Below are 55714 nucleotides of genomic sequence, written 5' to 3' on the forward strand. Positions count from 1 at the left end.
TTGCACCCCGAAGCCGAAGTAGCTGAGGCTGGTCTCTGCGAGTACGGCCGCACCGACCTGGATGGTGCCGTCGATGATCAGGAACGACGCCACGTTCGGCAGGATGTGCCGCACGATGATCCGGAACGGCCCGATGCCCATGTAGCGGGCGGCGCGGACGAACTCGCGCTCCTTGACCGACAGCGTCATCGAGCGGACGACGCGGGCGGTGACCATCCAGCCGAACGCCGCGATGAGCACCACCAGGACGATCCAGCCCGAGTCCTGGATGCGCGGGCTGATGATCGCGATGATCAGGAACGACGGCAGCACGAGCAGCATGTCGACGAAGAACATCACGATCCGGTCGACCCAGCCGCCGAAGTAGCCGGCAGCGGCGCCGGTCAGGGCGGCGAGGGCGGTGGAGAACAGGGCGACGAGCAGTCCGATGAGCAGGCTCTTCTGCATGGCGCGCGCCGTCTGGGCGAAGACGTCCTGACCGATGCCGTTCGTGCCGAACCAGTGCGAGCCGCTCGGCGGCTGCGAGAACGCGGTGTAGTCGATCTGCGAGTAGCCGTACGGGCTGACGAACGGGCCGATGAAGGCGAAGGCGAAGAGCAGCACGATCACCACGAGGCCGATCCCGGCCCCCCGGTTCATGAACACGCGGACGACGGTCTGCACGAAGCGGTTGCGCTGCTTGCCGCCGGGCTTCGGGCTGCCGGGCAGCGGCGCGTCCGACCGGCCGACGGTCGTCCCGTCGACGGGCTCGATGCGGGTGTCGGTCATCTCAGCTCCTCCGCACGCGGGGGTCGAGGGCGGCGGTGAGGACGTCGGCGAGGAACCCGGCGATGAGCACCACGACCGAGGCGAAGAGCGTGTACGCGGTCACGGCGTTCACGTCGTTGTTCTGCACGGAGTCGATGAACCATGCGCCGAGGCCGTTCCACCCGAAGATCTTCTCGGTGAAGGTGGCGCCGGTGAGGATGCCGAGGAACCCGTAGGCGAAGAGCGTCGTCATCGGGATGAGCGCGGTCCGGAGTCCGTGCTTGAAGGTCGCCTGTCGCTTCGTCAGGCCCTTCGCCCGGGCGGTCCGCAGGAAGTCCGAGCCGAGCACGTCGAGCATCGTCGCGCGCTGGTACCGGCTGTAGATCGCGATGAGTCCGAGCGCGATCGAGATCGTCGGCAGCAGCAGGTGGACCCCGCGGTCGACGAACAGGTCCCACCAGCTGCCGGTCAACCCCGGGGTCGCCTCGCCGGTGAAGTTGATGAGCTGCGTGCCGGTGTCCTGGTTGAGCTTCGTCGCCCCGATCTTCAGGAACACCGCGGTCAGGAACACCGGTGTCGAGATGAGCACGATCGAGATGACCGCGCTCACCCGGTCCGAGATCCGGTACTGCCGGATGGCGTTCCAGACCCCGAGCAGCACCCCCAGCAGGATGCCGAGCAGGGAGCCGACCACCAGCAGCCGCAGGCTCACCCCCAGGCGCGGCCAGAACGCGTCGTTGACGCTGCGGTCCTGGATGGTCTTGCCCAGGTCGCCCTGCACGGCGTCGCCGAGCCAGTGCCCGTACCGCACGACGATCGGCGTCTTGTCGTTCACGCCGATGTCGTCGAGCTTCTTGTCGATGGTGGCCGCCGGCGGGGCCGGGTTGCGCTCTGCGTAGACGGATCGGGGGCTGAACGTCGCCGAGGCCAGGAAGTACGTCAGCGAGGTGGCGAGGAACACGAGCACGACGTAGTACACGAGTCGACGCGCCAGGAAGCGGGTCATGCGGAACACCATACGACCCGATTTGTTTCCGGGAGATCACATCCCCGCACTCGGTACGTAACGAATTGGTGTTTGCAACAGAACGGGTCGACTGCCCCCGCGCGGGGGTCGTATGGTGATCCACAACTTCACGAGGGGAAGACCATGAAGCACAGGAAAGTCCTGGCGTTGACGGCGGCACTCGCCGGCTTCGCTCTCGTCGCGACCGGCTGCTCGAGCGGATCCAACGGTGGGTCCGGCGGCGGCTCCGACGACTCGGGCAAGAAGACCCTGCCCACCTCGGCACAGATCAACGAGCAGCCCGTCTCGGACCTGCAGGACGGTGGCACGCTCCGTCTGCCGATCTCGCAGTGGATCACGCAGTGGAACTACAACCAGGTCGACGGTGCCCTGGTCGACGCCTCCACGATCGAACAGGCGACGATGCCGTTCATCTACGTGATCGACGGCAAGGGCGCCCCGCAGCTCGACACCGACTACGTGTCGAAGGCCGAGGCGACGAGCGACGACCCGCTCACGATCGAGTACGAGATCAACCCGAAGGCGAAGTGGAACGACGGGTCCCCCATCACGTGGAAGGACTTCGAGAACGAGTGGAAGGCCCTGAACGGGTCGAACAAGGACTACCTGGTCGGTTCCACCACCGGGTACGAGGACATCGCCTCGGTGACGAAGGGCTCGTCCGACCAGGACGTCAAGGTCGTCTTCGACAAGCCGTTCTCCGACTGGAAGTCGCTCTTCAGCCCGCTGTACCCGGCCAGCCAGACCGGCACCCCCGAGCAGTTCAACGAGGCGTACAAGGGCAAGGTCCCGCTGTCGTCCGGGCCGTACAAGGTGTCGAAGCTCGACGAGACCGCCGGCACCGTGACGATCGTCCCCGACGAGAACTGGTGGGGTGACAAGCCGAAGCTCGACCAGGTCATCTTCCGGTCACTCGACGGCAACGCGGACGTCGACGCCTACCTGAACAAGGAGATCGACTCGGTCCTGACGACGACCTCGGAGCGCTTCGACCGCGTCAAGGACGCCAAGGACTCGAAGGTCTACGCCTCGACCTCGGCGCAGTACACGCACGTCGACTTCTCGTCCAAGGGCATCCTCAAGGACAAGCAGCTCCGCCTGGCGATCCAGCATGCGGTGAACCGTGAGGCGCTGGCGCAGGTCATCGGCGGCACCCTGCCGTACAAGCTCGGCACGCTCGACAACCACATCTTCCTGTCGACCGACGACGGGTACGAAGCGAACACCGACCCGAACGGAACCTTCGACGTCGAGAAGGCGAAGAAGATCCTGGACGACGACGGCTGGAAGACCGACGGCCAGTACCGCAAGAAGGGCGGCGAGACGCTCTCGCTGTCCATCACGATCCCGTCGGGTGCGACCGCGTCGCAGAAGCTCTCCGAGGTCATGCAGCAGCAGCTCAAGGACGTCGGCATCGAGCTCAAGCTCAAGTCCGTCGCGGTGGACGACTTCTTCGAGCAGTACGTCACGCCGGGCAACTACGACATGACGATCTTCGTCTGGGGCGGTACCGGCTTCCACTCGGGCGGCGCGTCGATCTACCAGACCGGCGACACCGGCCAGAACTACGGCCGCATCGGTGACGAGTCGATCGACAAGCTCATCGCGCAGGCGGTCGCCGAGCCGGACACCGGCAAGGCGAACGCCATCTGGAACAAGGTCGACAAGCAGGTCTGGGCGATCGGGCACTCCATGCCGATCACCGCGAAGCCGGCCCTCGTCGCGCAGAACCCAAAGCTCGCCAACTACGGCGCGTTCGCGGGTGCGCAGAACATCGACTGGACCAAGGTCGGGTTCACGAAGTAGCAGTACGACACCAGGACGGGCCCGGTCGCAGCACGCGACCGGGCCCGTCCGCTGTCCGCGTGTCCGTCCGAGCACGCCGGGGCGCTCCCGGTTCCTGAAGATCGCGGCCCGGGTGTTGACACCCGAACGGGGTGTGCCGACCATGGACGGACGAGGTCCGCAACGGACCCGCCTCCCCGGGGAACCGGGTCGCCCGGCGGTACGCGCAGGTGTGTCACACCCGCTCCCGGGCGTCCCCGGGGAGGCGCTCTCGACCCGTCCGGCTCGCCTACGATGGCCTGGATGAGCACCGTCGTCGCGCCCCGGATGCGCCTGTTCGCCGTTGTCCTGTGGGCCGTCGCGGTCGTGCTGGTCCCCCTCGCGCTGCTGACCGGCGGCAACCCGTGGCTGGTCCCCGTCCCGAGCGTCTTCACGGCGTTCCTCGCCTGGGCCGTCCTCTGGCGCCCGCGCTTCGAGCTGACCGACGAAGCACTCACGATCGTCGACGTCCGTCGCACCAGCACCTACCCCTGGCGCCGCGTGCAGGAGGTGCGGACGAAGTACGGCATCGAGGTCGTGACGACCGAGGGGGTCCGCCGCACCTGGCTCGCGACGCGGCCGACCGCCGCACTCGGCATCCGTCAGGCCGGGGGCGGTGAGACCACTGCTGCGGACGTCACGCAGGTCGCGGACGTCCTCCGCATGCACGTCCCGGCACCCGTGGTGCACGACGGCCCGCCCCCGGCGACGGTCGAGGCGGCGACCATCACCCACCGCGTGCACGGCTGGTCCGTCACGACGATGATCGTGCTCGGCGTCGCGGCGTCGATGGCAGCGGCACAGCTCTAGACCGGCTCCGCTCCGGGCAGGAGGCGCATGGCGGGACCGCGCCGATCCTCCCGAACGACGCGTGCGCAGGCTGGAGGCGCTTGGCGGGACCGCGCGGAGCCTCCCGACCGACTCGTGCGCGGTCCGGAGGCGCGTGGCGGGACCGCGCGGAGCCTCCCGACCGACGCGTGCGCGGTCCGGAGGCGCGTGGCGGGACCGCGCGGAGCCTGCTGTCCATCCCGTGGTGCGACGACCCGTTCGTCGGTCAGGCCGCGAGCGCGACCGCGGAGACCACCAGCAGGGCCGCGACCACTGCTCCGGAGACCACGGCAGGGCGGTCCCACGCGCGACGGACGGCGGTGTCGCCCGGGTTCGACGCACGACGCGAGCGCCAGCGGTGACGGATCGTCCGGAGCTCCTCGGGCTCGTACGGCACGGAGAGCTCCCCCCGGCGGCCCGGGCGCGACCCGCGGATCGACGGCCCGCCGCGGCAGGTGACCGCCTGGCCGTCCACGGTCTGCACGACGATCTGCCAGCGCAGGCGGACGTCGGCGAGGGCCGCCCACGGGATGCGGGTGGTGCGCAACGGGTTCACGACCGTGAGGGCGTCGTCGTCGAGCCGGACGACCGGGCGGACCGTGAGCAGCCAGAGTGCCCACACGACCGCGGCGACCGGACCGATCGCCGACCAGACCACGTCCCAGCTCCCCCTCGCCACCGCGTCGACGAGCAGGAAGAGTCCCAGGACGGCGACGAGGCCGGACGCCACCGCCCCTCCGCGACCTGCGCGGAGGACGACGGGACGTCCGGCCTCGGGGTGGTGCAGCGGGATCAGCGCCCGAACTCGAACCCGGCACCCGGGATCGCGGCGAGCAGGTCCTTCGTGTACTGCTCCTTCGGGTCGGCGAAGACCTCGTCGGTCGTCGCCTTCTCGACGATCTGCCCCTTCCGCATGACGCAGACGTTGTCCGCGACGAGGCGGACGACCGCGAGGTCGTGCGTGATGAAGAGGTAGGTCAGGTCCAGCTCGGTCTGCAGCTCGGTCAGCAGGTCGAGGATCTGGCCCTGGACGAGCACGTCGAGCGCAGAAACTGCCTCGTCGAGCACGATGACCTCGGGCTTCAGCGCCAGCGCACGCGCGACGGCGATGCGCTGCCGCTGCCCGCCGGACAGCTCGTTCGGGTAGCGGTTGACCATCGACTTCGGCAGCGCGACCTGGTCGAGCAGCTCGAGCACGCGGGCCCGGCGGCTGGCCTTGTCGCCGACCTTGTGCGTGGCGAGGGGCTCGGCGATCGTGTTCCCGACGTTGTACATCGGGTCCAGCGAGCCGTACGGGTCCTGGAACACCGGCTGCACGCGGCGGCGGAAGTCGAACAGCTCCTTGCCCTTGAGTGCGCCGATGTCGATGCCGTCGAACGTCACCGAACCGCCGGTGATCGACTCGAGCTGCAGCACCAGCTTCGCCACGGTCGACTTGCCCGAACCGGACTCGCCGACGAGCGCCGTGGTGGTGCCCTTCGGGATCGCGAACGACACGTCGTCGACGGCCTTCAGCTCACGCGACTGCAGGTTCTTGCCGCGGAGCTTGTAGACCTTCTGCAGGTTGTTCACGACGATGAGGTCCTGCGCCGGACGGTGCTCGCGCTCCTGGGCGCGGGCGATCAGCTCGTCGTCCTCGCTGCCGACGTCGGCGATGCCGACCCGCTGGTGCTGCACCTTCGACTGGATGCGACGGCTCGCGAGCGAGGGCGCCGCGGCGACGAGGCGCTGCGTGTACGGGTGCTGCGGGTTCGCCAGGATCTCCTTGGACGGACCCGACTCGACGACCTGGCCCTTGTACATCACGACGAGCTTCTCGGCGCGCTCGGCGGCGAGGCCGAGGTCGTGCGTGATGAACAGGACCGAGGTGCCGAAGTCGCGGGTCAGCGTCTCGAGGTGGTCGAGGATGATCCGCTGCACGGTGACGTCGAGGGCCGAGGTCGGCTCGTCGGCGATGAGCAGCTGCGGGCGGCTCGACAGACCGATGCCGATGAGCACGCGCTGGCGCATGCCGCCGGAGAACTCGTGCGGGAACTGCTTCAGGCGGGTCGCGGCGTCGCCGAGGCCGGCCTCCTGCAGCACCTCGACCGCGCGGGCGCGGATCGCGTGCTTGCCGGTCGCCATGCCGTTGGCCTTGATCGCCTCTTCCACCTGGAAGCCGATCGACCACAGCGGGTTGAGGTTCGACATCGGGTCCTGCGGGACGTAGCCGATCTCCTTCCCGCGGATGCCGGCCATCTCCTTGTCGGACAGCCCGACGAGCTCACGCCCGTTGAACTTGATCGACCCGCCGGTGACCTCGCCGGTGCCGGCGAGGAGCTTGATGATCGCCTGGGCACTGGTCGACTTGCCCGAACCGGACTCGCCGACGATCGCCAGGCGCTCGCCCTGCTCGAGGGTGAAGTCCACGCCGCGGACGGCCTGGACCATGCCGCTCTGGGTGCGGAACCCGACCTGCAGGCCCGAGACCTCGAGCAGCGGGGCGCCGGATCCGGCCGGACGACGGGTGGTGGGATCGGTGAGCGTCTCGGTCATCGACGGGCCCTCGCCTTCGGGTCGAGCGCGTCGCGGACCACGTCGCCGAGGAGCAGGAACGCGAGCACGGTGATGGACAGGGCGGCGGACGGCCAGAAGATCGTCGACGGGTTGGTGCGGATCGACGTCTGCGCGGTGCCGATGTCGAGGCCCCAGCTGAGCGCCGACGGGGGCAGCCCGATACCGAGGAACGACAGGGTGGCCTCGGCGACGATGAACGAGCCGAGCGACACCGTCGCGATGACGATGACGGGGGCGATCGCGTTCGGGATCACGTGGCGCACGAGCGTGGTGAAGCGGCTGACCCCGAGCGCCGCCGAGGCGGTGACGTAGTCGGACTGCTTCGCGCTGAGCACGGCACCGCGCATGATGCGGGCGATCTGCGGCCACGCGAACGCGGCGAGCACGAGTGCCACCGTGAACGCGTTGCGCGCCGGGATGACCGACATGATCACGATCGCGCCGAGGATGGTCGGGATCGAGAAGAAGATGTCACCGATGCGGGAGACGATCGTGTCGAGCCAGCCGCCGTAGAAGCCGGCGAGGGCGCCGATGATGATGCCGACGAGCGACACCAGGATCGTCGCGACCAGGCCGACGATGACCGAGCTGCGCGCACCCCAGATGACTCGGGCGTACACGTCGTAGCCCTGGCGGTTGTACCCGAGCGGGTGGCCCGGACGCGCGCCCTCGTCACTGAAGTCGAGGTTCGCCGCGCGCGGGTCGACGTGCGTGAACAGGCCGGGGAAGATCGCGACGACGAGCACGAGCAGGATCAGGATCGACGAGATCCAGAACGTCGGGCGGACGCGCATGGAGTCCCACGCGTCGGTCCAGGTCGAGCGCGTCTTCTCCGTCTCGTCGACCTGGTCGACCGCCTGGAGCGGCGTCTCCTCGATCGGCGCGACGTAGTGCGTCGCGGAGCGGGGTTCGGCGTTACTTGGCATAGCGGATCCTCGGGTCCAGGACGGCGTAGAGCAGGTCGACCAGGAGGTTGGCGAGCATGAAGATGATGACCATCACGGCGACGAAGGAGACGACCGTGGGGCCCTCGCCGAGCTTGACGGCGCGGAACACCGTGCCACCGACACCGTTGATGTTGAAGATGCCCTCGGTCACCACCGCGCCGACCATCAGGTTGCCGATGTCGACACCGAGGTAGGTCACCACGGGGATGAGCGAGTTGCGGAAGATGTGCACCCCGACCACGCGGCGACGGGGCAGGCCCTTCGCGGTGGCGGTCCGCACGAAGTCAGCGCTCATGTTCTCGGCGACGCTGGCGCGCGTCAGACGGACGATGTACGCGAACGACACGGTCGCGAGCACGATCGCCGGGAGCACGAGCTCCGACCACGGTGCCTGACCCGACACGGTGACGCGGAACAGCCCGAGTTGGATGCCGAAGACGTACTGCAGCAGGAAGCCGACGACGAAGGTCGGCACCGAGATGAGCAGGAGCGAGACGACGAGCGCGGTGGTGTCGAACCACTTGCCCTTCTTGAGGCCCGCGATCACGCCGACGACGATGCCGGCGACGGCCTCGAAGAGCAGCGAGAGGAGCGCCAGGCGCGCGGTGATCGGGAAGGCCGACGCGAGCTGCTGCGACACCGGCAGGCCCGAGTAGGTGACGCCGAGGTCGCCCTTGAAGACACCGCCGATCCAGAGCAGGTACTGGACGAGGAACGGCTTGTCCAGGTTGTACTGCTGCCGGAGCTGCTCGATCACCTGCGGCGACGGCTGACGGTCGCCGAACAGCGCGGCGATCGGGTCGCCGGGCAGCGAGAAGACCATGAAGTAGATGAGGAACGTGGCCCCGAAGAAGACGGGGATGAGTTGCAGGAGGCGCTTGCCGAGGTACCAGAGCATCAGATCGCTCGGTCCTGCGCAGCGGCGCGCGTGTCGTTCTGGTTCATGTCGTGAGGGGTGGACGGCTCGCGGGTCGGCACGGGTGTCCGGTGCGGGCGGCGGCGCCCGCGGTGGTGGGGGTTGTGTTGCCGCCGAGGTACGGGGGCCCGGAGACCGTGTGGTCTCCGGACCCCCGTCCGGTGGCCGCGGAGCAGGATACCTGCTCGCGGTGTGTCCCAGCGGTACTGGACCGCAGCGGGACCGGTGTTACTTGGTGACCTCGATGTCGTAGTACAGCGGGACGGAGTCCCAACCGAACTTGACGTTCTTGACGTTGTCAGCCGACCAGACGCCGGTCACGTTGGAGTACCACAGCGGGATCTCCGGCAGGTCCTTGAACAGGAGTTCCTGGGCCTGGTCGAAGTACTTGTTGCCCTCTTCGACGGTCGCAGCCGAACGGCCCTTGGCGAGCAGGTCGTTGTACTCGGTCGAGTCGTAGCGCGCGTAGTTGCTGGACGAGCCCTCACCCATGGTCGGGCCGAGGAAGTTGTACAGCGACGGGTAGTCGGCCTGCCAACCGGTACGGCTACCGCCCGTGAGCTTGTCCTGCGTCTGCGTGTCCAGGGCCTCCTGGAACGTCGGCACGGCCTTGCCCTCGGCCTTGATCCCGAGCGTGTTCGAGATCGAGTTGGTGACCGCGGTCACCCATGCCTCGTGGCCACCATCGGCGTTGTACTGGATGGTGAGGGTCTCGTCGTACGGCGAGATCTCGTTGGCCTGCGCCCAGAGCTTCTTGGCCTCGGACGGGTTGTAGTCGAGGACGTCCGACCCGTCGAGCTTGTCGTTCCAGCCGGAGATCACCGGGGAGGTGAAGTCCTTGGCCGGGGTGCGGGTGCCGTCGAAGATTTTGTCGGTGATCTGCTTGCGGTTCACCGACAGCGACAGGGCCTCGCGACGGAGCTTGCCCTCCTCGCCGCTCCAGTGCTGCAGGTAGTACGGCATGTAGAACGCCTGGAAGATCGCAGCGGGCTGGTTGACGTTCGAGTCCGGGAAGTCCGACTTGTAGGTCTGGAAGGCGCTGTCCGGGATCGCGTCGAGCACGTCGAGGTTGCCGCCCTGCACGTCCGCGTAGGCGGTGTCCTGCGAGGTGTAGAACGTGATCGTCAGACCACCGTTCTTCGGCTTGCGCTTGCCGGCGTAGTCCTTGTTGGTGACGAGCTTGATCGACTGGTTGTGCGTCCAGGCGCTCTTGCCGTCGAGCTTGTACGGGCCGTTGCCGATCGGGTTCTCACCGAACGCCTTGGTGTCGTCGTAGAACGCCGACGGGAGCGGCATGAAGGCCGAGTAGCCGAGCGACAGCGGGAAGTCCGACTGCGCCGACTTCAGCGTGACGGTGAACTCGTCGTCGCTGACGACCTTGAGGCCGGTGAGCTCCGAGTCCGCGTCGGCGTTGTAGCCCTCGATGTTCTCGAAGAAGTAGCTCGCGCCCTGCGCGTTCGACTTCTGAGCAGCCCAGTTCCACGCCTTGGTGAACGACTCGGCCGTGACCTTCTCGCCGTTGGTGAAGGTGTAGCCGGTGTTGAGCTTGATGTCGTAGGTCTTGGAGTCATCGGTGTCGATGCTCTTCGCGACCTCGTCGACCGGCTTGCCGTCGGCGTCGTACGAGACGAGGCCCTCGAAGATCGACGTGATGATCTTGCCGCCACCGGTCTCGGTGGAGTTCGAGGGGATGAGCGGGTTCTGGGGCTCGGAGCCGTTCGTGGTGACGATCCCGGACGCGTTCGTCGAGCCCGAGTCACCGCCGTTGCCGCTTCCGTTGCTGGAGCAGCCGGTCAGGGCGATTGCTGTGGCCCCGAGCACGGCGAGGGCAGAGAGCCCAGCGCGCTTCTTGATCAAGGTTCCTCCTGGTGCATGGGACACGCCAGGCACAGAGGTGCTGCCGGGCGTGTTTGTCCTTGCACTGTAGGCAGTGCTCCGACCGCCGACCAAACCCTGCGGCCATCAGTTACAAACCGGAAACCAAGTTGCAGGATCGTTGCGGGAGGATGCAAGATTCGGGCGCTCTGACGGGGCCGGAGCGGGTTTGTTGCTTCTGCAACGAAGATGTTGCACGAGCACACACCGATGGGCTAGCCGAACGACTCCCGCCAGGAGGTGGAGCGCTCCGACGTCGGCCTGCTCGACGGCCCGGCACGGACGCCTGACGCACGTGTGCCCTGCCCGGGGTCCCGGACAGGGCACACGCTACGCGCTCAGCGCTCGGATCGCCGCCGTGTGACACGGACGGCGGGTCGGATCAGGCGAACGCCTCGATCGGCGGGCACGCGCAGACCAGGTTGCGGTCGCCGTACGCCTGGTCGATCCGGCGCACCGGCGGCCAGTACTTCCGGGTGCTGATGCCGGGCAGCGGGTAGACGCCCTGCTCACGCGTGTAGGCGTGCTCCCACTCGCCGGAGATCACGGAGGCAGCCGTGTGCGGGGCGTGCACGAGCGGGTTGTCGTCCGCCGGCCACTCCCCCCGCTCGACGGCCGCGGCCTCGGCACGGATGGCGAGCATCGCGTCGACGAACCGGTCGAGTTCGGCGAGGTCCTCGCTCTCGGTCGGCTCGACCATGAGCGTGCCCGCGACCGGGAACGACATGGTCGGCGCGTGGAAGCCGTAGTCGACCAGGCGCTTCGCGACGTCGTCCACCGTGATGCCGGAGGACTCGCGCAGGGGCCGCAGGTCGAGGATGCACTCGTGGGCGACCAGGCCGGACTCGCCGGTGTACAGGACCGGGAACGCCTCGCGGAGCCGCGCGGCGATGTAGTTCGCCCCGAGCACGGCGGCCTCGGTCGCTCGGGTCAGCCCCTCGAGCCCCATCATCCGCACGTAGGTCCAGGTGATCGGCAGGATGCTCGGGCTGCCGTAGGGCGCCGCGCTGACCGGGCCGCCCGCGTGCGCGAGCCGACCGTCGGCGCCGTCCGGCGCGGCCGCCGACGACCCGGGCCGCCGGTCCGCCTGCTGCGCCATCGGGTGCGCGGGCAGGAAGGGCGCGAGGTGCGCCTTCGCCGCCACCGGCCCGACACCGGGGCCACCGCCGCCGTGCGGGATGCAGAAGGTCTTGTGCAGGTTGAGGTGCGAGACGTCGCCGCCGAAGTCGCCGAACCGGGCGTGCCCGAGCAGCGCGTTGAGGTTCGCGCCGTCGACGTACACCTGGCCGCCGGCCTCGTGCACCGCGTCGCAGACCTCGCGGACGTCGTGCTCGTAGACCCCGTGGGTCGACGGGTACGTGATCATCAACGCGGCGAGGGTGTCCGCGTGCTGCGCCGTCTTCGCGCGGAGGTCGGCGAGGTCGACGTTGCCGTCCTCGTCGCAGGCCACGACGACGACCTGCATGCCGGCGAGCACGGCCGACGCGGCGTTCGTGCCGTGCGCGCTGGACGGGATGAGGCACACCGTGCGGTCCAGGTCGCCGCGGGACCGGTGGTAGCCGCGGATCGCGAGGAGCCCCGCGAGCTCACCCTGGCTGCCGGCGTTCGGCTGCAGCGACACCGTGTCGTACCCGGTGACCTCGGCCAACCACGACTCGAGGTCGCCGATCATGTCGAGGTACCCCTCGACGTCCTCACGCGGGGCGAACGGGTGCACGTTCGCGAACTCCGGCCAGGTCACCGCTGCCATCTCGGTCGCCGCGTTGAGCTTCATGGTGCAGCTGCCGAGCGGGATCATGCCCCGGTCGAGCGCGTAGTCCTTGTCCGACAGGTGCTTGAGGTACCGCATCATGCGGGTCTCGCTGCGGTGCGCGCTGAACACGGGGTGCGTCAGGTACTCGCTGCTGCGCAGCAGGTCGGACGGGAGGCCCGTGGTGGCGTCGCGCACGGCGCCCTCGGTCGCCGGGACGGTCACGTCCGCCGCCCCGAACACGCCGGCGAGCGCCGTCACGTCCTCCGGCGTGGTCGTCTCGTCCACCGACAGCTGCAGGGTGTCGGCGTCCACCAGGTGGAGCAGGCGGTCCGCGTCGCGCGCCGCGTCGACGATCGCCGCCGCACGGCCGGGAGCCCGGAGCGTGAGCGTGTCGAACCAGTGCTCGTGCACGACCTCGAGCCCGGCTGCACGCGCGACGTCGGCGAGCGCCGAGGTCGTGCGGGCCACCCGGTCCGCGATGAAGCGCAGTCCCTCCGGCCCGTGGTAGACGGCGTACATCGACGCCATCACGGCGAGCAGGACCTGCGCGGTGCAGATGTTGCTCGTCGCCTTCTCGCGACGGATGTGCTGTTCGCGGGTCTGCAGGCTGAGGCGGTAGGCCATCTGTCCGTCGGCGTCGAACGAGACACCGACCAGGCGGCCGGGCAGCTGGCGCTCGAGGCCGGCGCGGACCGCGAGGTACCCGGCGTGCGGGCCGCCGAAGCCGAGCGGGACGCCGAAGCGCTGGCTCGTGCCCACGGCGACGTCGGCACCCAGGTCGCCCGGGCTCGCCAGCAGCGTCATCGCGAGCAGGTCGGCCGCGACCACGGCGATCCCGCCGCCGGCGTGCACGCGCTCGATCGTCGCGGACGGGTCGACCACGCGTCCGGAGGCACCGGGGTACTGCAGGATCACGCCGAAGGCGCCCTCGAGGTCGTCGTCGCTCGGCCCGTCGACCGCGTCGAACTCGCGCAGCGTGATGCCCACGGCATCCGCACGGTGGTCGAGGAGCGCCCGGGTCTGCGGCAGCAGGTCGGCGTCCACGAGGAACGCGTCGCCCTTCACCTTCGACGCACGACGGGCCAGGAGCATGCCCTCGACCACGGCGGTGCCCTCGTCGAGCATCGACGCGCCGGCCGTCTCCATGCCGGTGAGGTCGGACACCATCGTCTGGAAGTTGATGAGCGCCTCGAGCCGGCCCTGCGAGATCTCCGGCTGGTAGGGCGTGTACGCCGTGTACCAGCTCGGGTTCTCGAGCACGTTCCGCTGGATGACCGCGGGCGTGTGGGTGCCGTGGTAGCCGAGGCCGATCATGGCGCGGCGGACGGTGTTCCGCCCGGCCTTCGCCCGGAGTTCGGCGAGCGCCTCGGTCTCCCCGACCGCCGCCGGGATCACCGAGTCGATGGCCGGGGCGGCGTGGATCGACTCCGGGATCGCCGCCCGGACGAGCGCGTCGAGGGACGGCTGGCCGACGGCGTCGAGCATGACCTGCTGGTCGGCACTCGTCGTGCCGATGTGTCGGTCGGCGAAGGACGTCTGGAGGTTCTGCTGCGCGCCGGTCATGCGAGGGACGCCCGGTAGGTGTCGTGGTCCATCAGGTCCTCGGGGAACGAGGTGCCGTCGACCTTCAGCTTCACGAGCCAGCCGGCGCCGAACGGGTCCTGGTTGACGGTGTCGGGGGCGTCGACCACGGCGTCGTTGATCGCGACGACCTCGCCCTCGATCGGGGCGAACAGCTCGCCGACGCTCTTGGTCGACTCGATCTCGCCCATCTGCGCCCCGGCGGTCGTGGTGGTGCCGACGGCGGGGAGCTCGACGTAGACGACGTCACCGAGCTGCTCGGCGGCGTGGTCGGTGATGCCGACGGTCACGGTGTCGCCCTCGACGAGGACCCACTCGTGGTCGGCGGTGTACTGCAGTGCGGTCTGGTCGGTCACGGGATCAGCCTCTCGGAGTGCGGCGGTAGAAGGGGAACGGGGTGACGGTGCTGGGGATCGCGGTCCCCCGGACGTCGATGTGGAGGAGTTGCCCCTCGTCGGCCACGGCCGGGTCGACGAAGGCCATCGCGACGGGGTGTCCGAGCGTCGGGGACAGCGCCCCGGACGTGACGGTGCCCACCACGGTGCCGTCGTGCACGACGTCGTAGCCGGCACGGGGAGCTCGGCGCCCCTCGGTGACGAGCCCGACGAGCACGCGGGCGCCGGGAGCGGGCTCGACACCGGCGTCCCCGACGAAGGAGCCCGAGGTCGCGACGACCCGACCGAGCCCGGCCTGGGCGGGTCGGACGTCGGTGGAGAGCTCGTGCCCGTAGAGCGGCATGCCGGCCTCGAGGCGCAGGGTGTCCCGCGCGGCGAGCCCGGCGGGGACGACACCGCGGTCGGCACCGGTCTCGAGCAGGGCGTCCCAGATCGACGACGCGACCTCGGTGTCGCTGTAGATCTCGAAGCCGTCCTCGCCGGTGTACCCGGTGCGGGCGACCAGGACCTCGGCGCCGTCGAACAGCGCGTGCAGGACGCGGTAGTAGCGGAGCTCGTCGAGCGGGGTCTCCGGCTGCAGACGGTCGGCCACGACCAGGGCGTCGAGCGTGCCCGCGGCGGCCGGACCCTGGATCGCCACGAGCGCCGTCGTGTCCGAGTCGTCGGTCACCTCGACGTCGTACCCGGCGCTGCGGTCCTGCAGCGCCGAGACCGCGACGGACCGGTTGGCGGCGTTCGCCACGACCAGGAAGACGTCCTCGCCGGTGCGGTACACGACGAGGTCGTCGAGGATCCCGCCGTCCTCGGCGAGGAGCAGCGAGTACTTGGCACGGCCGATCGGCATCGCGCCGAACGACCCGGCGAGCGCGTGGTCGAGGAACGGCACCGCACCCGGGCCGACGACACCGACCTCGGCCATGTGCGACAGGTCGAAGACGCCTGCGGCCTGGCGCACGGCGTGGTGCTCGGCGAGGTCGGACGAGTACCGCACGGGCATCCGGTACCCGGCGAAGTCGGTGAAGGTGGCGCCCGCAGCCTCGTGCGCGGGTTCGAGTGGGGAGGAACGCATGACGGAGTTCTCCTGGCATCGGCAGGACCCGACGGCCGTCGTCGGGTGGGAACTCCCCCTCTGTCATGGGCCTGAGAGTTTCACCGCGGCCCGTGAGGTCCGGCGGCTTTCACCGTGGGCGAGACACCGCGCGCGCCCGGCGGGGACGCGTGTCTGCTTTTCAGAGTGGCCTGTCCGCTGCGGTGTGGGACCTGAGAGATTGACGGGGAGGTTGCTCCTTCGGTGCCGTGCGCGTGCGCTCGGCTCTCCCGCGGCGGGTGTGCGGCCGGTGTTGAGTTGTGCAGGCCCGAGCATACCGACCCCGCGTTTCGGGCATGTGTCGCGGCACCGTCTTCGACGTCTCGTAGAATGCGGGGATGGCAGGACAGCGATCGCGCCCCCGCGGGCAGCTCGAGCAGGCGGTCCTCGAGACCCTGCGCGCCGCAGCCGACCGCGGGATCGTCGACGGCTGCACGGCCCGCCAGGTGCTGGATGCCTTCCCCGAGCCGCGGCCCGCACTGACGACGATGCTGACCGTGCTCGACCGGCTCGGCCGCAAGGGCCAGGTCGAGCGGCAGGAGCACGACGACGCCCCGCTGACCTTCCGCGCCGTGCACAGTCGTGAGCAGCAGACCGCATCGCTGATGTCGAGCGCACTCGCCGCCGCGTCGGACCGCGAGGCCGCCCTGCTGCAGTTCACCGGGTCGCTCGCCTCGGACGACCTCGACGTCCTGCGTCGCGCCCTCGACGCCCGAGCCCAGTCCTGAGAGAAGCCGCCGCGTGGTCGTCGCCGGAGTCGTCCTCATCGCACTCGCCCTCGTCATCGTGGTGGTCGCCCCGCGCGTCCTGACCCGGTCCGCCTGGACGATCGACCACCCGCGCACCGCACTGGTGTCCTGGTCCGTCGCAGTCCTGCTCGGTGTGGTCGGCTTCGTCGTCGGCATCACCCTGGTGGTCGTCGCGGACCGCCCGCTCACGGACCCGTTCGGGCTCGGCGAGTCGCCCACGCACGGGTTCGACATCGGCGTCGCGCTGCTCGCCGTGCTCGCCTTCGTGGTCGCCGTGCGGGTCCGTCCCGGCCCGGAGCACGAGGCCGTCCGCGAGGCCATGCGCTCGGGCGCCGCGCCGCACCGGCAGATCGACGGCACGACCGTCGCCCTGGTCGAGGCGGACCACGCGCTCGCCTGCGCGGTCCCCGGCCGGTCCGGCGGTGTGCTCGTCAGCACCGGGCTGGCGGACCTGCTGCGGACCGACGAACTGGAGGCCGTGGTCGCCCACGAGCGCGCCCACCTGACCCAGCGCCACGCGGTGGCCGTCGCGGTCGCCGAGTCGATCGAGCGCGCGGTCCCGTGGGTGCCGGGTGCGCGCGCCATGGCGCGGTCGACGCGCGTCCTCGTCGAGTTCGCGGCCGATGATGCGGCGGCCCGACGCGTCGGACGTGACGCCCTGCGGCGGGCGGTGCTCGTGGCGGACGGGACGAGCGCGCTCGGGGCGGTTCGCGCCTCCCGGCTCTCCTGAACCCGCCGGACGCGCCTGTCGGCGGCGAGGCATAGGCTTGCGGGCACCGTGAAGCCACTGACCGAAGCAGACATCCGTTCGTCGTTCGTGAACGCCACCCCGGACGAGCTCGAGCAGCTCCCGATCCCGGGGCTGCACGAGATGCTGTGGGACGAGCGCGAGTTCCTGGGCTGGCGCGATCCCCAGGCCGCCCGTCGCGGCTACATCGTGTCGTGGATCGACGACCGCCCCGTGGGCATCGTCGTCCGCTCCGCCGGTGGGTCCCTGCGCCCGGGCATCGCCGCGATGTGCTCGTTCTGCCACTCGCCGCAGCCGGCCACGCAGGTCCGGCTGTTCTCGGCCGCCCGCGCCGGTGAGTCCGGTCGCAACGGCAACACCATCGGCTCGTACATCTGCGAGGACCTCGGCTGCTCGATGCTCATCCGTACCGCGCCGCCGCACCTCAACCCACCGGCGACGATCGCCATGCGCGGCGAGGCGCTGCTGCAGCGCGTACGGAACTTCACCGAGGACGTCTCGAAGACCGCGTGAGCCGGTTCGACACCGCACGCTGGGCCGTCGTCGAGGAGTCGGGCGACGGCCGGTGGCGACTCAGCATCCGCGACGAGGCCGACGACGAGCTCGGGGCCCTCGGCCTCGGTGTCGAGGGAGCGTGGGACCCCGACGTCGAGCCGCACGTGGCGTTCGTGCTCGTGCAGCTCGGGCTGACCCTGCGCGGCGCCCGACCGTGGCACCAGGACGAACTCGGTGACCAGCGGGCCCCGGTGCTGCCGCTCGGCTGACCTGCGCGCTGCTGCGGAGCCCGGTGTCGAACCACGGATCCGACATCGAACCGACCGCGCGCCCTGGTTCGATGTCAGATCCCTGGTTCGATCCGGCGCGGTGCGGTACCGCGGGACTCAGGGCTCGGTCGCGGCGATGAAGTTGCGGAGGATCTCGCGGTCATCGTCCGCTCGGACCGCCCAGACGAGTTCACTGCGGGCGGGGTCGTCCTGCAGGGGCAGCAGCACCACCGTTTCGGGCGCCGCCAGGGTCGCGCTCTCCGGCGCGACCGTCACGCCGAGCCCCGCTCCGACCAGGTGCAGCACGGTGGCCCACGTCGTGGCCTCCTGCACGACCTCGGGCCGACGTCCGTCGACGACCACGGGAGCGAGGTTGCGTTCGGTCGCGACCGCACCGGCGACGGCGGGGAAGAACACGAACGGGTCGTCGACCAGCTCGGTGCCGCGGATCGACGTCCGCTCAGCGAGCCGGTGCCCGAGCGGGACCGCCGCGACGAACCGCTCCCTCCGGAACGGCAGGAAGCGCACGGCGGGGTCCGGGTCGGGGTCGCGCAGGACGGCCAGGTCGAGCTCGCCCCGGACGATGCGGGCGAGGAGCGACGAGGAGTAGCCCTCCGTCAACTCGACACGGACGAGCGGGTACCGCTGCCGGAAGGCCTGGACGCGCTCGATCGGACCGAGGGGCAACGCCGAGACGACGAACCCGACGTCGAGTCGCCCCACCTCACCACGTCCGACCCGCACGACCTCGTCGAGGTCACGCGCTGCCTGGTCGAGCAGCGACCGGGCCCGACCCTGCAGCACCCGACCGGCCGCGGTGAGCGCGACGCTCCGCGAGGTCCGGACGAACAGGTCCACGCCGAGGTCACGCTCGGTCCGTCGGATCCGCTGCGAGAGTGCGGGCTGGGCGATGCGCAGTCGCTCCGCGGCCCGCCCGAAGTGCAACTCGTCGGCGACGGCGAGGAACGCCCGGAGCTGTCGCAGATCGACATCCATGCACACAGCCTATCGATCAGCACGAACGAGTATTGGACGCGAACGGATGATCGCCCGAGGATGGATCCATGCCCGAGACGACCCCCACGCTGACCATCGCCGAACTCGAGACCGCCGCCGACGCCGACGCCTTCCGCACCCTCAACGAGGCGTGGATCGAGCAGTACTTCACCCTCGAGGACGAGGACCGTGCGATCCTCGGTGACCCGGCCGGGCGCATCATCGAGCCCGGCGGCGCGGTGTTCGTCGCACGGCTCGACGACGAGGTGATCGGCTGCATCGGGATCATGCCGGTCGGCGACCGCGTGTTCGAGCTCGTCAAGATGGCGGTCTCGCCGTCTCACCAGGGCCACGGCACCGGCCGGAAGCTCATCGCCGCCGCGCTCGATCGCGCCCGGACCCTCGGCGCGCAGCGGGTCGCACTCGAGAGCAACAGTGCCCTGGCGAGTGCGGTGCACCTGTACGAGGCGTTCGGCTTCCGGCACCTCGATCACGACGAGATCGCCCCGAGCCCCTACGTCCGTGCGGACGTCCACATGGTGCTCGACCTGGTGTGACCCCGAGTCGGTAGCGTCGCGGTCGTGCACATCCGACCGCGCAGCGACGACGACCTGCGGCAGTTGGTCGAGGTGCTGCGGCGCACGCACGACCAGGACGGCTACCCGGCGCACTGGCCGAACGATCCCGCGTCGTGGTTGACGCCGCCCGGGCACCTCACCGCCTGGACCGCGTGGTCGTCCGGTACCGCGGTCGGGCACGTCGGACTGGCCGCTCCCGACAGGGACGCGGCCTCGCTGGTCACCCGGCTCGTCGTCCACCCGGACCACCGCGGGCGCGGGATCGCCGACGCACTGCTCGCGACCGCGGAAGCCGCCGCCGGAACCGCCTGCGCCGTGCCTGCCCTCCGGCTCGACGTGACCGAGGAGACCCCGGGCGCGTGGCGGCTCTACGAACGCCGTGGCTGGCGGCTGACGCACCGCGCCCCCGCGGACTGGGCGAAGCCGGACGGGACCGTCCCGACCATGCGGTGGTACGAGAAGCGCCTGTGGTGACCCGGTACGCTCGCCGCATGGCGACGTACGAGGTGCAGGCCGTCCGTGAGCGCGGCGTGTGGCAGGTGTTCATCGAGGGGACCCCGATCACCGAGGTCCTGCGGTGGTCGTCCGTCGGCCCGGTCGCGCGGGAGTTCCTCGCGATGGACCGCGACGACGACCTGCGCATCCGCGTGGTCGGCCGCAACCAGTACGTCGACGTCCCGTCCGACTGACGCCCCGTCGCTACCGTGCAGCCGCGACCAGCTGCTGCGCTCGCTGGTGCGAGACCTCGAGCAACGGACCGATCTCCCGGACCGTGAGCCCCGCTTCATGCAGCGCGAGCGCCGCCGCCGCGGTCTCGCGCGTCGCCTCGGACCGTGCTCGTTCGGCGGCCTCACGCAGCGCCTTCGCGCGATCGAGGTGCTCCCGCGCCGACGCCGGCATCACCACCTCGACCTCGAGTTCGAAGGAATCCGGATCGCGCTCGTGCAACGCCGCCAGCCAGTCGCGGGCCATCGGCTCGATGTCGCGCTGACGCTTCGCCTGGGTCATCGGCTGGCCGTCGATCCAGACGACCCAGTAGCGGGCGCCGCGTTCCGCGCGCACGTGGTGAGTGCTCATGGTCTCCCCGAGTCCTTCCGATCACAGTTCCGCAGGATCGCGCGGGCCGTCTGCTCCTCGATCTCGCGGTGCCTCGGCACGATCACCGTCGCCCCGCCGAAGCGGTAGACGTCGTGGCGCCCGCCGTGCCGGTGAAGACGGAAGTCGACCCCGGTGTCAGCCGCGAGTCGGTCGAGCCGCCGGAGCAGGTCCGCCCGCTTCACGGTACGCGTCCAACCGGGACTAGGCAATGTTGGCCAACGGCACTGGACAAGACGGGGTCGGTCGACTGCACGCCGCGAGCCTCGCCGCTCCGGGGCCATGCCGCAGAGCGTTCGCCCCTGTTGTGGAGTGAGCGTCGAGCAGTACCACCTGTGCAGGAACGACGTCCCGGCGCCGGACGCGCCAGATGCGCGCGGCTGAGTCGCGCCTCCAGACCGACAGCTCGTCATCCGCCGCTCACGCGACGTGCCAGACCAGCCCTTCCTGCGCACTCGACGGGTAGGCCGCCGCGATGCGGTGCACCGCCTCGCGCAGGGTCTCCGGCGAGCACGCCAGGTTCAGCCGCGCGAACCCCCGGCCCTGCGCGCCGAACCCCAGCCCGGAGTTGAGCGCGACGTAGGCGTGCTCACGGAGCGGCACCGCCGGGTCGTCCCCCAGACCGATCCCCCGGAAGTCGAGCCACGCCAGGTACCCGGCTCGCGGCCGCGTGTAGACGACCCCGGGCAGGTGCTCGGCGAGGAGCGAGCCGAGCAACCGCTCGTTCGCGACGATCCGCGCGACGACGTCGTCGAGCCAGTCGGTCGCCAGGCTGAAGGCCGCCAGGTTCGCGTGCAGCCCGAGGATGCTCGTGCGGCAGGCGACCTCCTCCCACAGGGTGTCGAGGAGCGCCGCGGTCCGGTCGTCCCCCGCGACCATCACGGAGCACTTCACCCCGGCGAGGTTCCAGCCCTTGCTCGCGCTCGTGACGCAGACGCTGCGGGCGCCCGCGGGCTCGCCCACCATCGCGAACGGGGTGAACCGGACGCCGGGGTGCGTGAGCGGTGCGTGGATCTCGTCGCTGATGACGAGCACGTCGTACCGAGCGGCGAGTCCAGCGAGCGCCTCGAGGTCGGCGCGGTCGTGCACGAGCCCCATCGGGTTGTGCGGGTTGCAGAGCAGGAAGACGCGGACGCCGCCTGCGAAGGCGCGCTCGAGTCCGTCGAGGTCGAGCCGGTAGACGCCCCACTGCTCGGTGAGCGGGACCTCCTCGACCTGACATCGCGCCTCCTCCACGAGCTCGAAGAACGGCGGGTACACCGGCGGGGTGATCGCGACGCGTCCGCCGTCCGGCAGCGCGAGCCGCAGTGACTCGACGATCCCCACGCTGACATCGGTGGCGAGGTGCACCCGCGCTGGGTCGACGGCCCAGCCCCACCGGTCGCGCGCGAACTGCGCGAACGCCGGCGCGAGCGGCCCGGGGCCGTCGAGGTACCCGAGGTCGGACTGCTGCACCCGCTCGACGAGCGCCTGGCGGATCGCCGGTGCGACGTCGTGGTCCATCTCGGCCACGAACAGGGGCAGCACGTCGGGCGCGTAGCGCGTCCACTTGATGCTCGTACGGACCCCGCGGAGCGTGCCGACCGGGTCCTGTTCGTCGTCCGCCATGCGTCCCAGCATGCATCGACCGGGAGGCGCGGTGCGAGTCCGGACGTCATCGCACGTCGTCTGCCGGTCCGGTCCCGGTCGCGCCACGCGTCCGCCGCATAGGTTCGGGACCATGAGCACGAGCACCGCCGACAAGGCGACCACCCTCAAGCAGCTGCACGAGGCCCCCGAGATCCTGCGCGTCGTGAACGTGTGGGACGCGATCAGCGCGAAGGTCGTCAGCGACCTGCCGGAGACGAAGGCCATCGCCACGGCCGGGCACTCCATCGCCGCGAGCCACGGCTACGACGACGGCGGGATGCCGCTCGACGTCGCCCTCGCGGGTGCCGCGACCGTCGCCGCCGCCACGGACCTGCCCGTCACGGCGGACCTGGACGACGGGTACGACGACCCGGCGGAGACGATCCGCCGTGCCATCGGAGCGGGGATCGTCGGCGCGAACGTCGAGGACCGGCTCCGCCCGTTCGACGAGGCCGTGGCCCGCGTCGCCGCGATCACCGCCGCCGTCGAGGCCGAGGGCATCGACTTCCAGCTCAACGCCCGCACGGACGCGATCGCGCGCGGTGGCGACCGCCCCATCGACGAGAGCATCGAGGACGCCATCGCCCGCGGCAAGGCGTTCCTCGACGTCGGAGCGCCGCTCGTCTTCGTGCCGGGTGCCATCCAGCGCGACGTGGTCGAGCGACTCGTCGACGGGCTCGGCCGCGGCAGGCTCTCGGTGATCGGCCTGCCCGGTGCCCTGTCCGCCGCCGAGTACCAGGAGCTCGGTGTCGCGCGCATCTCCTACGGCCCGCTCACGCAGCGCGTCGCGCTGCGGGCGCTCCGCGACCTGGCGACCGACCTGTACGGCGACGGCGTCGTGCCGGAGGACACCCCGGTCCTCAACTGAGCCCGGTGACGGACGGGAGGCCCGTGGCGGTGTCGCCACGGGCCTCCCGTCCGTCTCGTGGTCCGTCAGGACCGTCCGCTCAGCCGAGCGGTCCGTACAGGGTCGGCGCGGTACGCGCCTTCGTGACCTGCTCGAAGGAGTACCCGAGCCCGATGAGCGTGCCCTCGTCGAAGGACCGACCGAGGAACTCGAGGTTGACGCCACCGCCGGTGACCGTGCCGTCGGTAGCGGTCGCCTGACCCATCGGGACCGTCAGCGCCGGCATGCCGGTGTTCGGGCTGAGCCGCATGTTCGTCGACTGGGTGCCGTACGGCGTGCCCGACGGGTAGACCAGGGCGTCGAGGTCCTGGTCCTCCAGCATCTGCGTCACGAGTGCCTTGCCGGCCGCGAGCTGCGTCGTGTGCGATCCGGTCGGGCCGGCCCACGCCTGGTACTGCGCGTCGGTGATCGTGTTCCGCGACTCGTAGGTGGACTTCCGGCTCGGTACGTACTGCCCGGAGTCGAGGATGCCCTGCAGCGACCGCGCGGGCACGTCGGGGTCGAGGTGCTTGGCGACGTACGCGTCGAGATCATGCTTGAACTCGTTCGTGCTGCCGCTGCCCTCGGAGAGCACCCGGTTGAACGCCGTCGTCGGGGCGATCGGCACCACCGTGGCACCGGCGGTCGTCAGCTTCGCCACGGACTCGTCGAACAGGCGCTTCGTCGTGGCGTTCGTGCCGACCATGCTCGTGACGTACCCGATCCGTGCGCCCTGCAGCGACGTCGGGTCGAGCGACGAGGTGTACGACGTCGGGACCTTGCCGGACTGGGCGCTCGTGACCGGGTCAGCGGCGTCGACCCCGGTCACGGCGTCGAGTGCGACCGCGGCGTCCGTCACCGACCGGGCGATCGGGCCACCGGTGTCCTGCGACAGCGCGAGCGGGATGATGCCGTCCCGGCTGGCCAGCCCGACCGTCGGGCGGATGCCGACGAGCTGGTTGTAGGTCGACGGGATGCGGATCGAGCCGCCCGTGTCCGTGCCGAACCCGATCCCGGCCAGGTTCGCCGCGATCGCCGCACCGGTGCCGCCGCTGGAGCCACCGGCGCTCTGGGAGGTCACGTACGGACTCGCCACGAGGAGCGAGGAGCCGGCGGGCTGTCCGGTCGAGAACTCGGAGACGAAGCCGTAGGCGAACTCGTCGAGACTGGCCTTGGCGAGGATGACCGCACCGGCGTCGCGGAGGCCGGCGACCATCGTCGCGTCGGTGTCGGTCTGGTTCGCTCCCCAGCACGAGCAGCCGCCCGTGGTCGGCATGTCCTTCGTGTCGTAGTTGTCCTTCACCGCGATCGGCACGCCGAGCAGCATGCTCGTCATGCCGTGGACCGCCCGCTCGGTGTCGGCGGCCTTCGCGGCGGCCAGTGCGGCGGCGTTCGTCGTGATGATCGAGTTGAGCGGTCGGCCGCCCGTCGCCGTGTCGATCCTCGTCCGGTCGAAGGCGGCGATCCGGTCGAGGTACTCCTGCGTGATGGCGACGGAGGTCGTGACCCCCGCGTTCATCGCCGCCTGCATGTCGATCGTGGACGCCTCGACGAGCTGGAACGGTCCGTCGTCGTAGATGATCCGCTGGGACAGCGCGGCGAGGTCGGCGACCGTGATGACGCCGTCGCCGTCCGTGTCGGCGGCGGCGACCGCGTCCCACTCTGCGTCGGCACCGGTCGCCGGCCGGATGGTCCCGAGGTGGTCGCCGAGCACGGCGAGGTCGTCCTCGGTCACCTGCTCGTCACCGGTGAGGTCGAGTTCCGTGTAGTAGGGCGCGAGCATGGCGGCGGGGCGGGCGTCCACCGACGGGGCGGCGGCAGCGGTCAGGCTCGGGACGGCGACGATGCCCGCGCCGACGATGGCGATCAACGAAGCACCGGTGACGGCGGTGCGTCGACGCGCTGCGGAACGGGCAGCGCGATCGGTGTGGGCGGTCATGCGGCGTCTCCGTTGCGCTCGCGGCGCGCACGTCGGGCGCGCAGGGTGACGAGGGTGGTGCCGAGTGCGAGCAGCGCCAGCGAGGCGGCAGCCCACGGCGCGACTTCCGCACCGGTCCAGGCGAGCGCTCCGCCGGCGGGACGGACGGGGGCTCCCCCGGCGCCGACCGGGACCGCGGTCGCGGTGCTGCCGGGGGTCGGGGCGGTGGACGTGCTCGGTGTCGGTTCGGGTCCGTCGGTCGGGTTCGGCGCCGCGGTCGGTGCCGGCGTCGGGACGGCAGCGACGCTGACGGTGGTCGACGCCGGGTCGGTCAGGGTCGTCGAGCTGCCGTCGGAGCCGACGAGCACGACGCTCGCCACCGCCAGGTCGGTGTCACCGGCAGCCGTCGGCGTCAGCGTCAGCGAGGTGGCGAGGTCGCCGCTCAGCGCCGGCGAGGTGCCGAGCCGGGAGTGCACGACCGTGATGCTGTCGGCGTCCTGTTCGACGCGGTCGAAGCCACCGTCGGGGCCGGAGACGCTGCCGTCGACGACGGCGAGGGCGTCCTCGTCGGTGTCGATCGTGATCTCGTAGGCGTAGACGTCGGTCGTCGCCGGGATCGTGACGTCGAGGTCGAACGGTTCGCCGATCGTCGCGCTCGACGGCGCTGCGATGCGGACGGTGGTGGCTGTGGGCGCCGCGGCCGCTGGCGTCGCGGCGAGGACGGTGAGGACGGTGACCCCGGCCACGATCGTCGCAGGGACGATCGCGGCTCGAGGGCACCGCAGGGTTCGGTGCTGCATCCGAGCAGGTCCTTCGGGAAAGGGTGGGAGGGAGGGAGGGAGGGAGGGAGGGAGGGAGGGAGTCTGAGCGGGTACTCAGTGGTCCGCACGCTAACGGCGCACTGTTTCACGCACCGGCGTCGCGCGTTTCCGCGGCGTTACGTGCCGAGGACTCTGGACGTGCGGCCGGGAGCGACGTATACTGTCCAGCTGGTGCACTGCAGCGAACCCATCTGACTCGCGCACACCAGCCCGTCTCGACACCGACCCGCCGGGTCGCATTCCACCGAGACCACCGCTCAGTCCGACCGGACGAGCTGCACGTCGAGACTCGACGTGCGCGCCCGCAGCCGATGCGTCGCGCCGGACCACGAAGTCCGCCGACCACGGCACGACCGGGCGCCGAACGACCAGGAAGTACCGCACCACCATGACCAGCAACGACCGCATCACCATCACGGGCACCGCACTCGCGGCGCCCACCGTCTCCCCCGACCGCATCGCCGAGTTCCCGGTGCGCGACGACCGCTCGCAGCGCGAGTACCTCGTCCGCATCCCCGCCGACGACCTGCGCCTGTTCGTCACGCGTGACGCTCGGGTGACTGTCGACGGCGAGGCCGGGTGGACCGTCCCCGGCCGCTCCTGGCGGGGCGAGGCGAGCCGGACCATCCTGCTCGCGCGCCGCGTCGGCAGGGGCGAGCTCGCCCTGGCCGCTTAGGTCGGGCCCTGCTCAGGGCCGCTCGCGGTCCTCAGACCATCCGAACGCCGTCGGCCCAGTGCCGGCGGCGTTCGTCGCGTCCGATTCCTGCGCGCTCGTCGCGCGCTGCTCTTGCGCGTCGTCGTGCGCTGCTCGTGCGCGCCCGTCGCCGGCTCAGGCGGGGTCGTACGAGGACGGCTGCTCGGCACCGCGGAAGCGCATCCCGCCGTCGGCGTTCACCGGGAGCGCCGGACCCGCCCGTCGCGCCGCGTCGCGGAGCCGACGGATGAAGGCCGGGTCCTCGGGCTCGAGCTCGTCGTCCGGGGCGACGGTCACGCAGAGCTCGCTCGCCGGGCCGACCAACAGGATCGACGTCGACACCGATCCGTCGTCGCCCACGCTCGGCACCGTGATCGTGTCGGTGCGCGCGTTCGCGCCGAGGACGGCCGCGTAGTCGGCGACCGCGTCCGCGATCAGGTCCCCCGTGAGGATCAGGCTCGCGTCGTAGTGGATGTACTTCACGTGTCCTCCTCGTCTCGTCCTCGACGGTAGGTTCCGCCTGTGCGAGGAGGTTCGGAGTGTGCGTTCCGTGGCCACTCACGTCCACGGCACTCGGGTGGTCAGACCTGGGGCGGATCCGTCCGGAGACGCTTGGCCTCGGGCTCGTCGGAGTGCGACGACGCGGCATCGGCGAACCGTCCGCCGCCGACCGCCTTCGTACGACGCGCGAGCTCGTTGACGAGGTCCTCATCCTCCGGCTCCAGCTCGTCGTCCGGCGCCACCTCGACCATGATCTGCGAGGCCGGACCGAGCAGCACCTCCGCCGTCGTGCCGTAGCCCTCGGCGTCTGCGGTCGGGATCTCGACGATGTCGGTCGTCCCGTTCTCGCCGAGCGCAGCGGCGTAGGCGAGCACCGCCTCGGCGATCGCGTCGCCGGTCATCACTCGGTTCTCTCCGTAGACCACGTACTTCACCAGTGCAGTCAACGCCCTGCCTGAGCCGGGCACTCAGCTTGGCCTGCCGCCGGGGGACGCGCTGCTCGTCCGCCACGCCGGGACGGCACGACTGCGCGGATCGGCTCTTCCCAGTTCTGGGGACTGTTCAGGGCAGCGACGACCCACTGGACTGGGGTCATGCGACCGTTCCAACCCCTCGACACGTCAGCGCTGCTGCGGGTCGAGATCGTCGACGCGATGATCCGCGTGCTCCGCGCCAATGCCCTGCACGAGGTCTCGTACGAGCACGTGGCCACCGAAGCCGGACGACCGCTCGACGTCGTGTCCGAGGTCTTCCCGACGTGGGACGGGCTGCTGCTCGCCACGATCGACCAGTGGAACGACCAGCGGACCACCGAACTGCTGCCGATCGCCGAGCGCAGCGGCACGATCGTGTTCCTCCGCGCCATCGTCCGGGCGAACGTCGCCGACCCGTCGCTCATGCGGTTCCTGACCTCGATGCTCAACATCGCCGCGACGCCGCACCACCCGCTCGCACCGATGCTCCACCTGCGCTGGCGCCGCTTCCACGCCTTCGTGCTCGCGGCCCTGCAGCGGGACGTCGAGCTCGGCCGGGAGCCGCACACCATGGAACCGGCCCGCGGTGCCGAACAGCTGCTCGCGACGTACGAGGGGCTGCAACTGCAGTCGATGGTCCGGCCGGAGATGGACCTGCTCGAGTCGTTCGACCGGGCGGTCACCCGACTCCGCGAGGGCTGGTCGCGTGAGTACGTGCCGCCGGTGTGGGACCTCGAGGCGGTCGGCGGCGTCTGACCGAGAGCAGCGCCCGCGCAGCCGACGGCTGCACGGGCGCTCCTGGCAACGGCACTCAGTTGTTGAAGCGGAACTCCACCACGTCGCCGTCCTGCATGACGTAGTCCTTGCCCTCGATGCGGGCCTTGCCGTGCGCCCGCGCCTCGGCGATCGACCCGGCCTCCATGAGGTCCTCGAACGAGATGACCTCGGCCTTGATGAAGCCCTTCTCGAAGTCGGTGTGGATGACGCCAGCAGCCTGGGGGGCCTTCCACCCCTTGCCGATCGTCCAGGCACGCGCTTCCTTGGGCCCAGCCGTCAGGTAGGTCTGCAGCCCGAGGGTGTCGAACCCGATGCGCGCGAGCTGGTCGAGGCCCGACTCGGTCTGCCCCGTCGACTCCAGGAGCTCCGCGGCGTCCTCGGGGTCGAGGTCGATGAGCTCGGACTCGATCTTCGCGTCGAGGAACACGGCCTGCGCGGGAGCGACCAGCGCGGCGAGCTCGGCCTTGCGCGACTCGTCGGTCAGGATCGACTCGTCGACGTTGAAGACGAAGATGAACGGCTTGGCGCTGAGCAGCCCGAGCTCGGCGATCGGCGCCAGGTCGATCGAGGTCGCGGACAGCAGGGTGCCCTGCTCGAGTGCGGCCTTCGCCTCCTTCGCGGTCTCGAGCACGATCGGCTCGGCCTGCTTGAGCTTCACGGTCTTCTCGTACCGCGGCAGGGCCTTCTCGATGGTCTCGAGGTCGGCGAGGATCAGCTCGGTGTTGATGACCTCGAGGTCGTCCTTCGGCGAGACCTTGTTCGCCACGTGCACGACGTCGTCGTCGGCGAAGCCGCGGACGACCTGCGCGATGGCGTCGGCCTCGCGGATGTTCGCGAGGAACTTGTTGCCGAGGCCCTCGCCCTCGCTCGCGCCCTTGACGATGCCGGCGATGTCGACGAACGACACGGGCGCCGGCACGGTCTTCTCGGAGTTGAAGAGCGTCGCGAGCTGGTCGAGCCGCGGGTCGGGCAGGTTCACCACGCCGACGTTCGGTTCGATCGTCGCGAACGGGTAGTTCGCGGCGAGGACCTGGTTCTTGGTCAGGGCGTTGAACAGGGTCGACTTGCCGACGTTCGGGAGACCGACGATTCCGATGGTGAGAGCCACGGGAGGAAAGCCTACCGGCGGCGACCCGCCGGGGCCGACCCGCTCCTCCAGGCCGGTGCGGTCAGAGCGGCCAGATGCCGAACAGGAAGCGCAGCAACGTGAGCAGCAGACCCTGCGCGATCCCCACGACGATGCAGGCGACCAGCCCCGCCGTCGCGAGCAGCGTCACGCCCAGACCGACTCCGCGACGGACCGTGTGCGGTCGTGCGTCGACGCGGTCAGCGCGCGCCAGCAGCTCGTCCAGGTCCCTCGACTCCCCCATGCGCCGACTGTACGTCGCACCGGTTCACTGCACCAGCGTCGCGACGCGCTCCTCGACCAGCCCCAGGACGTCGGACTGGAGGCGCTGGGACCGCCGCCAGTCGCCGCGCACCTCGAGCGCGTGGTCGGCTCCGTCGACGGTGTGCAGCCCGGCGCGGGTCGTCCCGACCGCGGACGGCAGCCACATGTCGTCGGCGGACCCGCCGACGGCGAGGGATCCCGGGCCCGCCGCGGCGAGCGCCTCGACCACCGCAGGATGCGTCAGGACGGGCGTGAGCCACACACCGTCGATGCCCAGCCGGACCGCCCAGGGCAGGGCGAAGCACCCGAACGACTTCGCGACGACGAGGTCGGGGCGGCGGCCGTCGAGTGCCTGCTCGATCTGCTGCTCGACGAAGGCCACGGGCTCCGCCTTCGCCGCGGAGTCGACCGTCCAGGCGGGCGCGACGACCCGGGCGCCGTGCTGCTCGGCGATCGCGCGCGTCCACCAGAGCAGGGGTGCCTGGTGGCCGTAGCCGGCACCAGGCAGGACGAGGACGAGCGGCTGGGAGGTCGGAGCTGGCACGCCTCGGACGCTACCGCGCCGGGCCGCAACGCCGGGGCCGCGCACGGGTGATGTCGGAACCCCGTGCGAGCATCGAGGGCGTGCCGTTGAACTTCACCGCGATCGACTTCGAGACCGCGAACAGCTCCCCCGCGAGCGCCTGCTCCGTCGGACTCGTCAAGGTCCGCGGTGGCCGCGTGGTCGAGCGGGCCTCCTGGTTCATCCAGCCGCCGGTCGGGCACGACGCCTTCCTCGAGTGGAACACGCGCATCCACGGCATCGTCGCGTCGGACGTCGTCGGGGCCAAGGGCTGGGCCGAGCAGTACCGCGACATCGTGGCGTTCGCCGAGGGGGACGTCCTCGTCGCCCACAACGCCCGGTTCGACATGGGCGTGATCGCCGGCGGGTGCTCGGCGACGGGTACCGAGCTCGCCGAGCACCACTCGCTGTGCTCGCTCCAGGTGGCGCGGAAGACGTACACGCTCGACTCGTACCGCCTGCCGATGGCCGCGCGCGCGGCCGGGTACGTGGGCTTCCAGCACCACGACGCCGCCGCCGACGCCGAGGCCTGCGCCGCGATCGTCGTGCATGCAGCGGGCCAGCACGGGTGCGACACGGTCGAGGCGCTCGGTGCGGCGACCCGGGTGCACATCGCGCCGGTGCGCCCGCGGACGGAGCAGCCCCGGGCCGCAGCCCAGCCGCGGCTGTCGAACCGCCCGATGATCTTCGCCGACTGACGGGGCGGGGCCGCCCGGGGGCGCGGGGACCCCGGTGGTATTGTCACGACATTGCCGCTCGGGCACCGCTGTCGGTGCCGTCTCCCCCGAAGGACCGCGATGACCAACGAAGGCCAGCTGCCGTCCGACCTGTTCATGGACCTGGACCGGTCGGGGCCGATGCCCCTGTACTTCCAGGTCGCCTCGCGCATCGAGGAGGCGATCCGCTCCGGCGCGATGCCGCCCGGTGCCCGGCTCGAGAACGAGATCGCCCTCGGCGAGCGCCTCGGGCTGTCCCGCCCGACGATCCGTCGCGCGATCCAGGACCTCGTCGACAAGGGCCTGCTGGTCCGCCGTCGCGGCATCGGCACGCAGGTGGTGCACGGTCCGGTGACGCGCAAGGTCGAGCTGACGAGCCTGTACGACGACCTCGCGCAGGGCGCGCAGGCACCGGCGACGAAGCTGCTGCAGCGCGACGACGTCCCGGCGACCGATGCCGTCGCCGAGGCGCTCGGCCTCGCGCCCGGCACCACCGTCGCGCACATCCGACGGGTCCGCTTCGCCGAAGACGTGCCGATGGCGATCCTCGAGAACTTCCTGCCGCCCGAGTTCGCCGACATCACCGACGCCGACCTGCAGGCGCACGGCCTCTACCAGCTGCTGCGCGGACGCGGCGTGACGATGCGGGTCGCGAAGCAGCGGATCGGTGCGCGGGCGGTCACGGACGACGAGGCCGCGCTGCTCGAGATCGAGGACGGCGACCCGGTGCTGACGATGAGCCGCACGGCGTACGACGCCTCGGGCCGGGCCGTCGAGTACGGCGTGCACTGCTACCGCCCGGACCGCTACTCGTTCGAGGTCACCCTCGTCGACAAGTAGACCGGCGGAGCCGCCTCAGCTCGCGGACGGCACCCCGAGCTCGCCGGTGACGTACTGGGCTCGGCCGAAACCGAACGACCAGTCCTGCGGACCGTTCTCGACATAGCCGATGAAGACGTCCTCGCTCGCGACACCGACCTCGGCGAGCCGATCGTGGACCGCACGGTATAGGCTCTGCTTCGCGTCGTCGCTGCGCCCGCCCTGGGTGAAGACCTGGATCATCACGACGCCGTCGGTGCGCTCGAAGCCGAGGCCGGCGTCCTCGGCGATGATCTGCTGCGCCGGGTGCTCGGTGATCACCTGGAACCGGTCGCGCTCCGGGATGCCGTACTCGTCGACGATGGCGGTGTGGATCGCGTCGGCGACGGCGCGCACCTGCTCCGGGGTGCGGCCGGTGACGAGATCGATGCGGACGAGCGGCATGGTGCCTCCTGGTTCAGAACTTTGTCATTACATACTATTGAGCGCCGCTCCGTAAGTCGCCCCGTGACGGACGGGAGGCGCGGTGCCAGCCTGCACCGCGCCTCCAGGCCGCTTCACGGTGCGTCTACAGCACCGGTGCCGCCGCGTCCGTCGTCAGCCGTCCGTCCACCCGCGCCACGTCGTGCCACGCGCCGTCGACGAGCGACGCCTCCGCCGCCTCCACGATGGACGCGGCCGCGAGCCCGTCGGCGACCGACGGTGCGAGCTGCTCACCGCGCAGCACGCTCGCCACGAACTGGGCCGCCTCGATCGTCTTGAGGTCGTCGTACCCCATCGCGGTCCCCGCGCCGGGCTGGAAGCGCGCGAAGTGGCCGTCTCCCGGCGCGACGAGGTGCGTGACGTACCCGTCGACCTCTTGCCCGTCGAGCGCGACCTCCAGCTCGTTCAGCCGCTGGAAGTCCCACCGGACCGAGCCCCGCGTGCCGTAGACCTCGAGGGTGTACTCGGCGTGGGGGCCGCGCATCACGCGGCTCGAGTCCATCGTGCCGACCGCGCCGCCCTCGAAGCGGAACAGCAGGGCGGCGTAGTCCTCGTTCTCGACCGCGCCGTGTTCGCCCGTCGCCGCTGCCGACCGGTCGACGATCCCCGCCCCGGGCTTCGGCCGGGTCTCGATGAAGGTCTCGGCGAGCGCCGTCACGCTGGCGATCCGGCCGACCAGGTACTGGGCGAGGTCGAGGCCGTGCGACAGCAGGTCGCCGAGGACGCCCGAACCCGCCCGCTCGCGTTCGAAGCGCCAGGTGAGCGGGGCGGCCGGGTCGGAGGAGTAGTCGGCGAGGAGCGATCCACGCACGTTCGTGATCCGTCCGAGCCGGCCACTGCGGACGAGGTCGCGGGCGCGCTGGATCGCCGGGGCGTGCCGGTAGTTGAAGCCGACGCTCGTGACGATTCCCGCTCGCTCGACGGCCTCGTGGATCGCGCGGGAGTCGCTCGCGTACCGTCCCATCGGCTTCTCGATCCAGAACGGCTTGCCGGCCTCGGCCGCCGCGACCGCCATCTCGCGGTGCAGGAAGTTCGGCGAGCAGATCGAGACGACGTCGACCGCCGGGTCGGCGAGGACCTCGTGGAAGTCGGCGACCGCACGCTCGTACCCGAGGCGTCCGACGGCCTGGTCGCGGGCCTCGGGCACCGGGTCGGCCGCGACGACGAGGCGCGGGCGGACGCCGAGCTCCGGGAAGTGGTCGGGCAGTGCGCGGTAGGCGCGGGAGTGCAGCCGTCCCATCCACCCGACCGAGACGAGTCCGACGCCGATCGTCTCCGGCTCGGTCATGCCGCGGGCACGATGATGTCGCGGACGAGGGCGTCGAGCTTCGCGTCGGCGTCCAGGAACTGGCGAAGGGTCGTGACCGTCGCACCGAAGCGGTCGAACTCGTCGATCGTCATGCCGTCCACGTCGTACCCTCGGGCGAACTCGGGCGTGGCCGCGCGGAGCGCCGCGATGACCTCGGCGGGGACGTCGTCGTCGATCGCGTCGGGACGCCACGGGAACGCGTTGTCGTTGATGTCCGTCGACCACTGGAACGGTGGAGAGACCACGAGGTCGCCGCCCTGGAACTCCGACCACTGCAGCGGGTTCCGGAACGCGGCGACGAGCACCCGCGAACGGAACCCCCGCTCGCGGAAGACCCGGTACGCCTGCTTCACCGCGGCGACGCCCGCCCACTCCAGGTACCCGGGGTCGATCATCACGTGGTCGCGCTTGACGACCGTCTTGAGCCAGTCGTCGAAGCGTCCGGCCATGAGCGTGACGACGTGTCCGAACTCCTGCTCTGGCAGTCCCTCGGCAGCGCGGCGGTCGAGTGCGCGCTCGATCGCCTCGCCGACGGCGACGACCTGCGGGACCGTGAACGACACCGTCGCGTTGATCGACACACCCCGGAAGGCGGCCTCCTCGATCGCCGCGATGCCGACCGTCGTGGCGGGGATCTTCACGATGATGTTCGGCGCGAGCCGCGAGAAGCGGACGGCTTGTTCGACCAGGGCGTCGGCGTCGCGGTGCAGGCGAGGGTCGGTCTGCATCGAGAGTCGGCCGTTGCGTCCGCCGGAGGCCTCGAACGCCGGCAGCAGCTGTGCGGCTGCGGCGACGGAGAGCTCCTCGACCGCCTTCCAGCCGATCCAGGACTCCCCCGCGGTCGGGTGCTCGGCGGCGATCTCGCGGATGCGCGGCACCCACGTCTCCGAGTCCTGCTGGATGCACGTGTAGGCGATCACCGGGTTGCAGGTCGCACCCACGGCACCGTACTCACGGATCGCCGTCGCGAGCTCCCGCGGGTCGGCGGAGTCGTTCCAGAGCGCGGTCGGCGTCCGGGTCGCGGCCTGCAGGGTGACCGGGCGGGTGTCGGCACCGGGAGCCGCCGGCGTCTCGAGGGCCTCGGTGGTCGGCGCAGTGGTCATCGGGTGAGTCCCTTCCTGATGGCGTCGAGCTGGAAGCGCGACACCTCGTCGGCGTTCTCGTCCTCGGCGAAGACGCTGGAGACCGCGACGGTGTCCTCGCGTGCCGTGAAGCCCACGCGGTCGAGTGCCGCCCAGAAGGCGTCGAAGTCGACGTCGGCCTGGCCGACCGGCAGGTGCTGGTGCACGCGCGCGGTGTTGCCGGGTGGGTTGGAGATGTAGCGCAGGCCGTGCGACCGCCGGTGGTCGTAGGCGTCGGCGACGTGGACCAGCTGCAGGGAGTCACCGGCGGCGTCGATGATCTCGTCCAGGTTGCCGCCGTAGTGGAACGTGTGGCAGGCGACGTAGACGAAGCCGACCTGCTTCGAGTTGAGGCCGCGGATGACGCGGAGCGCCTCGAGCCCGTCCTCGACGAAGTCGTCGGGGTGCGGGTCGATGAGCACGCGGATGTCCGACGCCTCGATGATCGGCAGGAGCTCCTCCATCGACCGGTAGAAGGCGTCCTCCGACTCCTCCGCCCGTTCGGGACGACCGGAGAACTCGGTGTTGATGGTGTCCACACCGAGCCGCTTCGTGATCTCGATGACGCGCTTCCACTTCGTCACCGCGGCCTCGCGGGCGTCGCGGTCGGGACCGGACCACCGCAGGACCGGCAGCACGCTGGCGATGCCCACGCCGGCGTCGCGGCAGGCCGCGGCGAAGGCGTCGACGAGGTCGTCGTCGGCCTTCGGGTGTCGGTAGAAGGGGATGAAGTCCCGGTGCGGGGTCAGCTGCAGGTGCTCGTACCCGAGGTCGGCGACCTTCCGCGGGAACTCGAGCAGCGACAGGTCGTGGTGGAACGGCGTCGGGTCGAGGGCGATCTTCGGCATGCGTCAGGCCCCGGCGAGCGCGCTCGCGGCGGCGTCCGTCGTCGCTCCGTAGAACGCGGGCTTCGCCGTGGCGTAGGTCACGTGCTCGAGGGCGCCGGACTGCTGCGCCCGCACAGCCACCTCGGCGACGACCGACGCGGTGTAGCCGTCCCAGGCGCTCGGGCCGTCGATCCCACCGGTGCGGGCAGCGTCGACCCAGCGCTGGACCTCTTCGTCGTAGGCGGCACCGAAGCGCTCGACGAACGACGGTGTGACCCCCTGACCCGAGACACCGGCCGACACGACGTTCATCGTCGTCTCGCGCCCGATGTAGGCGACGCCCGACTCGAACACCGCGTCGGTCGTCACCTGGTACCCGAACTGCGCGTTGACGTTGATCTCGACGATCGCCATCGTCCCCGACTCGGTGGTGAACAGGACGAACTGCGGCTCGGGCAGGTCGACCGGCGCGAGCGAGTTCCGGCGGGGCTTCTTCACCTCGACCGCGACGATCGGCTCGCCGGTCAGGAAGGGGATGATGTCGATCTCGTGGATCACCGAGTCGTGGATGAGCATCGACTCGCTGAAGTTCGGCGGCGTCGTCGGGTTGCGGTGCGCGTGGTGCAGGGCGAGGAGCGCCCCGTTCGCGCCGGACTCGCGGAGCGCCCGGAGCTCCTGGTAGCCCTTGTCGAACCGGCGCATGAAGCCGACCTGGATCCGCGGGCGCTCGGACGACGCCTGTTCGAGCTCGACGATGCGCAAGGAGTCCTCGGCGCTCGTCGTGAGGGGCTTCTCGCACAGCACGGCGAGTCCGCGCTCGATCGCCGGCACGAGGACCGGCTCGTGCAGGAAGCCGGGGGTGGCGACGATCACGGCGTCGACGTCGGTGGCGCCGAGGGCGTCCTCGAAGGACGCGGCGGTGATCGCTCCCGGTGCCTTCTCGGCAGCAGCCGTCGCGCGGCCGGTGTCCGGGTCGACGACGGCGACGACGTCCGCACCGGCGATCGTGGACGTGATGCGACGGACGTGGTCGCTGCCCATCGCGCCGGCACCGACGACGGCGACGCGGAGGTTCTCGGTGGTGCTCATGGGGTTCTCCTGGGGTTGCGGGTCAGCGGACGCGAGCGGCGGAGGTCGAGCCGAAGATGTGCTGGAAGGTACGTTCGGCGATCGGGCCGGGGGTGTCGACCGAGCAGCCGTACATGTCCTGCTCGACGATCCCGAAGACGTCCGGGTTGATCCGGGCGACGGCCTCGATGATCGGGGCGAGCTCGGGGGTGCCCTGCGGCGGCTCGGTCATGATCCCCTGCGCCACGGCGGTGGCGAACGGGACGTCGTTCTTCAGCACGTCGAACAGCAGCTCGATGTCGACCTGCTTGAGGTGCAGGTAGCCGATGCGGTCCGGGTGCTCGGCGATCATGCGGAGGTTGTCGCCGCCGTAGTAGGCGAAGTGCCCGGTGTCCAGGCACAGGTTCGTGTACTGCGGGTCGGTCACCTCGAGGAACCGCACGGTCTCGCGGAAGGTCCCGACGTGGCTGTCCGCGTGGGTGTGGAACTGCTGGTGGACGCCGTACTCCTCGAGCAGTGCCCTGCCCAGCTGGTCGTGCCCCTTGCCGAGACGTTCCCACTGCTCGTCGGTCAGGGTGCGGGACTCGAGGACCTCGTTCGTCGCGTCCGACCGCCAGAGGTCCGGGATGGTGACGAGGTGCTCGGCACCGAGCGCCGATGCGAGCCCGGCCACCGCGACCGCCTGGTCCCACGCTCGCTGGAACTGGTCGTCGCCCTTGTGGAAGCCCGTGAACACGGTGCCCGCGGAGAGCTTCAGACCCCGGGACTCGAGCTCGTCGGCGAGCTGCGACGGATCGGTGGGCAGGTACCCGTACGGGCCGAGCTCGATCCACTCGTACCCGGCGGCGGCGGCCTCGTCGAGGAAGCGCTGCCACGGCACCTGGCCCGGGTCGTCCGGGAACCAGACGCCCCAGGAGTCGGGGGCGGTACCGATGCGGATCGAGGCGGGGGCGGCCGCTGCGTCGGCGGCGGAGGTGCCGGCGGCAGCGGCGTCGGCGGTTCGGGTGTCGGTCATGACGTCGTCGTCCTTCGTGGGGGTGGGATTCGTTCAGCCGAGCAGGGGGCGCTGCGACGCGACCTGCTGCTCGTACTCGGCTCGGGCCTGACGGGTGCTCGGCAGGGTCGAGGTCTGGGCAACCGGGACGTCCCACCAGCCGTCGCCCTCGGGGGCGTAGACGAGCGGGTCGGAGTGCACGTGCACCAGCGTGGTGTGGTCGTTCGCCTTCGCCTGCCGTACCGCCGCGGTCAGGTCGGCGATCGCGTCCGGCCCGGGCTGGACCTCGATCACGTCGACGCCGTACGAACGAGCGTTCGCCGCCAGGTCGACGGGCAGCACCTCGTCGTTCTCGAACGATCCGGTGTCGTCCCGGTAGCGGTACTTCGTGCCGTAGCGCTCGGATCCGACGGTCTCGGACAGGTGCCCGATCGACGCGTACCCGTTGTTCTGGATGAGCACGACGACGATCTTGATGCCCTCGGCGACGGCCGTGACGAGCTCGGTGTGCAGCATCAGGTAGGAGCCGTCGCCGACCATCACGATCGCGTCGCGGTCCGGGGCGCCCCGACGGACGCCGATGCCGCCGGCGATCTCGTAGCCCATGCATGAGAAGGCGTACTCGACGTGGTACCCGAGCGGGTCGCGGACGCGCCAGAGCTTGTGCAGGTCGCCCGGCAGCGAACCGGCCGCCTGGATCACGACGTCCCGTGGGTCGGTCGCAGCCTGCACCGCGCCGATGATCTCGGACTGCCCGGGGACCGCGAGGCCGGACGGCGCGAACGCGGCGTCGACGACCCGGTCCCACTCCTGCTTCCGCTGCGCGATCTCGGCTGCGTAGCCGGGGTCGACGGCGTACGACGGACCGGTCGTGAGCGACGCGGTCAAGGCGACCAGTGCCTCCCGGGCGTCCGCGACCAGCGGCAGCTGCGAACCGTGCTTGTGGGCGTCGAAGGCGGCGACGTTGATGTTGACGAAGGTGACGTCGGGGTCCTGGAACGCGGTCCGCGACGCCGTGGTGAAGTCGCTGTACCGGGTGCCGATGCCGATCACCAGGTCGGCCTGCGCAGCGATGGCGTTCGCGGCCGCGGTGCCCGTCGCGCCGACCCCGCCGAGGTACTGCGGGTGGTCCCAGACGAGCGACCCACCGCCGGCCTGCGAGGTGCCGACGGGGATCCCGGTCGCCTCGACGAAGGCGGCGAGCTGCTCCGACGCGTCGGAGTACAGCACGCCGCCGCCGGCGACGATGACCGGCCGCTTCGCCGCACGGATCGCCGACACCGCACGAGCCAGGGGACCGTGCTCCGGCAGCGGTCGACGGACGTGCCACTCGCGCGGCTGGAGGAACGACACCGGGACGTCGAGCGCCTCGGCCTGCACGTCCTCGGGCAGGGCGATCGTCACGGCGCCTGTCTCGGCCGGGTCCGTCAGCACGCGCATCGCGGCGAGCGCGATCGAGAACAGCTGCTCGGGCCGTTCGACGCGGTCGAAGAAGCGGGACAGGGGACGGAACGCGTCGGTCACCTGCAGCGAGGTGTCGTGCGGCATCTCGATCTGCTGGAGCACCGGGTCGGTCGTCCGGGTCGCGAACGTGTCCGACGGCAGCAGCAGCGCGGGCAGCCGGTTCGTCGTGGCGAGCGCCGCAGCGGTGAGCATGTTCGCCGCGCCGGGACCCACCGAGGCCGTCGACGCGAACGTCGCGCGCCGGCGGTGCATGCGGGCGAAGCCGACCGCCTCGTGCACCATCGCCTGTTCGTTGCGGGCCTGGTGGTACGGCAGCAGGCCGGGCTGCTCGACGTGCAGCTGCTTGATCGCCTGACCGAGGCCGGCGACGTTGCCGTGCCCGAAGATGCCGAAGATCCCGGGGATCGTGCGCTCGCGGACGTCGCCGTCGACGGTCCACTGGTTCGCCAGGAACTCGACGAGCGCCTGGCCGACGGTCATCCGACGGGTCTGCTCCGGGCCGGTGTGCTGGCTCATCGGGAGGGCTCCTTCTCGTAGGGCAGGCGTGGGTCGATCGGCTCCGAGGCCCACGCCTGACGGACCCACCCGTGGGCAGGGTCGTCGGTGATGTTCCAGACGCGTTCCGGGTCCGGCCCGGCCATCACGTTCAGGTAGTACATGTCGTAGCCGGGGGCGGCGACGGCGGGACCGTGCCAGCCGTACGGCACGAGGGCGACGTCACCGGTCCGCACCTGGCGGAACTCGTCGATGGGCCGGTCGTCCGAGGCGTACGTGCGGTGCAGCGCGAACGGGTCGGCCTCGGGCGGAGCGGTGGTGCCTCGGGCGACGGCGGTCTCGTAGTAGTAGATCTCCTCGAGGTCCGATTCCTCGCCCGGCCGGTTCGTGTCGTGCTTGTGCGGCGGGTACGACGACCAGTTGCCGGCGGGGGTGATCACCTCGCACACGATGAACTCCGCCGCGTCGAGCGCTGCCGGCGTCCCGAAGTTGTGCACCTGTCGGCTCGCCTGCCCCGCACCGCGGAGCTCCACCGGGACGTCGTCGCGGGCGATGTACGTGCTCGGCTTGACCGTCTCGGTGGGCGCCTCGGCGACGGCGACACGGCCGGAACCGGTGATCGTCGCGGCGGTGCCGGAGCCGAGGTACAGGACGTCGGTCGGTCCCTCGAAGACGCTGGCGCGTCCGTCGAGGGTCTGCGTGGTGTCGTCGTACGACACGGTGAAGCTGCCGGCGAGCGGCACGACGAGTCGTTCGACCGCGTCGGCCGGGAGGCGCAGCTCGCCGCCGTCGGTGAGCGTTCCGGTCCGCAGACCGGTGTGCATCCATCCCTCGACGCGTCCGTCGACCACGTCGGTCCAGCCGTCCTCCGGACGGCTCCCCGCGCGGATGAACCAGTTGTCGTTCGACATGCTCGTGCTCGCGTCCCCGATCAGGAGTTCGACGGGAAGCCGAGGTCGACGCCGCCGTGCGTGGCCGGGTCGAGCCAGCGCGACGTGATCGCCTTCTGCCGGGTGAAGAAGCTGACGCCGTCGGCGCCGTACGCCTTGTGGTCGCCGAACAGCGAGTTCTTCCACCCGCCGAACGAGTAGTACGCCACGGGCACCGGGATCGGGACGTTGATGCCGATCATCCCGACCTGCACGTCACGCTGGAACCGACGGGCCGCACCGCCGTCGTTCGTGAAGATGGCGGTGCCGTTGCCGAACGCGCCGGAGTTGATGAGCTCGAGGCCCTCGTCGTAGGACTGCACACGGACGACCGACAGCACCGGGCCGAAGATCTCCTCGGTGTAGACCCGGCTCGTCGTCGGCACCCGGTCGATGAGGGTCGGGCCGAGCCAGAAGCCGTTCTCGTCGCCGTCGGGCCGGACGGTGCGGCCGTCCACCACGACCTCGGCGCCGTCCTGCTCGGCGACCTCGATGTACGAGGCGACCTTGTCGCGGTGCTGCTCGGTGACGAGCGGACCCATGTCGCAGCCGCGGCGTCCGTCACCGATGCGCAGCGTCGCCGCGCGCTCGCGGATCTTCGCGACGAGCTCGTCGGCCACCGGCTCGACGGCGACGACGACCGAGATCGCCATGCAGCGCTCGCCGGCGGAGCCGAAGCCCGCGTTGATCGCGTTGTCCGCGACGAGGTCGAGGTCCGCGTCCGGCAGTACCAGCATGTGGTTCTTCGCCCCGCCGAGGGCCTGGACGCGCTTGCCGTGCTTCGTCCCGGTCTCGTACACGTACTGGGCGATCGGGGTCGAGCCGACGAACGAGATCGACTCGACGTCCGGGCTCGTGAGGAGTCCGTCGACCGCGGCCTTGTCGCCGTTGAGCACGGTGAAGACGCCGTCGGGCAGGCCCGCCTCCTGGAACTTCCGCGCGAGCCAGATCGCCGCGGACGGGTCCTTCTCGCTCGGCTTCAGGACGACGGTGTTGCCGGCCGCGATCGCGATCGGCAGGAACCACAGCGGGACCATCGCCGGGAAGTTGAACGGCGAGATGATGCCCACGACGCCGAGCGGCTGGCGGATCGAGTACACGTCGATGCCGGTCGAGACCTGGTCGGAGAACTCGCCCTTCATCAGCGACGGGATGTTCGTCGCGAGCTCGACCACCTCCTGCCCGCGGGCGATCTCCCCCAGGGCGTCGTCGATGACCTTGCCGTGCTCGCTCGTGATGATCTCGGCCAGCTCGGCCTTGTCGCGGTTCAGGACCTCGCGGAACGCGAAGAGGATCTGCTGCCGCTTGGCGAGCGAGAGGTTGCTCCATGCCGGGAACGCCGCCTTGGCGCTCGCGATCGCCCGCTGGATCTCGGCCTCGTCGGCGAGGGCGACCTGCTTCGTGGCGACGCCGAGCGCCGGGTCGTAGACCGGCGCCGTCCGACCGGAGGCCGACGCGACGTGCTCGCCGTCGATCCAGTGCCCGACGATGGTCGTGCCGGTGCTGGTCTCGGTGCTGGTGGTCATGCGTTGCTTCCTTCCGGGACGGACGTGTCCAGGGTGGTGGACGGGGCAGGCGAGTCGGGGTGATCGCGAGTGGGTGTGGAGGACTCGTCCCGTGCCTCCCGGCTGTGGACGAGTGCGGACGCGACGTCGACCGCGGTGGCGACGTCACCGTCCTGCGGGTAGAGCAGGGTGCGGCCGACGACGAGCCCGCGGACCCCCGGCAGGGCGAGCGCGTCGGCCCACGTGGCGTAGGTCTCGTCGGGGCTGCCCGACGGGTCGCCGCCGAGCAGGAGCGTCGGCAGGGTGGTCGCGGCCATCACCCGCGCCATGTCGTCGACGACCGGGATCTTCAGCCAGCTGTAGGCGCTCGACTCCCCCAGGCCCGCGGCGATCGCCATCGAGGTGATCACGGCGTCGGCGCTCAGGTCGTTGACGACCCGGCCGTCGCGCCACGAGGACATGAACGGTTCGAGCATGATCGGCAGCTGCAGCGCGGCCGCCTCGGTCACGGCGCGCGCGGTCGCCTCGAGCGTCGGGGCGGTGCCGGCGTCGTCGAGCGCGACCCGGACGAGCAGCTTCGCGAAGTCGAGCCCGGCGTCCTTGATCGCCCGGGCGGAGTACGCGGTGTATCGGTCGTCGAGCTCGAAGGAGGCACCGCGCAGGCCGCCGCGGTTCATCGAGCCGACGACGACCTTGCCGTCGAGCGCCCCGAGGAGCGCCAGGTCCTCGAGGACGTCCGGCGTGCCGAGGACCCCGTCGACGCCCGGCCTGCCGAGGGCCGTGACGAGGCGCTCGAGCAGGTCGTAGCGGTCCGCCATCGCCGAGGCGTCGTCGCGGACGGCGAGCGCACCACGGGCGGGGTGGTCGGCGGCCACGATGAACAGCTTGCCGTCGTCGGCGAGCAGCGGGCGGCGGGTCCGGGTCCGCAGGACCTCGGCCACCCGCTCCGGCGAGCCGGCGCGCAGGTCCCGCAGCCGGGCGAAGTCGGCGGGGCTGATCTCAGGCATCGATGCCCTCCTTCGTGGTCGCCTGCGCCGGGTTCGTGCGCAGGAACTCGTCGATCTCGTCGCTCGTCGGCATCGCGGTCGAGCACTCGAACCGGGTGGCGACGATGGCACCGGCCGCGTTCGCGAACGCGAGGGTGCGGTCGAGGCTCCAGCCCTGCAGCAGGCCGTGCACGAGCGCCCCGCCGAACCCGTCGCCGGAGCCGAGCCCGTTGACGACGTCGATGGTGTGCGGCCGGTACTCGACGGTCTCGTCGCGGGTCTTCGCCAGGACGCCCTTCGGCCCCTGCTTGACGATCGCCACCTCGACACCGCGGTCGAGCAGGGCGTCGGCGGCGCGGACGGGGTCGGTCTCCCCCACCGCGACCTCGCACTCCTCGCGGTTGCCGACGGCGACGGTGGCGTGCTCGAGGGCGACGGCGACCTCGCGCGTCGCCGCTGCGGGGTTCGACCAGAACATCGCCCGGTAGTCCAGGTCGAGCACGGTGTGCGACCTCGTGGCGGCCGTCGAGGCGCTCCGCGCCGCGTACGCCGCATGGTGGGCGCTGCGGCTCGGCTCCTCGCTGAGTCCCGTGACGGTGGTCCAGAACACCCGGGTCCGCTCGATCGCGTGGAGCGGCAGGGACTTCGTCGTGATCATCAGGTCCGGCGCCTTCGGGGCCCGGTAGAAGTAGAGCGGGAAGTCGTCCGGCGGGAAGATCTCGCAGAAGGCCACGGGGGTGTTCAGCCCCTCGACCGTCTCGACGAAGTCGTTCGCGACGCCGAACTCGGGCAGGGTGCGCGCGATGTACCGGCCGAACGGGTCGTTCCCCGTGCGGGTGATCACCGCTGCGTCGGCGCCGTGCCTGGCCGCGGCGATCGCGACGTTGGTCGCGCTGCCCCCGACCGACTTCGAGAAGGTCGTGACGTCCTCGAGCGGGCCGGTCTGCTGCGGGTAGACGTCGACGCTGACGCGTCCCATCGTGATCACGTCGTGGACGTGGGGAGCTTCGTTGGTCATGCGACGCGAGGACCTTCCGTGCGGCTTCATCGGCGGACGAGCACGACTGTACACGGAGTTTGCCCTAATGTCAGTACATGGATCGGCTCGGTCGGACTCCCGGCCGGGAGGCGCGTGTCGGTGGGACCTGCCACAGTCACGACATGCAGATCCTCGCCCTGGTCATCGGCCTCGTCCTCGGCATCGCCGTCGGTGCCGTCGTCGCGTGGTCGCTCGCCCGTTCGCGCGCCGGCGTCGACGCCGCCGCCGCCCGGGCGACCGCCGACGCGCTGCGTGCGCAGCTCGAATCCGTGCGCGCCGACGCCGAGGAACGGCTCGACGCCCAGGACGCGCAGTACCGCCGCCAGGTCGACTCCCTCGAGCGTCGGGCCGCCGAACTCGAGCACCTCGTGCAGCGCATGCACGGCGCCGACGCGGCACGGACCCAGGGCGAGTCGAAGGTGCTGTCGGCGCTCAGCCCCGTCGCGCAGACGCTCGACCAGATGCGGGCGAAGATCGCCGAACTCGAGCAGTCGCGGACCGAGCAGTACGGCGCCCTGTCCGCCCAGCTGCGGTCCGCCGCCGAGTCCGAGGAACGGCTCCGCGCCACTGCCGACACGCTCGCGAGCGCCCTGTCGTCGAACAGCACCCGCGGCGTGTGGGGCGAGACGCAGTTGCGGAACGTGGTCGAGGCCGCCGGGCTCCTCGAACGGGTCGACTTCGACGTGCAGTCCTCGGTGACGACGGCCGCCGGCACTGCCCGACCGGACATGGTCGTGCACCTGCCCGGGGGCAAGACGATCGCGGTCGACGCGAAGGTCCCCTTCAGCGCCTACCTGCAGGCGGCGGAGATCCCGGCGAGCGCGACCGGGGCCGAGGGTACCCGGCGCGACCAGCTCATCGCGCAGCACGTCAAGGCGCTCCGCGCGCACGTCGACGCCCTGGCCGCGCGGGAGTACTGGACGGGCTACGACGCCTCGCCCGAGCTGACGATCGCGTTCATCCCGTCTGAGTCGCTGATCTCGAGCGCGCTCGCCGCCGACCCGGGCCTGCTCGACCACGCCTTCCGGAAGCGGATCGCCCTGGCGTCACCGGTCACGCTGTGGTCGGTGCTCAAGACGGTGGCGTTCTCGTGGCAGCAGGACGTCGTCACCGCCGAGGCCCGGGAGCTCTTCCGGGTGTCGCGCGAGCTCTACGGACGCCTGGCGACGCTCGGCGGACACGTCGACAAGCTCGGTCGGGCGATCCGGGGGTCGGTCGTCGACTACAACCGGTTCGTCGGGTCGCTCGAGCGCCAGGTGCTGCCGAGCGCCCGGCGCCTGTCGCTGCTCGACGAGTCGAAGGTGCTCGCCGACCCGGGGACGATCGACGACGAGCCGCGGCTGCTCACCGCGCCCGAGCTCGTCGGCGCCCTCGACGACGACTGAGCGCCGGGGCGGGCAGCGGGCAGCGGCGCGAGGCCGGGCCGTCGAACCACGGATCCGACATCGAACCGATCGGTAGACCTGGTTCGATGTCGGATCCGTGGTTCCGTCCCGCTGTCAGCACGCCGACGGACGTCAGCGCACCGGCTGGATCAGAACCACTTCTCGGCGCGGTGGTCCGCCTGGATGCGACGGATGGTGTTCGAGCGCGAGCGGAGCACGAGCGAGTCGGTGTGGATGACGCCGCGCGAACGGCGGACACCGTCGACGAGCACGCCGTCGGTGACACCGGTCGCGACGAAGAACGTGTTGTCGCCCGTCACCAGGTCGTCCTGGTCGAGGACCTTGTCGAGGTCGTGGCCGGCGTCGAGTGCCTTCTGGCGCTCCTCGTCGTCCTTCGGCTGGAGCTTGCCGAGGATCACGCCGCCGAGCGCCTTGATCGCGCACGCGGTGATGATGCCCTCCGGGGTGCCGCCGACGCCCACGCACATGTCGATCTTCGAGCCGGGCAGCGCGGCCGAGATGCCACCGGCGACGTCACCGTCGAGCAGCAGGCGCGTGCCGGCACCGGTGGCGCGGATCGCGCGGATCAGCTCGTCATGGCGCGGGCGGTCGAGGACGGCGATCTGCATGTCCTCGATGTCCTTGTGCTTCGCCTTGGCGAGCGCACGGATGTTCTCGCCGATCGGCTTCTCGAGATCGAGGACCCCGCGGCCCTCCGGACCCGCGGCGATCTTGTCCATGTAGAACACCGCCGACGGGTCGTACATCGACCCGCGGTCCGAGACAGCCATCACCGAGATCGCGTTCTGGCGGCCGGCTGCGGTGAGCGAGGTGCCGTCGATCGGGTCGACCGCGATGTCGCAGGCCGGGCCGTGGCCGTTGCCGACGTGCTCGCCGTTGAAGAGCATCGGGGCGTCGTCCTTCTCGCCCTCGCCGATGACGACCACGCCGTCGAAGTTCACCGTGCCGAGGAACTTGCGCATCGCGTCGACGGCGGCGCCGTCCGCGAGGTTCTTCTCGCCCCGACCGACCCACGGCTGGGCACGGATCGCGGCGGCCTCCGTCGCACGCACGAGCTCGAGCGCCAGGTTGCGGTCGGGCTGGAGGAACAGGGAGCCGGTTTCAGTGGTGGGAGTCACGACCAGAGCCTACCGACGGGGAGCCGGTGCTCTGCCCACTTCAGGGTCGTGGGAGTCACGAGCAGAGCCTACCGACCGGCGACCGCCCGGGGCCGCAGCAGCGGCCGCCGTGAACGCATGTGCACGACGGCCGGATCCCGCCTGCGTAACGACCACCGCGCCTCCAGTGCGGCTGACTAGGCTCGGCGGGGAACCACCAGTCGAAGGAGATCGCAGTGCCCATCGCAACGCCGGAACAGTACGCCGAGATGCTCGAACGAGCGAAGGCCGGCAAGTTCGCCTACCCCGCGGTGAACGTGTCCTCCTCCCAGACGATCAACGCGGTCCTCCAGGGCCTGCAGGAGGCCGGCTCGGACGGCATCCTCCAGGTCACGACCGGTGGTGCCGACTACTTCGCCGGGCACACGGTCAAGAACCGCGCCGCCGGTGCCCTCGCGATGGCCCGCTTCGCCCACGAGGTCGCGAAGAACTACGACGTCACCGTCGCGCTGCACACCGACCACTGCCCGAAGGACGCCCTCGACGGCTTCGTCATGCCCCTCATCGCAGCGAGCGAGGAGGAGGTCCGCCAGGGCCGCAACCCGATCTTCCAGTCGCACATGTGGGACGGCTCGGCCGTGCCGCTCGACGAGAACATCGAGATCGCGAGGACGATGATCCAGAAGACGCGCAACATCAACGCGATCCTCGAGGTCGAGATCGGCGTCGTCGGCGGCGAGGAGGACGGCGTCCAGCACGAGGGCACCAACGACGCGCTGTACACGACCCCGAACGACGTCGAGAAGGTCGTCGACGCGCTGGGCCTGGGCGACCAGGGTCGCTGGATCGCGGCACTGACCTTCGGCAACGTGCACGGCGTCTACAAGCCGGGCAACGTCAAGCTGCGTCCGGAGCTCCTCGGCGAGATCCAGCGGTCCGTCGCCGAGAAGCACGGCACCGGCGAGAACCCGCTCGACCTCGTCTTCCACGGCGGCTCCGGCTCGACCGACGACGAGATCCACGAGGCTGTCCGCAACGGCGTCATCAAGATGAACATCGACACGGACACGCAGTACGCGTTCACGCGCTCGATCGCCGACTCGATGTTCCGGAACTACGAGGGCGTTCTGAAGATCGACGGCGAGGTCGGCAACAAGAAGCAGTACGACCCGCGCGCCTGGGGCAAGGTCGCCGAGACCGCCATGGCGGCCCGCGTCGTCGAGGCCGCGAAGGTCCTCGGCTCGGCCGGCCACAGCAAGGGCTGACCGCAGGCTTCCGGTCTGGAGGATCCCCACCGGTCACGGCCGGGCCGCCGCTGGCGCGTCGGCCCGGTACCGGCCGGCGTGGGCCCGGGGGCGCGTCCGCAGGACGCGCCCCCGTTCTCGTCCGGTCGCCACCACCGCCCGTGACACGATGGGCAGGTGACCTCCGACGCCATCGCCTCCTCGTTCGCCCAGTACGTCACCGAGTCCCCCACCGCGTTCCACGCGGCCGCGGTCGCTCGGGACCAGCTCGTCGCAGCGGGGTTCACCGAGCTGTCGGAGCTCGACGCCTGGCCGACCGAGGCGGGCGCCTACGTCGTCGTCCGTGACGGCGCGGTCATCGCCTGGCGTCTGCCGGAGTCGGCGACGCCCATCACCCCCTTCCGGATCCTCGGTGCACACACCGATTCCCCCGGGTTCCGCATCAAGCCGAACCCGACCGTGCGGGTCGGCGGGTGGGAGCAGCTCAACGTCGAGGTCTACGGCGGCGCGCTCCTGTCGACGTGGTTCGACCGCGACCTCCGCATCGCCGGCCGTGTGGTCGACGTCGACGGCTCGGTGCGACTCGTCTCGACCGACGCCGTCGCCCGGATCCCGAACCTCGCGATCCACCTCGACCGCGGGGTGAACGACGGCAAGGAGATCGAGCGGCAGCGGCACACCCTGCCGGTCGTCGGCACGGACGGCACCGCCGGCGGCACCGACGTGCTCGCGTGGCTGCGCGGCCGCCTCGGGGACGACGCCGTGTCGTGGGACCTCTTCCTCGCGGACACCCAGGCGCCGGCTCGGATCGGCATCGACCGGGAGTTCCTGGCGTCCGGTCGGATGGACAACCTGACGAGCGTGCACGCCGGGCTCCGCGGGATCATCGACGCACCGGCCGACGGCGAGCACGTGCCGGTGTTCGCGGCGTTCGACCACGAGGAGATCGGCTCGTCGACCCCGTCCGGCGCCGGCGGACCGTTCCTCGAGGACGTCCTCGGCCGCGTGCAGGAGGGACTCGGGGCCACACGGTCCGAGGCTGCTCGGGCGTTCCGAGCCTCGTGGCTGCTGTCGAGCGACGCCGGGCACCTCGTGCACCCGAACCAGCCCGAGAAGCACGACCCGACCAACCGCCCGCGTCCGGGCGGCGGCCCGCTCCTGAAGATCAGCGCGAACCAGCGCTACATGACCGAGGCCAAGGGCGAGGCCGTCTGGTCCGCCGCGTGCGACGCCGCCGGAGTCTCCTGGCAGCCGTTCGTCAACGTGAACACGATCCCCGGCGGCTCGACGATCGGCCCGATCGCGGCGACGCGACTCGGCATCCCGACGATCGACATCGGCGTCGGCCTGCTGTCGATGCACTCGGTCCGCGAGCTCGTGCACGTCGACGACCTCGCCGCGCTGCACGGCGCCGTCGCGGCCTTCCTCGCCGGGTAGGCGACGACGCGGTCTCGCCGGGTGGGCAACGACGCGGTCCCGCCGGTCATGCGACGGCGCGCTGTGGGGTCTACCCGCCGGACGCCCGGCGGATCGCCTCCTGCACGGTGGGGTCCTGGAACACCACGACGAGCATCGGCACGGCGCCGAGCGCGCTCGCGACGACCCCGCCGACCAACGGCACCCAGAACGTCCAGCGGCGGGCACGCAGGCGTCGGACCGACCACCAGGCGACCAGGGCGAAGACCGCTGCGAGGATCACCACGCGGACGACCGCGGCGGAGGACAGGGCAGCGGGCGAGGACATCTCGCCGAACTGCCCCGCCACGTACTCGCGGGTGACGCTCGCGACGGTACCGGTGGACAGCGCGCCGAAGACGGACCAGAGGCCGACGAACAGCAGTCCGACGGTCAGCACGAAGTCGAGCCGCGAGGCGCCGTAGGGGCTCGTCGGCGCGGACGTGGGAGCGGGCTGCGAACCACGAGGGGATCTCGATCCTCGCGTCCGTCGGACGTCGCGCTCGTCGGGAGCCGGCCCGGTCGGGTCGGCTGCGCGACGCGGGACGGCGTCCTGCCGCTGCCCGGCGTCCCGACGTCGCTCCTCGGCCGCCTGCCGCTCCTGCTCGACCAGCACCGGGTTGACCCAGCCCTCCGGGGCGTACTCGCCGTAGTCGGGTGCCGGCGTGCCGTGGACCCGGCCGTCCCGGCGAGCGGCTGCCGGCGCAGCGGACGCGGGGCGGGCCTCCAGGCCGAGCGCGGTCTCGTCCACGTGACCCGGCTCGCGGGCCGGTGCCGACGACCAGTCGCCGCTCACGAGCGCCGCCCGCCGAGTGCGCGGGTGGGGTTACCCGAGGCGTCGGTCCGGAGTTCCTTGGGGAGCGAGAACATGAGGTCCTCGTGCGCGGTCACCACCTCTTCCACGGTGCCGTAGCCCGCGTCCGCGAGCTGCTCGAGCACCTCGGTGACGAGCTCCTCGGGCACCGAGGCGCCGCTGGTCACGCCCACCGTCCGGACGCCGTCGAGCCAGTCCTGGCGGATCTCCTCGGCGTAGTCGACGCGGTGCGCGGCCGCTGCACCGTACTCGAGGGCGACGTCGACGAGCCGCACGCTGTTCGAGGAGTTCGCCGAGCCGACCACGATGACCAGGTCGGCGTCCGGCGCGACCTTCTTCACCGCGACCTGGCGGTTCTGCGTGGCGTAGCAGATGTCGTCCGACGGTGGGTTCTCGATCGACGGGAACCGCTCGCGGAGCAGCCGGACGGTCTCCATCGTCTCGTCGACGCTCAGCGTGGTCTGCGACAGCCAGACGAGGTTGTCGGGGTCGGGGACCTCGAGCGCGGCGACCTCCTCGGGGCCGTTCACCAGGATGGTGCGCTCCGGGGCGTGGCCCATGGTGCCCTCGACCTCCTCGTGGCCGGCGTGACCGATGAGGATGATCGTGCGGTCCGCCTTCGCGAAGCGGGTGGCCTCGCGGTGGACCTTGGTGACGAGCGGGCAGGTCGCGTCGATGGCGTGCAGGTCGCGCTCGGTGGCACCGGCCACGACGGCGGGCGAGACGCCGTGCGCGCTGAAGACGACGTGGGCTCCGCGAGGGACCTCGGCGACGTCGTCGACGAACACCGCGCCGCGCTGCTCGAGCGTGGAGACGACGTGGACGTTGTGCACGATCTGCTTCCGCACGTAGACCGGCTCGCCGTACTGCTCGAGCGCCTTCTCGACCGCGACCACGGCGCGGTCGACGCCCGCGCAGTACCCGCGGGGGGCGGCGAGCAGGACCTTCTTGGTGCCGGCGACCGGCTCGTCCCGCAGGCGACCGCGCGCGGCGTGCACCCTCGGCGGGGCGAGCGGGACCGTGCGGCCGTTGGTGATCGTCACGCCCCCGATGATAGGTGCCGGGCACGCGCGGGGCCTGGGTGCGACGGGGTCGGGGACGGAGCGCGGCGGGGGGCAGGACACGGGCGCAGCGCGGCGGGCCGGAGCGCGGGCGGACGCGGCGTCCGGGACCGGCGAGCGGCACCACGGGTCGGCGCTGTCGCCGGCATGCGGCACGATGGTGGGCATGGCGATCGAACAGGGCCCGCCGACGGCCGACAACCCGTGGCCCGTCGCCCTGCTCGGCGCGAAGCTCCGGGACTGGATCGACCGCCTCGGCACCGCCTGGGTCGAGGGTGAGATCACCCAGTGGAACGTCGCCGGCGGCAACGTCTACGGCAAGCTCAAGGACGTCGAGGTCGACGCGACCGTGTCGTTCTCGATCTGGTCGAGCGTGCGGTCGCGGGTGCCGGCGGACCTGGGGCAGGGCGCCCGGGTCGTCGCCGCGGTCAAGCCGAACTACTGGGTCAAGGGCGGCTCGCTGACGATGCAGGTCGTCGAGATGAAGCACGTCGGGCTCGGTGACCTGCTCGAACGGCTGGAGCGGCTCCGCCGGACCCTGGCGGAAGAGGGGCTGTTCGACCCCGCCCGCAAGAAGCGCCTGCCGTTCCTGCCGCACCGCATCGGGCTCATCACGGGCAAGGACTCCGACGCCGAGAAGGACGTCAAGCGGAACGCGCAGCTGCGCTGGCCGCAGGTCGAGTTCCGCACGGTGCACACGGCGGTGCAGGGCGAACGCGCCGTCGGCGAGGTCACCGCGGCGATCATCGAGCTCGACGCCGACCCCGAGGTCGACGTCATCATCGTGGCCCGGGGCGGCGGCGACTTCCAGAACCTGCTCGGCTTCAGCGACGAGGGGCTCGTCCGGACCGCGGCCGCCGCCACCACCCCGATCGTCTCGGCGATCGGGCACGAGGCAGACCGCCCGATCCTCGACGAGGTCGCCGACCTGCGTGCCTCGACCCCGACGGACGCCGCGAAGCGCGTGGTGCCCGACGTGGCCGAGGAACTCGCGAACGTGCGGCAGGCCCGGGCGCGGCTCGGCCTCCGGCTCTCGCACACCCTGTCGGTCGAGGCCGACCGGATCGCAGCGCTCCGGTCGCGCCCCGCGCTGGCGTCGACCGCGTGGCTCGTCGACACCCGGGCCGAGGAGGTCGCCCGTGACCTGTCCCGTGCCCGTGAGCTGCTGGACCGACGGCTCGAACGCTCGCACAGCGAGGTCGGGCACCTGACCGGACGGCTCCGTGCGCTCTCACCGCGGGACACCCTGCGTCGCGGGTACGCCATCGTGCAGCGGACGGACGGCGGTGTCGTGCGCGGTACCGACGACCTCGACGGTGCGACCCCGGTGCACGTCACGCTCGGTGCCGGCACCGCGACGGGCACGCTCGAGCCGGAGGGTCCCGGCCCGGACGGCTCCGGCGCGTAGCCCCGTTCTCCACACCCTCGATCGCGGTCGGCCGCGTCGGAGGGTGCTCGGTAGGATCGGGGTGTGTCATCCCAGCAGGAACCCGTGCCGTCCGACGTGCAGTCGCTGAGCTACGAGGCAGCGCGCGACGAACTCGTGCGCGTCGTCGGTGAGCTGGAGCAGGGGTCCGCGACACTCGAGCGATCGCTCGCCCTCTGGGAGCGTGGGGAGGCACTCGCGGCCCGCTGCGAGGAGTGGCTCGTCGGCGCACGTGCCCGCCTGGACGCCGCCCGTGCCGCATCGACCGGCGGGGACGCCCCGACCGCCCAGGACGGAGCGGGACGGTGACCGACCCCGACGGACGCCCCATCGTCGCCGAGCTCGGCCGCCCGGAGACCCCCGAGGAGACCTGGGCCCGCAAGGACGCCGCGCGCCGCACCCGCCGCGAGCACCAGACCGCGTTCAACCTCGTCCTCGCGCTCATCGCCTCGCTCGGCATCGTCCTCTTCCTGGTCGCCGTGGTCGTCCGGCCCGACCAAACCGTCGACCGCTCCGTCGACTACCAGCAGGTGGCCGCCGGCGCGGACGTGCCCGGCGTGACGCTCGCGGCACCGGACCTGCCCGACGGCTTCACCTCGAACCGGGCCGACTTCCAGGACAAGACGTCGGACGGCGTCCGGGTCTGGACCGTCGGCCTCGTCACCCCGGACCGCCAGTACATCGGCCTGCAGCAGGGGATCGACGCGAACGCGTCGTGGGTGGCGAACCAGCTCGACCAGAAGCCCGCCACGGGCGACCGCACGATCGACGGCACGAAGTGGACGGTGTACGACCGCCGCGACGAGGGCAAGGACGCGGGCAACCACGCGTACTCGCTCGTCCACACCTTCGGTCGCGACACCATCGTCCTGTCCGGCACCGCCGACGACTCGTCGTTCACGACCGTGGCGAAGGCCGTCACCGAGCAACTCGCGAACTGACCCCGCCCGACCGAACCCGAAGCACGAGGAAGACCATGCCCGACCGCGCCGCATCCACCCCGTCCGATGCCCTCCGCCTGCTCGTCGAAGGCAACGCCCGCTTCGCCGCCGACAAGCGCCGCACCGGCCGGATCGACCCGGACCGCCGTGGGGAGCTCACCGGCTCGCAGGCGCCCTTCGCGACGGTGCTCGGGTGCTCGGACTCGCGCGTGCCGTTCGAGCACGTCTTCGACGCCGGCATCGGTGACCTCTTCGCGATCCGGAACGCTGGTCAGATCGTCGACGACGTCGTGCTCGGCTCGATCGAGTTCGCGGTCGTCGCCCTCGGCACCCCGCTCGTCGTCGTGCTCCGGCACACGAAGTGCGGTGCCGTTGCCGCCGCTCGCTCCGGCGAGCCCGTGCCCGCGCCGCACCTGCAGGCCCTGGTCGACGCGATCGCACCGAGCGTCGAGCAGGTCCGCGCGACCGACGCCGAGCTCCCGCAGGAGTCCGTCGGCGCCGCGCACCTCGAGGCCACGCTCCGCCAGGTGATCGAGCGTTCCGGCGTCGTCTCCGACGCGATCGCCGAGGGCCGGCTCGCCGTCGTCGGCGCGACCTACGACCTGGGGACCGGCGAGGTCTCCGTCGACACCGTCGTCGGCGAGGCCTGACCGGCACCGACGACGACCGTCCCGACACCGACGGGACACCACGACCGCACCGACGCGACCGCGCCGGCGCACCCACAGGAAGGACCACGACGACGTGACCGACACCACCGCGACCACAGCCACGAACGGCGCTCCCGAGGGCGAGTACCGCATCGAGCACGACACGATGGGCGAGGTCCGGGTCCCGGCTTCGGCCCTGTACCGTGCCCAGACCCAGCGCGCCGTCGAGAACTTCCCGATCTCGGGCAGCGGCCTCGAGCCGGCGCAGATCGTCGCCCTCGCGCGGATCAAGCGGGCCGCGGCGGTCGTCAACGGGTCCCTGGGGATCGTCGACCCGGCCGTCGCCGACGCGATCGCGCAGGCGGCGGACGCGATCATCGGCGGCGAGCACCACGACCAGTTCCCGGTCGACGTCTACCAGACCGGCAGCGGCACCTCCTCGAACATGAACATGAACGAGGTCCTCGCGACCCTGGCGACCCGCATCGCCGGCACGGACGTCCACCCGAACGACCACGTGAACGCGTCGCAGTCGTCGAACGACGTCTTCCCGACCTCCGTGCACGTCGCCGTGACCGAGGCCCTCATCCGCACGCTCGTCCCCGCACTCGAGCACCTGGCGGAGTCGCTCGAGGCCAAGGCGACGCTCTGGGCCGATGCCGTGAAGTCCGGGCGCACCCACCTGATGGACGCCACCCCGGTCACCCTCGGCCAGGAGTTCGGCGGCTACGCCCGCCAGGTCCGCCTCGGCATCGAGCGCGTGCGGGCCACGCTCCCCCGCGTCGCCGAGGTCCCGCTCGGCGGCACCGCGGTCGGCACCGGGATCAACACGCCGACGGGCTTCCCGCAGCAGGTCATCGCCCGCCTGGCCGAGGACACCGGGCTGCCGATCACCGAGGCGCTCGACCACTTCGAGGCGCAGGGCGCGCGGGACGCCCTGGTCGAGGCCTCGGGTGCCCTCAAGGTCATCGCCGTCAGCCTGACCAAGATCAACAACGACCTGCGCTGGATGGGCTCGGGGCCGAACACGGGCCTCGGCGAACTGCACATCCCCGACCTGCAGCCCGGCTCGTCGATCATGCCCGGCAAGGTGAACCCGGTCATCCCCGAGGCCACCCTCATGGTCGCGGCCCGGGTCATCGGCAACGACGCGACCGTCGCCTGGGCCGGCGCGTCGGGAGCCTTCGAGCTCAACGTCGCCATCCCGGTGATGGGCACGGCGCTGCTCGAGTCGATCCGCCTGCTCGCGAACAGCTCGCGGGTGCTGGCCGACAAGACCATCGACGGGCTGCAGGCGAACCTCGAGCGCGCGCGGGCGTTCGCCGAGTCGTCGCCGTCGATCGTCACGCCGCTCAACCGCGTCATCGGCTACGAGGCGGCCGCGAAGGTCGCCAAGTACGCCGTCGCCGAGGGCATCACCGTCCGCGAGGCCGTCGTCGCCCTGGGCCACGTCGAGCGCGGCGAGGTCACCGAGGAGCAGCTGGACAGCGCACTCGACGTGCTGTCCATGACGCACCCGAACTGACGGACGCCACCCACTGACAGACGGGCGCGCCCCGCTCAGCGGCAACGCGAAGCGTTGCGCGGGGCGCGCCGACCGAGCCTGCGAGGGAGGACGGTGCCAGCCGGCACCGCGCCTCCCGTCCGTCGCCTGGTCGCCCCCGGACCCGTCCGGTCACCCGGTCAGTACCGCGAGAGCGACAGACCGCCGCCAACCGTTCGCAGCGATCTGTCGCTTTCGCGGACAG

57 protein-coding genes and 1 riboswitch (1 of these 58 running past the window's edge) are annotated in these 55714 nt (G+C 71.1%); of the genes, 22 read left to right on the forward strand and 35 right to left on the reverse strand.

Translation table 11 applies throughout. The annotated features are described in order from the left end of the window. Together QUG98_RS01550 and QUG98_RS01555 are read right to left on the reverse strand one after the other, a co-directional pair. Positions 1-768 carry the 5' portion of an ABC transporter permease gene (locus tag QUG98_RS01550; protein WP_289468880.1) on the reverse strand. It extends 261 nt beyond the left edge of the window, so the window shows 768 of its 1029 coding nt (coding positions 1-768); it begins with the start codon at positions 766-768; the stop codon falls past the left edge of the window. Position 769: 1 nt separating this feature from the next. Further along, the gene (locus QUG98_RS01555; RefSeq protein ID WP_289468881.1) at positions 770-1753 is read right to left on the reverse strand and encodes an ABC transporter permease; all 984 of its coding nucleotides are present in this window, start codon (positions 1751-1753) and stop codon (positions 770-772) included. 144 nt (positions 1754-1897) lie between these two features. Between QUG98_RS01555 and QUG98_RS01560 the strand changes: the two genes are divergently transcribed. Together QUG98_RS01560 and QUG98_RS01565 are read left to right on the forward strand one after the other, a co-directional pair. Further along, on the forward strand, positions 1898-3580 hold the full coding sequence (locus tag QUG98_RS01560; protein ID WP_289468882.1) for an ABC transporter family substrate-binding protein: 1683 nt from the start codon (positions 1898-1900) through the stop codon (positions 3578-3580). Between the two features lie 282 nt (positions 3581-3862). After that, complete coding sequence (locus QUG98_RS01565) at positions 3863-4408, forward strand: PH domain-containing protein (RefSeq protein ID WP_289468883.1); 546 nt, start codon at positions 3863-3865, stop codon at positions 4406-4408. A 244-nt stretch (positions 4409-4652) separates the two neighbouring features. On the opposite strand, the gene QUG98_RS01570 is transcribed toward QUG98_RS01565, so the two are convergent. The 8 genes from QUG98_RS01570 to gcvT all read right to left on the reverse strand — a co-directional run bounded on the left by QUG98_RS01570 (position 4653) and on the right by gcvT (position 15518). Then, the gene (locus QUG98_RS01570; RefSeq protein ID WP_289468884.1) at positions 4653-5156 is read right to left on the reverse strand and encodes a PH domain-containing protein; all 504 of its coding nucleotides are present in this window, start codon (positions 5154-5156) and stop codon (positions 4653-4655) included. A 62-nt stretch (positions 5157-5218) separates the two neighbouring features. Further along, positions 5219-6961, reverse strand: a complete 1743-nt coding sequence (locus QUG98_RS01575; RefSeq protein ID WP_289468885.1) for a dipeptide ABC transporter ATP-binding protein — start codon at positions 6959-6961, stop codon at positions 5219-5221. After that, on the reverse strand, positions 6958-7908 hold the full coding sequence (locus QUG98_RS01580) for an ABC transporter permease (protein ID WP_289468886.1): 951 nt from the start codon (positions 7906-7908) through the stop codon (positions 6958-6960). Before QUG98_RS01580 ends, QUG98_RS01575 begins: the two co-directional genes overlap by 4 nt. Further along, positions 7898-8827: an ABC transporter permease gene (locus QUG98_RS01585; protein WP_137766701.1), complete on the reverse strand. Its 930-nt coding sequence runs from the start codon at positions 8825-8827 to the stop codon at positions 7898-7900. The genes QUG98_RS01580 and QUG98_RS01585 overlap by 11 nt, the downstream gene beginning before the upstream one ends. A gap of 246 nt (positions 8828-9073) precedes the next feature. Beyond that, complete coding sequence (locus QUG98_RS01590) at positions 9074-10702, reverse strand: peptide ABC transporter substrate-binding protein (protein ID WP_289468887.1); 1629 nt, start codon at positions 10700-10702, stop codon at positions 9074-9076. A gap of 400 nt (positions 10703-11102) precedes the next feature. Next, positions 11103-14036 (reverse strand): aminomethyl-transferring glycine dehydrogenase, encoded by a 2934-nt coding sequence (gcvP, locus tag QUG98_RS01595; RefSeq protein WP_289468888.1) that lies wholly within the window; start codon positions 14034-14036, stop codon positions 11103-11105. Next, positions 14033-14410: a glycine cleavage system protein GcvH gene (gcvH, locus tag QUG98_RS01600; RefSeq protein WP_224442591.1), complete on the reverse strand. Its 378-nt coding sequence runs from the start codon at positions 14408-14410 to the stop codon at positions 14033-14035. The genes gcvP and gcvH overlap by 4 nt, the downstream gene beginning before the upstream one ends. A gap of 4 nt (positions 14411-14414) precedes the next feature. Beyond that, positions 14415-15518 (reverse strand): glycine cleavage system aminomethyltransferase GcvT, encoded by a 1104-nt coding sequence (gcvT, locus tag QUG98_RS01605; RefSeq protein ID WP_289468889.1) that lies wholly within the window; start codon positions 15516-15518, stop codon positions 14415-14417. A gap of 170 nt (positions 15519-15688) precedes the next feature. Further along, a riboswitch (glycine riboswitch) is annotated at positions 15689-15779 on the reverse strand. Between the two features lie 95 nt (positions 15780-15874). On the opposite strand from gcvT, the gene QUG98_RS01610 reads away from it, so the two are divergent. From QUG98_RS01610 to QUG98_RS01625, 4 genes are read left to right on the forward strand one after another with little or no spacing between them, the layout of a single operon-like run. Then, on the forward strand, positions 15875-16264 hold the full coding sequence (locus QUG98_RS01610) for a BlaI/MecI/CopY family transcriptional regulator (protein ID WP_289468890.1): 390 nt from the start codon (positions 15875-15877) through the stop codon (positions 16262-16264). Between the two features lie 13 nt (positions 16265-16277). Next, on the forward strand, positions 16278-17015 hold the full coding sequence (locus QUG98_RS01615; RefSeq protein ID WP_289468891.1) for a M56 family metallopeptidase: 738 nt from the start codon (positions 16278-16280) through the stop codon (positions 17013-17015). Between the two features lie 48 nt (positions 17016-17063). Beyond that, positions 17064-17546, forward strand: a complete 483-nt coding sequence (locus tag QUG98_RS01620) for an FBP domain-containing protein (RefSeq protein WP_058728205.1) — start codon at positions 17064-17066, stop codon at positions 17544-17546. After that, entirely contained in the window at positions 17543-17797 is a 255-nt protein-coding gene (locus QUG98_RS01625; RefSeq protein ID WP_289468892.1) for a hypothetical protein, read from the forward strand. Before QUG98_RS01620 ends, QUG98_RS01625 begins: the two co-directional genes overlap by 4 nt. Before the next feature lie 117 nt (positions 17798-17914). Here the strand turns inward: QUG98_RS01625 and QUG98_RS01630 are convergent, their stop codons facing one another. After that, a complete protein-coding gene (locus QUG98_RS01630; RefSeq protein ID WP_289468893.1) occupies positions 17915-18793 on the reverse strand; it encodes a LysR substrate-binding domain-containing protein in 879 nt (292 codons plus the stop codon). 68 nt (positions 18794-18861) lie between these two features. On the opposite strand from QUG98_RS01630, the gene QUG98_RS01635 reads away from it, so the two are divergent. The 3 genes from QUG98_RS01635 to QUG98_RS01645 are packed head-to-tail and all read left to right on the forward strand — an operon-like array spanning position 18862 to position 20060. Continuing rightward, positions 18862-19350, forward strand: coding sequence for a GNAT family N-acetyltransferase (locus QUG98_RS01635; RefSeq protein ID WP_289468894.1), 489 nt, complete (start codon positions 18862-18864; stop codon positions 19348-19350). Positions 19351-19374: 24 nt separating this feature from the next. After that, a complete protein-coding gene (locus tag QUG98_RS01640) occupies positions 19375-19845 on the forward strand; it encodes a GNAT family N-acetyltransferase (RefSeq protein ID WP_289468895.1) in 471 nt (156 codons plus the stop codon). Positions 19846-19862: 17 nt separating this feature from the next. Beyond that, a complete protein-coding gene (locus tag QUG98_RS01645; protein ID WP_153001716.1) occupies positions 19863-20060 on the forward strand; it encodes a hypothetical protein in 198 nt (65 codons plus the stop codon). A 10-nt stretch (positions 20061-20070) separates the two neighbouring features. Here QUG98_RS01645 and QUG98_RS01650 read toward each other — a convergent pair whose 3' ends face one another. The 3 genes from QUG98_RS01650 to QUG98_RS01660 all read right to left on the reverse strand — a co-directional run bounded on the left by QUG98_RS01650 (position 20071) and on the right by QUG98_RS01660 (position 22074). Next, entirely contained in the window at positions 20071-20448 is a 378-nt protein-coding gene (locus tag QUG98_RS01650) for a hypothetical protein (RefSeq protein ID WP_289468896.1), read from the reverse strand. Further along, positions 20445-20651 (reverse strand): type II toxin-antitoxin system HicA family toxin, encoded by a 207-nt coding sequence (locus QUG98_RS01655; protein WP_289468897.1) that lies wholly within the window; start codon positions 20649-20651, stop codon positions 20445-20447. Before QUG98_RS01655 ends, QUG98_RS01650 begins: the two co-directional genes overlap by 4 nt. A 235-nt stretch (positions 20652-20886) precedes the next feature. Continuing rightward, positions 20887-22074: a MalY/PatB family protein gene (locus QUG98_RS01660; RefSeq protein WP_289468898.1), complete on the reverse strand. Its 1188-nt coding sequence runs from the start codon at positions 22072-22074 to the stop codon at positions 20887-20889. Positions 22075-22186: 112 nt separating this feature from the next. Here QUG98_RS01660 and QUG98_RS01665 point away from each other — a divergent pair, with 112 nt between their 5' ends. After that, a complete protein-coding gene (locus QUG98_RS01665; RefSeq protein ID WP_289468899.1) occupies positions 22187-22963 on the forward strand; it encodes an isocitrate lyase/PEP mutase family protein in 777 nt (258 codons plus the stop codon). A 79-nt stretch (positions 22964-23042) separates the two neighbouring features. Here the strand turns inward: QUG98_RS01665 and QUG98_RS01670 are convergent, their stop codons facing one another. Further along, positions 23043-24920: an amidase family protein gene (locus tag QUG98_RS01670; RefSeq protein ID WP_289468900.1), complete on the reverse strand. Its 1878-nt coding sequence runs from the start codon at positions 24918-24920 to the stop codon at positions 23043-23045. Continuing rightward, positions 24917-25699, reverse strand: coding sequence for a hypothetical protein (locus QUG98_RS01675; protein ID WP_289468901.1), 783 nt, complete (start codon positions 25697-25699; stop codon positions 24917-24919). The genes QUG98_RS01670 and QUG98_RS01675 overlap by 4 nt, the downstream gene beginning before the upstream one ends. A 409-nt stretch (positions 25700-26108) precedes the next feature. Here QUG98_RS01675 and QUG98_RS01680 point away from each other — a divergent pair, with 409 nt between their 5' ends. After that, positions 26109-26396 (forward strand): hypothetical protein, encoded by a 288-nt coding sequence (locus QUG98_RS01680; protein ID WP_289468902.1) that lies wholly within the window; start codon positions 26109-26111, stop codon positions 26394-26396. 153 nt (positions 26397-26549) lie between these two features. Here the strand turns inward: QUG98_RS01680 and QUG98_RS01685 are convergent, their stop codons facing one another. Then, on the reverse strand, positions 26550-26897 hold the full coding sequence (locus tag QUG98_RS01685; protein WP_289468903.1) for a hypothetical protein: 348 nt from the start codon (positions 26895-26897) through the stop codon (positions 26550-26552). A gap of 98 nt (positions 26898-26995) precedes the next feature. Further along, positions 26996-27349, reverse strand: a complete 354-nt coding sequence (locus tag QUG98_RS01690) for a hypothetical protein (protein ID WP_289468904.1) — start codon at positions 27347-27349, stop codon at positions 26996-26998. Positions 27350-27508: 159 nt separating this feature from the next. On the opposite strand from QUG98_RS01690, the gene QUG98_RS01695 reads away from it, so the two are divergent. Beyond that, entirely contained in the window at positions 27509-28144 is a 636-nt protein-coding gene (locus QUG98_RS01695) for a TetR family transcriptional regulator C-terminal domain-containing protein (RefSeq protein ID WP_289468905.1), read from the forward strand. A gap of 55 nt (positions 28145-28199) precedes the next feature. On the opposite strand, the gene ychF is transcribed toward QUG98_RS01695, so the two are convergent. The 3 genes from ychF to QUG98_RS01710 all read right to left on the reverse strand — a co-directional run bounded on the left by ychF (position 28200) and on the right by QUG98_RS01710 (position 30099). Next, a complete protein-coding gene (ychF, locus tag QUG98_RS01700; protein WP_289468906.1) occupies positions 28200-29273 on the reverse strand; it encodes a redox-regulated ATPase YchF in 1074 nt (357 codons plus the stop codon). A gap of 61 nt (positions 29274-29334) precedes the next feature. Beyond that, positions 29335-29535, reverse strand: a complete 201-nt coding sequence (locus QUG98_RS01705) for a hypothetical protein (RefSeq protein ID WP_289468907.1) — start codon at positions 29533-29535, stop codon at positions 29335-29337. A 24-nt stretch (positions 29536-29559) separates the two neighbouring features. Beyond that, positions 29560-30099 carry a hypothetical protein gene (locus QUG98_RS01710; RefSeq protein WP_289468908.1) on the reverse strand — a complete coding sequence of 180 codons (540 nt, stop codon included), beginning with the start codon at positions 30097-30099 and terminating at the stop codon, positions 29560-29562. 80 nt (positions 30100-30179) lie between these two features. Between QUG98_RS01710 and QUG98_RS01715 the strand changes: the two genes are divergently transcribed. Together QUG98_RS01715 and QUG98_RS01720 are read left to right on the forward strand one after the other, a co-directional pair. Then, positions 30180-30815 carry an exonuclease domain-containing protein gene (locus QUG98_RS01715; RefSeq protein WP_289468909.1) on the forward strand — a complete coding sequence of 212 codons (636 nt, stop codon included), beginning with the start codon at positions 30180-30182 and terminating at the stop codon, positions 30813-30815. A 99-nt stretch (positions 30816-30914) separates the two neighbouring features. Further along, positions 30915-31673: a GntR family transcriptional regulator gene (locus QUG98_RS01720; RefSeq protein WP_289468910.1), complete on the forward strand. Its 759-nt coding sequence runs from the start codon at positions 30915-30917 to the stop codon at positions 31671-31673. Between the two features lie 15 nt (positions 31674-31688). On the opposite strand, the gene QUG98_RS01725 is transcribed toward QUG98_RS01720, so the two are convergent. The 11 genes from QUG98_RS01725 to iolC form a co-directional block, all read right to left on the reverse strand. Next, positions 31689-32096, reverse strand: a complete 408-nt coding sequence (locus QUG98_RS01725; protein ID WP_289468911.1) for a tautomerase family protein — start codon at positions 32094-32096, stop codon at positions 31689-31691. A gap of 124 nt (positions 32097-32220) precedes the next feature. Continuing rightward, positions 32221-33423, reverse strand: coding sequence for a Gfo/Idh/MocA family protein (locus tag QUG98_RS01730; protein WP_289468912.1), 1203 nt, complete (start codon positions 33421-33423; stop codon positions 32221-32223). Continuing rightward, complete coding sequence (locus tag QUG98_RS01735) at positions 33420-34547, reverse strand: transaldolase family protein (RefSeq protein ID WP_289468913.1); 1128 nt, start codon at positions 34545-34547, stop codon at positions 33420-33422. The genes QUG98_RS01730 and QUG98_RS01735 overlap by 4 nt, the downstream gene beginning before the upstream one ends. After that, positions 34544-35413 carry a sugar phosphate isomerase/epimerase family protein gene (locus tag QUG98_RS01740; RefSeq protein ID WP_289468914.1) on the reverse strand — a complete coding sequence of 290 codons (870 nt, stop codon included), beginning with the start codon at positions 35411-35413 and terminating at the stop codon, positions 34544-34546. Before QUG98_RS01740 ends, QUG98_RS01735 begins: the two co-directional genes overlap by 4 nt. 3 nt (positions 35414-35416) lie before the next feature. Continuing rightward, the gene (locus QUG98_RS01745) at positions 35417-36481 is read right to left on the reverse strand and encodes a Gfo/Idh/MocA family protein (RefSeq protein ID WP_289468915.1); all 1065 of its coding nucleotides are present in this window, start codon (positions 36479-36481) and stop codon (positions 35417-35419) included. Between the two features lie 22 nt (positions 36482-36503). Next, positions 36504-37475, reverse strand: coding sequence for a sugar phosphate isomerase/epimerase family protein (locus tag QUG98_RS01750; RefSeq protein ID WP_289468916.1), 972 nt, complete (start codon positions 37473-37475; stop codon positions 36504-36506). 33 nt (positions 37476-37508) lie between these two features. Beyond that, a complete protein-coding gene (iolD, locus tag QUG98_RS01755; RefSeq protein WP_289468917.1) occupies positions 37509-39434 on the reverse strand; it encodes a 3D-(3,5/4)-trihydroxycyclohexane-1,2-dione acylhydrolase (decyclizing) in 1926 nt (641 codons plus the stop codon). Beyond that, positions 39431-40324: a 5-deoxy-glucuronate isomerase gene (gene iolB, locus QUG98_RS01760; RefSeq protein WP_289468918.1), complete on the reverse strand. Its 894-nt coding sequence runs from the start codon at positions 40322-40324 to the stop codon at positions 39431-39433. Before iolB ends, iolD begins: the two co-directional genes overlap by 4 nt. Positions 40325-40344: 20 nt before the next feature. Beyond that, a complete protein-coding gene (locus QUG98_RS01765; protein WP_289468919.1) occupies positions 40345-41868 on the reverse strand; it encodes a CoA-acylating methylmalonate-semialdehyde dehydrogenase in 1524 nt (507 codons plus the stop codon). Next, positions 41865-42854 (reverse strand): class I fructose-bisphosphate aldolase, encoded by a 990-nt coding sequence (locus QUG98_RS01770; RefSeq protein ID WP_289468920.1) that lies wholly within the window; start codon positions 42852-42854, stop codon positions 41865-41867. Before QUG98_RS01770 ends, QUG98_RS01765 begins: the two co-directional genes overlap by 4 nt. Continuing rightward, a complete protein-coding gene (gene iolC / locus QUG98_RS01775; protein ID WP_289468921.1) occupies positions 42847-43851 on the reverse strand; it encodes a 5-dehydro-2-deoxygluconokinase in 1005 nt (334 codons plus the stop codon). Before iolC ends, QUG98_RS01770 begins: the two co-directional genes overlap by 8 nt. Before the next feature lie 143 nt (positions 43852-43994). On the opposite strand from iolC, the gene QUG98_RS01780 reads away from it, so the two are divergent. Next, entirely contained in the window at positions 43995-45257 is a 1263-nt protein-coding gene (locus QUG98_RS01780) for a DNA recombination protein RmuC (protein WP_289468922.1), read from the forward strand. Between the two features lie 149 nt (positions 45258-45406). Here the strand turns inward: QUG98_RS01780 and glpX are convergent, their stop codons facing one another. Beyond that, positions 45407-46396: a class II fructose-bisphosphatase gene (gene glpX / locus QUG98_RS01785; RefSeq protein ID WP_081984693.1), complete on the reverse strand. Its 990-nt coding sequence runs from the start codon at positions 46394-46396 to the stop codon at positions 45407-45409. 215 nt (positions 46397-46611) lie between these two features. On the opposite strand from glpX, the gene fbaA reads away from it, so the two are divergent. Continuing rightward, positions 46612-47640, forward strand: a complete 1029-nt coding sequence (fbaA, locus tag QUG98_RS01790) for a class II fructose-bisphosphate aldolase (RefSeq protein ID WP_289468923.1) — start codon at positions 46612-46614, stop codon at positions 47638-47640. Between the two features lie 156 nt (positions 47641-47796). Then, positions 47797-49056: a M18 family aminopeptidase gene (locus tag QUG98_RS01795; RefSeq protein WP_289468924.1), complete on the forward strand. Its 1260-nt coding sequence runs from the start codon at positions 47797-47799 to the stop codon at positions 49054-49056. A gap of 70 nt (positions 49057-49126) precedes the next feature. Here QUG98_RS01795 and QUG98_RS01800 read toward each other — a convergent pair whose 3' ends face one another. Both QUG98_RS01800 and QUG98_RS01805 read right to left on the reverse strand, forming a co-directional pair. Then, positions 49127-49825, reverse strand: a complete 699-nt coding sequence (locus QUG98_RS01800; protein WP_289468925.1) for a DUF6264 family protein — start codon at positions 49823-49825, stop codon at positions 49127-49129. 41 nt (positions 49826-49866) lie between these two features. Then, positions 49867-50931: a 4-hydroxy-3-methylbut-2-enyl diphosphate reductase gene (locus QUG98_RS01805; protein WP_434533406.1), complete on the reverse strand. Its 1065-nt coding sequence runs from the start codon at positions 50929-50931 to the stop codon at positions 49867-49869. A 184-nt stretch (positions 50932-51115) separates the two neighbouring features. On the opposite strand from QUG98_RS01805, the gene xseA reads away from it, so the two are divergent. The 5 genes from xseA to QUG98_RS01830 all read left to right on the forward strand — a co-directional run bounded on the left by xseA (position 51116) and on the right by QUG98_RS01830 (position 55491). After that, positions 51116-52357: an exodeoxyribonuclease VII large subunit gene (gene xseA, locus QUG98_RS01810; protein WP_289468926.1), complete on the forward strand. Its 1242-nt coding sequence runs from the start codon at positions 51116-51118 to the stop codon at positions 52355-52357. A 63-nt stretch (positions 52358-52420) separates the two neighbouring features. Further along, positions 52421-52684: an exodeoxyribonuclease VII small subunit gene (locus tag QUG98_RS01815; RefSeq protein ID WP_289468927.1), complete on the forward strand. Its 264-nt coding sequence runs from the start codon at positions 52421-52423 to the stop codon at positions 52682-52684. Continuing rightward, positions 52681-53316 (forward strand): DUF4245 domain-containing protein, encoded by a 636-nt coding sequence (locus tag QUG98_RS01820; protein ID WP_224442560.1) that lies wholly within the window; start codon positions 52681-52683, stop codon positions 53314-53316. The genes QUG98_RS01815 and QUG98_RS01820 overlap by 4 nt, the downstream gene beginning before the upstream one ends. A gap of 35 nt (positions 53317-53351) precedes the next feature. Next, complete coding sequence (locus tag QUG98_RS01825; protein WP_137766656.1) at positions 53352-53966, forward strand: carbonic anhydrase; 615 nt, start codon at positions 53352-53354, stop codon at positions 53964-53966. A 94-nt stretch (positions 53967-54060) separates the two neighbouring features. Continuing rightward, on the forward strand, positions 54061-55491 hold the full coding sequence (locus tag QUG98_RS01830) for a class II fumarate hydratase (RefSeq protein ID WP_289468928.1): 1431 nt from the start codon (positions 54061-54063) through the stop codon (positions 55489-55491). Positions 55492-55714: the final 223 nt, after the last annotated feature.

The organism is Curtobacterium subtropicum (assembly GCF_030362975.1).
GTDB classification, from domain to species: domain Bacteria; phylum Actinomycetota; class Actinomycetes; order Actinomycetales; family Microbacteriaceae; genus Curtobacterium; species Curtobacterium subtropicum.

Bases quoted from the DNA above. Each gene is read 5' to 3' on its own strand.
- QUG98_RS01555 (WP_289468881.1), bottom strand. From the start codon at position 1,753: ATGACCCGCTTCCTGGCGCGTCGACTCGTGTACTACGTCGTGCTCGTG.
- QUG98_RS01560 (WP_289468882.1), top strand. From the start codon at position 1,898: ATGAAGCACAGGAAAGTCCTGGCGTTGACGGCGGCACTCGCCGGCTTC.
- QUG98_RS01565 (WP_289468883.1), top strand. From the start codon at position 3,863: ATGAGCACCGTCGTCGCGCCCCGGATGCGCCTGTTCGCCGTTGTCCTG.
- QUG98_RS01575 (WP_289468885.1), bottom strand. From the start codon at position 6,961: ATGACCGAGACGCTCACCGATCCCACCACCCGTCGTCCGGCCGGATCC.
- QUG98_RS01580 (WP_289468886.1), bottom strand. From the start codon at position 7,908: ATGCCAAGTAACGCCGAACCCCGCTCCGCGACGCACTACGTCGCGCCG.
- QUG98_RS01585 (WP_137766701.1), bottom strand. From the start codon at position 8,827: ATGCTCTGGTACCTCGGCAAGCGCCTCCTGCAACTCATCCCCGTCTTC.
- gcvP (WP_289468888.1), bottom strand. From the start codon at position 14,036: ATGACCGGCGCGCAGCAGAACCTCCAGACGTCCTTCGCCGACCGACAC.
- gcvT (WP_289468889.1), bottom strand. From the start codon at position 15,518: ATGCGTTCCTCCCCACTCGAACCCGCGCACGAGGCTGCGGGCGCCACC.
- QUG98_RS01610 (WP_289468890.1), top strand. From the start codon at position 15,875: ATGGCAGGACAGCGATCGCGCCCCCGCGGGCAGCTCGAGCAGGCGGTC.
- QUG98_RS01630 (WP_289468893.1), bottom strand. From the start codon at position 18,793: ATGGATGTCGATCTGCGACAGCTCCGGGCGTTCCTCGCCGTCGCCGAC.
- QUG98_RS01635 (WP_289468894.1), top strand. From the start codon at position 18,862: ATGCCCGAGACGACCCCCACGCTGACCATCGCCGAACTCGAGACCGCC.
- QUG98_RS01645 (WP_153001716.1), top strand. From the start codon at position 19,863: ATGGCGACGTACGAGGTGCAGGCCGTCCGTGAGCGCGGCGTGTGGCAG.
- QUG98_RS01650 (WP_289468896.1), bottom strand. From the start codon at position 20,448: ATGAGCACTCACCACGTGCGCGCGGAACGCGGCGCCCGCTACTGGGTC.
- QUG98_RS01660 (WP_289468898.1), bottom strand. From the start codon at position 22,074: ATGGCGGACGACGAACAGGACCCGGTCGGCACGCTCCGCGGGGTCCGT.
- QUG98_RS01665 (WP_289468899.1), top strand. From the start codon at position 22,187: ATGAGCACGAGCACCGCCGACAAGGCGACCACCCTCAAGCAGCTGCAC.
- QUG98_RS01670 (WP_289468900.1), bottom strand. From the start codon at position 24,920: ATGACCGCCCACACCGATCGCGCTGCCCGTTCCGCAGCGCGTCGACGC.
- QUG98_RS01675 (WP_289468901.1), bottom strand. From the start codon at position 25,699: ATGCAGCACCGAACCCTGCGGTGCCCTCGAGCCGCGATCGTCCCTGCG.
- QUG98_RS01680 (WP_289468902.1), top strand. From the start codon at position 26,109: ATGACCAGCAACGACCGCATCACCATCACGGGCACCGCACTCGCGGCG.
- QUG98_RS01695 (WP_289468905.1), top strand. From the start codon at position 27,509: ATGCGACCGTTCCAACCCCTCGACACGTCAGCGCTGCTGCGGGTCGAG.
- QUG98_RS01705 (WP_289468907.1), bottom strand. From the start codon at position 29,535: ATGGGGGAGTCGAGGGACCTGGACGAGCTGCTGGCGCGCGCTGACCGC.
- QUG98_RS01720 (WP_289468910.1), top strand. From the start codon at position 30,915: ATGACCAACGAAGGCCAGCTGCCGTCCGACCTGTTCATGGACCTGGAC.
- QUG98_RS01725 (WP_289468911.1), bottom strand. From the start codon at position 32,096: ATGCCGCTCGTCCGCATCGATCTCGTCACCGGCCGCACCCCGGAGCAG.
- QUG98_RS01730 (WP_289468912.1), bottom strand. From the start codon at position 33,423: ATGACCGAGCCGGAGACGATCGGCGTCGGACTCGTCTCGGTCGGGTGG.
- QUG98_RS01735 (WP_289468913.1), bottom strand. From the start codon at position 34,547: ATGACCACTGCGCCGACCACCGAGGCCCTCGAGACGCCGGCGGCTCCC.
- QUG98_RS01740 (WP_289468914.1), bottom strand. From the start codon at position 35,413: ATGCCGAAGATCGCCCTCGACCCGACGCCGTTCCACCACGACCTGTCG.
- QUG98_RS01745 (WP_289468915.1), bottom strand. From the start codon at position 36,481: ATGAGCACCACCGAGAACCTCCGCGTCGCCGTCGTCGGTGCCGGCGCG.
- QUG98_RS01750 (WP_289468916.1), bottom strand. From the start codon at position 37,475: ATGACCGACACCCGAACCGCCGACGCCGCTGCCGCCGGCACCTCCGCC.
- iolD (WP_289468917.1), bottom strand. From the start codon at position 39,434: ATGAGCCAGCACACCGGCCCGGAGCAGACCCGTCGGATGACCGTCGGC.
- iolB (WP_289468918.1), bottom strand. From the start codon at position 40,324: ATGTCGAACGACAACTGGTTCATCCGCGCGGGGAGCCGTCCGGAGGAC.
- QUG98_RS01765 (WP_289468919.1), bottom strand. From the start codon at position 41,868: ATGACCACCAGCACCGAGACCAGCACCGGCACGACCATCGTCGGGCAC.
- QUG98_RS01770 (WP_289468920.1), bottom strand. From the start codon at position 42,854: ATGCCTGAGATCAGCCCCGCCGACTTCGCCCGGCTGCGGGACCTGCGC.
- iolC (WP_289468921.1), bottom strand. From the start codon at position 43,851: ATGACCAACGAAGCTCCCCACGTCCACGACGTGATCACGATGGGACGC.
- QUG98_RS01780 (WP_289468922.1), top strand. From the start codon at position 43,995: ATGCAGATCCTCGCCCTGGTCATCGGCCTCGTCCTCGGCATCGCCGTC.
- xseA (WP_289468926.1), top strand. From the start codon at position 51,116: ATGGCGATCGAACAGGGCCCGCCGACGGCCGACAACCCGTGGCCCGTC.
- QUG98_RS01825 (WP_137766656.1), top strand. From the start codon at position 53,352: ATGCCCGACCGCGCCGCATCCACCCCGTCCGATGCCCTCCGCCTGCTC.